Source organism: Streptomyces lateritius, from assembly GCF_014649715.1.
GTDB classification, from domain to species: Bacteria; Actinomycetota; Actinomycetes; order Streptomycetales; family Streptomycetaceae; genus Streptomyces; species Streptomyces lateritius.
In genome coordinates, this window is record NZ_BMTO01000013.1 from 184,873 (window position 1) to 242,543 (window position 57,671).

47 protein-coding genes and 1 pseudogene (1 of these 48 running past the window's edge) are annotated in these 57,671 nt (G+C 72.1%); 33 read left to right on the forward strand and 15 right to left on the reverse strand.

From position 1 onward, the window contains the following. Window positions 1-99: 99 nt before the first annotated feature. The 3 genes and pseudogenes from IE136_RS25530 to IE136_RS25540 form a co-directional block, all read right to left on the reverse strand. Window positions 100-477 (reverse strand): NIPSNAP family protein, encoded by a 378-nt coding sequence (locus IE136_RS25530; protein ID WP_158990737.1) that lies wholly within the window; start codon window positions 475-477, stop codon window positions 100-102. Window positions 478-516: 39 nt separating this feature from the next. After that, the gene (locus IE136_RS25535) at window positions 517-1,746 is read right to left on the reverse strand and encodes a metal-dependent hydrolase family protein (protein ID WP_158990739.1); all 1,230 of its coding nucleotides are present in this window, start codon (window positions 1,744-1,746) and stop codon (window positions 517-519) included. 42 nt (window positions 1,747-1,788) lie between these two features. Beyond that, window positions 1,789-2,783 (reverse strand): annotated as a pseudogene (locus tag IE136_RS25540) (GlxA family transcriptional regulator). A 71-nt stretch (window positions 2,784-2,854) separates the two neighbouring features. Between IE136_RS25540 and IE136_RS25545 the strand changes: the two are divergent. From IE136_RS25545 to IE136_RS25565, 5 genes are all read left to right on the forward strand, one after another. After that, entirely contained in the window at window positions 2,855-4,192 is a 1,338-nt protein-coding gene (locus tag IE136_RS25545) for an APC family permease (protein ID WP_158990743.1), read from the forward strand. Continuing rightward, window positions 4,189-4,848 (forward strand): hypothetical protein, encoded by a 660-nt coding sequence (locus IE136_RS25550; protein WP_229819137.1) that lies wholly within the window; start codon window positions 4,189-4,191, stop codon window positions 4,846-4,848. The genes IE136_RS25545 and IE136_RS25550 overlap by 4 nt, the downstream gene beginning before the upstream one ends. Continuing rightward, entirely contained in the window at window positions 4,845-5,294 is a 450-nt protein-coding gene (locus IE136_RS25555; protein ID WP_158990749.1) for a VOC family protein, read from the forward strand. The genes IE136_RS25550 and IE136_RS25555 overlap by 4 nt, the downstream gene beginning before the upstream one ends. Continuing rightward, window positions 5,291-5,647, forward strand: coding sequence for an MmcQ/YjbR family DNA-binding protein (locus IE136_RS25560; RefSeq protein ID WP_158990751.1), 357 nt, complete (start codon window positions 5,291-5,293; stop codon window positions 5,645-5,647). The genes IE136_RS25555 and IE136_RS25560 overlap by 4 nt, the downstream gene beginning before the upstream one ends. Before the next feature lie 383 nt (window positions 5,648-6,030). Further along, complete coding sequence (locus IE136_RS25565; RefSeq protein ID WP_158990753.1) at window positions 6,031-7,194, forward strand: cysteine desulfurase family protein; 1,164 nt, start codon at window positions 6,031-6,033, stop codon at window positions 7,192-7,194. Here the strand turns inward: IE136_RS25565 and IE136_RS25570 are convergent. Next, window positions 7,187-7,888, reverse strand: coding sequence for an N-acetylmuramoyl-L-alanine amidase (locus tag IE136_RS25570; RefSeq protein ID WP_189601530.1), 702 nt, complete (start codon window positions 7,886-7,888; stop codon window positions 7,187-7,189). The genes IE136_RS25565 and IE136_RS25570 overlap by 8 nt on opposite strands. A 72-nt stretch (window positions 7,889-7,960) precedes the next feature. On the opposite strand from IE136_RS25570, the gene mnmA reads away from it, so the two are divergent. From mnmA to gatB, 10 genes are all read left to right on the forward strand, one after another. Further along, window positions 7,961-9,073, forward strand: a complete 1,113-nt coding sequence (gene mnmA, locus IE136_RS25575) for a tRNA 2-thiouridine(34) synthase MnmA (RefSeq protein WP_158990757.1) — start codon at window positions 7,961-7,963, stop codon at window positions 9,071-9,073. A 114-nt stretch (window positions 9,074-9,187) separates the two neighbouring features. Then, the gene (locus IE136_RS25580; RefSeq protein ID WP_158990759.1) at window positions 9,188-9,727 is read left to right on the forward strand and encodes an LOG family protein; all 540 of its coding nucleotides are present in this window, start codon (window positions 9,188-9,190) and stop codon (window positions 9,725-9,727) included. Window positions 9,728-9,743: 16 nt separating this feature from the next. Continuing rightward, window positions 9,744-10,433 carry an SDR family oxidoreductase gene (locus IE136_RS25585; RefSeq protein ID WP_189601507.1) on the forward strand — a complete coding sequence of 230 codons (690 nt, stop codon included), beginning with the start codon at window positions 9,744-9,746 and terminating at the stop codon, window positions 10,431-10,433. A 116-nt stretch (window positions 10,434-10,549) separates the two neighbouring features. Further along, window positions 10,550-11,557: a methionine synthase gene (locus IE136_RS25590; protein WP_158994715.1), complete on the forward strand. Its 1,008-nt coding sequence runs from the start codon at window positions 10,550-10,552 to the stop codon at window positions 11,555-11,557. 43 nt (window positions 11,558-11,600) lie between these two features. Continuing rightward, a complete protein-coding gene (ligA, locus tag IE136_RS25595) occupies window positions 11,601-13,781 on the forward strand; it encodes an NAD-dependent DNA ligase LigA (protein WP_189601508.1) in 2,181 nt (726 codons plus the stop codon). A 246-nt stretch (window positions 13,782-14,027) separates the two neighbouring features. Next, entirely contained in the window at window positions 14,028-16,142 is a 2,115-nt protein-coding gene (locus tag IE136_RS25600) for a putative bifunctional diguanylate cyclase/phosphodiesterase (protein WP_158990765.1), read from the forward strand. Window positions 16,143-16,308: 166 nt separating this feature from the next. Further along, window positions 16,309-16,605, forward strand: a complete 297-nt coding sequence (gatC, locus tag IE136_RS25605) for an Asp-tRNA(Asn)/Glu-tRNA(Gln) amidotransferase subunit GatC (RefSeq protein WP_007266718.1) — start codon at window positions 16,309-16,311, stop codon at window positions 16,603-16,605. A gap of 5 nt (window positions 16,606-16,610) precedes the next feature. Further along, window positions 16,611-18,110, forward strand: a complete 1,500-nt coding sequence (gatA, locus tag IE136_RS25610; RefSeq protein WP_158990767.1) for an Asp-tRNA(Asn)/Glu-tRNA(Gln) amidotransferase subunit GatA — start codon at window positions 16,611-16,613, stop codon at window positions 18,108-18,110. Between the two features lie 5 nt (window positions 18,111-18,115). Beyond that, window positions 18,116-18,349: a hypothetical protein gene (locus tag IE136_RS25615; protein WP_158994717.1), complete on the forward strand. Its 234-nt coding sequence runs from the start codon at window positions 18,116-18,118 to the stop codon at window positions 18,347-18,349. 16 nt (window positions 18,350-18,365) lie between these two features. Next, complete coding sequence (gene gatB / locus IE136_RS25620) at window positions 18,366-19,877, forward strand: Asp-tRNA(Asn)/Glu-tRNA(Gln) amidotransferase subunit GatB (RefSeq protein ID WP_158990769.1); 1,512 nt, start codon at window positions 18,366-18,368, stop codon at window positions 19,875-19,877. Window positions 19,878-19,931: 54 nt separating this feature from the next. Here the strand turns inward: gatB and IE136_RS25625 are convergent, their stop codons facing one another. From IE136_RS25625 to IE136_RS25640, 4 genes are read right to left on the reverse strand one after another with little or no spacing between them, the layout of a single operon-like run. Beyond that, window positions 19,932-22,712, reverse strand: a complete 2,781-nt coding sequence (locus IE136_RS25625) for a tetratricopeptide repeat protein (RefSeq protein WP_189601509.1) — start codon at window positions 22,710-22,712, stop codon at window positions 19,932-19,934. Further along, window positions 22,709-23,104, reverse strand: a complete 396-nt coding sequence (locus IE136_RS25630) for a hypothetical protein (protein WP_189601510.1) — start codon at window positions 23,102-23,104, stop codon at window positions 22,709-22,711. The genes IE136_RS25625 and IE136_RS25630 overlap by 4 nt, the downstream gene beginning before the upstream one ends. Further along, on the reverse strand, window positions 23,098-23,340 hold the full coding sequence (locus IE136_RS25635; protein ID WP_158990775.1) for a DUF397 domain-containing protein: 243 nt from the start codon (window positions 23,338-23,340) through the stop codon (window positions 23,098-23,100). Before IE136_RS25635 ends, IE136_RS25630 begins: the two co-directional genes overlap by 7 nt. Further along, window positions 23,337-24,164, reverse strand: coding sequence for a helix-turn-helix domain-containing protein (locus tag IE136_RS25640; protein WP_189601511.1), 828 nt, complete (start codon window positions 24,162-24,164; stop codon window positions 23,337-23,339). The genes IE136_RS25635 and IE136_RS25640 overlap by 4 nt, the downstream gene beginning before the upstream one ends. A 112-nt stretch (window positions 24,165-24,276) precedes the next feature. On the opposite strand from IE136_RS25640, the gene IE136_RS25645 reads away from it, so the two are divergent. The 7 genes from IE136_RS25645 to IE136_RS25675 all read left to right on the forward strand — a co-directional run bounded on the left by IE136_RS25645 (window position 24,277) and on the right by IE136_RS25675 (window position 34,088). Continuing rightward, complete coding sequence (locus tag IE136_RS25645) at window positions 24,277-24,678, forward strand: ATP-binding protein (protein WP_189601512.1); 402 nt, start codon at window positions 24,277-24,279, stop codon at window positions 24,676-24,678. Window positions 24,679-25,010: 332 nt separating this feature from the next. Next, the gene (locus IE136_RS25650; RefSeq protein WP_189601513.1) at window positions 25,011-27,116 is read left to right on the forward strand and encodes a phosphocholine-specific phospholipase C; all 2,106 of its coding nucleotides are present in this window, start codon (window positions 25,011-25,013) and stop codon (window positions 27,114-27,116) included. 147 nt (window positions 27,117-27,263) lie between these two features. Continuing rightward, on the forward strand, window positions 27,264-29,561 hold the full coding sequence (locus tag IE136_RS25655) for an MMPL family transporter (protein ID WP_158990783.1): 2,298 nt from the start codon (window positions 27,264-27,266) through the stop codon (window positions 29,559-29,561). Then, on the forward strand, window positions 29,539-30,105 hold the full coding sequence (locus tag IE136_RS25660; protein WP_189601514.1) for a GNAT family N-acetyltransferase: 567 nt from the start codon (window positions 29,539-29,541) through the stop codon (window positions 30,103-30,105). The genes IE136_RS25655 and IE136_RS25660 overlap by 23 nt, the downstream gene beginning before the upstream one ends. Before the next feature lie 35 nt (window positions 30,106-30,140). Continuing rightward, window positions 30,141-30,665 carry a hypothetical protein gene (locus IE136_RS25665; protein WP_158990787.1) on the forward strand — a complete coding sequence of 175 codons (525 nt, stop codon included), beginning with the start codon at window positions 30,141-30,143 and terminating at the stop codon, window positions 30,663-30,665. Between the two features lie 152 nt (window positions 30,666-30,817). Further along, the gene (locus IE136_RS25670; protein WP_189601515.1) at window positions 30,818-31,012 is read left to right on the forward strand and encodes a hypothetical protein; all 195 of its coding nucleotides are present in this window, start codon (window positions 30,818-30,820) and stop codon (window positions 31,010-31,012) included. A gap of 7 nt (window positions 31,013-31,019) precedes the next feature. After that, a complete protein-coding gene (locus IE136_RS25675; protein WP_229819138.1) occupies window positions 31,020-34,088 on the forward strand; it encodes a helix-turn-helix transcriptional regulator in 3,069 nt (1,022 codons plus the stop codon). 155 nt (window positions 34,089-34,243) lie between these two features. Here the strand turns inward: IE136_RS25675 and IE136_RS25680 are convergent, their stop codons facing one another. The 3 genes from IE136_RS25680 to IE136_RS25690 form a co-directional block, all read right to left on the reverse strand. Then, window positions 34,244-34,561, reverse strand: coding sequence for a DUF6191 domain-containing protein (locus tag IE136_RS25680; protein WP_158990791.1), 318 nt, complete (start codon window positions 34,559-34,561; stop codon window positions 34,244-34,246). A gap of 14 nt (window positions 34,562-34,575) precedes the next feature. Then, on the reverse strand, window positions 34,576-35,742 hold the full coding sequence (locus IE136_RS25685) for a PQQ-dependent sugar dehydrogenase (protein WP_189601516.1): 1,167 nt from the start codon (window positions 35,740-35,742) through the stop codon (window positions 34,576-34,578). A 95-nt stretch (window positions 35,743-35,837) separates the two neighbouring features. Beyond that, window positions 35,838-36,836 (reverse strand): aldo/keto reductase, encoded by a 999-nt coding sequence (locus tag IE136_RS25690; RefSeq protein WP_158990795.1) that lies wholly within the window; start codon window positions 36,834-36,836, stop codon window positions 35,838-35,840. A gap of 75 nt (window positions 36,837-36,911) precedes the next feature. On the opposite strand from IE136_RS25690, the gene IE136_RS25695 reads away from it, so the two are divergent. The 7 genes from IE136_RS25695 (at window position 36,912) to IE136_RS25725 (ending at window position 47,471) form a co-directional block, all read left to right on the forward strand. Then, window positions 36,912-37,874 carry a 2-hydroxyacid dehydrogenase gene (locus IE136_RS25695; RefSeq protein ID WP_189601517.1) on the forward strand — a complete coding sequence of 321 codons (963 nt, stop codon included), beginning with the start codon at window positions 36,912-36,914 and terminating at the stop codon, window positions 37,872-37,874. A gap of 467 nt (window positions 37,875-38,341) precedes the next feature. Next, window positions 38,342-41,218, forward strand: coding sequence for a putative bifunctional diguanylate cyclase/phosphodiesterase (locus IE136_RS25700; RefSeq protein WP_189601533.1), 2,877 nt, complete (start codon window positions 38,342-38,344; stop codon window positions 41,216-41,218). A 221-nt stretch (window positions 41,219-41,439) separates the two neighbouring features. After that, a complete protein-coding gene (locus tag IE136_RS25705) occupies window positions 41,440-43,290 on the forward strand; it encodes an acetolactate synthase large subunit (RefSeq protein ID WP_158990799.1) in 1,851 nt (616 codons plus the stop codon). A 32-nt stretch (window positions 43,291-43,322) separates the two neighbouring features. Beyond that, the gene (gene ilvN / locus IE136_RS25710) at window positions 43,323-43,847 is read left to right on the forward strand and encodes an acetolactate synthase small subunit (protein WP_158990801.1); all 525 of its coding nucleotides are present in this window, start codon (window positions 43,323-43,325) and stop codon (window positions 43,845-43,847) included. Between the two features lie 128 nt (window positions 43,848-43,975). Next, window positions 43,976-44,977, forward strand: a complete 1,002-nt coding sequence (gene ilvC / locus IE136_RS25715) for a ketol-acid reductoisomerase (RefSeq protein ID WP_158990803.1) — start codon at window positions 43,976-43,978, stop codon at window positions 44,975-44,977. Window positions 44,978-45,214: 237 nt separating this feature from the next. Then, the gene (gene serA, locus IE136_RS25720; RefSeq protein ID WP_158990805.1) at window positions 45,215-46,804 is read left to right on the forward strand and encodes a phosphoglycerate dehydrogenase; all 1,590 of its coding nucleotides are present in this window, start codon (window positions 45,215-45,217) and stop codon (window positions 46,802-46,804) included. 85 nt (window positions 46,805-46,889) lie between these two features. Further along, a complete protein-coding gene (locus IE136_RS25725) occupies window positions 46,890-47,471 on the forward strand; it encodes a TetR/AcrR family transcriptional regulator (RefSeq protein ID WP_158990807.1) in 582 nt (193 codons plus the stop codon). Window positions 47,472-47,510: 39 nt separating this feature from the next. Here the strand turns inward: IE136_RS25725 and IE136_RS25730 are convergent, their stop codons facing one another. Both IE136_RS25730 and IE136_RS25735 read right to left on the reverse strand, forming a co-directional pair. After that, window positions 47,511-50,279, reverse strand: coding sequence for an AfsR/SARP family transcriptional regulator (locus IE136_RS25730; protein WP_189601518.1), 2,769 nt, complete (start codon window positions 50,277-50,279; stop codon window positions 47,511-47,513). Window positions 50,280-50,398: 119 nt separating this feature from the next. Further along, entirely contained in the window at window positions 50,399-51,631 is a 1,233-nt protein-coding gene (locus tag IE136_RS25735; protein WP_158990811.1) for a PucR family transcriptional regulator, read from the reverse strand. A 197-nt stretch (window positions 51,632-51,828) separates the two neighbouring features. On the opposite strand from IE136_RS25735, the gene IE136_RS25740 reads away from it, so the two are divergent. The 3 genes from IE136_RS25740 (at window position 51,829) to IE136_RS25750 (ending at window position 55,303) form a co-directional block, all read left to right on the forward strand. Beyond that, window positions 51,829-52,797: a proline dehydrogenase family protein gene (locus IE136_RS25740; protein ID WP_158990813.1), complete on the forward strand. Its 969-nt coding sequence runs from the start codon at window positions 51,829-51,831 to the stop codon at window positions 52,795-52,797. 30 nt (window positions 52,798-52,827) lie between these two features. Next, window positions 52,828-54,468 carry an L-glutamate gamma-semialdehyde dehydrogenase gene (pruA, locus tag IE136_RS25745; protein ID WP_158990815.1) on the forward strand — a complete coding sequence of 547 codons (1,641 nt, stop codon included), beginning with the start codon at window positions 52,828-52,830 and terminating at the stop codon, window positions 54,466-54,468. Window positions 54,469-54,760: 292 nt separating this feature from the next. Continuing rightward, window positions 54,761-55,303, forward strand: coding sequence for a GNAT family N-acetyltransferase (locus tag IE136_RS25750; protein ID WP_158990817.1), 543 nt, complete (start codon window positions 54,761-54,763; stop codon window positions 55,301-55,303). A gap of 7 nt (window positions 55,304-55,310) precedes the next feature. Here the strand turns inward: IE136_RS25750 and IE136_RS25755 are convergent, their stop codons facing one another. Both IE136_RS25755 and IE136_RS25760 read right to left on the reverse strand, forming a co-directional pair. Then, entirely contained in the window at window positions 55,311-56,051 is a 741-nt protein-coding gene (locus IE136_RS25755) for a hypothetical protein (RefSeq protein ID WP_189601519.1), read from the reverse strand. Between the two features lie 93 nt (window positions 56,052-56,144). Further along, window positions 56,145-57,155, reverse strand: coding sequence for an MDR family NADP-dependent oxidoreductase (locus IE136_RS25760; RefSeq protein WP_158990821.1), 1,011 nt, complete (start codon window positions 57,153-57,155; stop codon window positions 56,145-56,147). 102 nt (window positions 57,156-57,257) lie between these two features. Here IE136_RS25760 and IE136_RS25765 point away from each other — a divergent pair, with 102 nt between their 5' ends. Further along, window positions 57,258-57,671: the 5' portion of a LysR family transcriptional regulator gene (locus tag IE136_RS25765; protein WP_158990823.1), read on the forward strand. 465 nt of this gene lie beyond the right edge of the window; the window shows 414 of its 879 coding nt (coding positions 1-414); it begins with the start codon at window positions 57,258-57,260; its stop codon lies beyond the right edge, outside the window.

A 57,671-nucleotide genomic window follows, 5' to 3' on the forward strand; every position in this document is an offset into this window, starting at 1 on the left:
CCCTCGCGTTCCGCCCGCCGTGGGGAAGCGGGCGAAGGGGAAGAGCCCCGGCCCCCTGGGGGGCCGAGGCTCTCGGAGCGTTCCCGCGTCGCTACCGGATCACCCGGCGGCCGCCGCCGTCATGCTCCGGGCGAACTCCTCCAGTGCCCCACGGGGCACCGGCACGACCGAGGTCTGGTAGTCCGTCATCATCTTCGGCACCACGTCCTCGTACTCGCGCAGCCACTCTTCCGTCTCGTAGACGGCCAGCGAGAGCCGCACCCGCTCCTCCTCGGAACGGAAGGCGCGCAGCAGGAAGTAACCGTCCTCGTCGTTCCGCGAGGGCCCGTGCGTGATCACGGTGATCCCGCCCCGGCGCATCAGCGGGACCGTCCCGTCCCGGCTGATCCGGTGGAACTCCTCCCGGACGCCCGGCCGCAGGGTGAACAGCCGTATCTCCAGCAGCCGGATGTCGTCACCCGTGTCGGTCTCGGTCATGTCATCTCCTCCAGGTACGTTCCGGTCCGGTCAGGGGGGTCACTTGACCCTGAGGCCGGCCTTCCAGACCCCGGTGATGTGCTCCGGCTGGGCCAGCACCTCGATGTCGGTGAGCGGGTCCTCGTCGAGGATCAGGACGTCGGCGTCGTAGCCCTCGACGAGCTGCCCGGAGAGGGGCGCCTGCGGCCCGAGCGTGGCCGGGCCGAGGGCGGTCCCCGACTCGATGGCCTCCAGCGGGGTGAGGCCGATCTTCACCAGCAGCGAGAGCTCCCGGCCGTTGCGCCCCCACGAGTCGGGCATCTCCTTGCCGGAGAGCGCGACGTCGGTGCCGGCGGCGATCGTCACTCCCTGCTCGCGCGCGATGGCGATGGCCTCCGCGTGCCGCCCCGCCGTCGCCTGCAGCTTCTTGAGGGCGTACGGCGGAAGCATGTGCCCGTTGTCCAGGAGTTCCTGGAAGATCGTGCGGGTGGTGACGAGGATGGCGCCGCTCTCGCGCATGGCGACGGCGGCCTCTTCGTCGATGTACGTACCGTGCTCGATCGTCTTCACCCCGGCCCGGAGCGAGGCCATGATGCCGGGCTTGCCGTGGCAGTGCGCGGCGACGATCCGGTCGGCCATGCCGGCGACCTCCACGATCGCCCGCAGCTCCGCGTCGGTGAACTGCTGGTGCACCGGGTGGTCGACCTCGGACAGCACGCCGCCCGAAGCGCAGACCTTGATGAGCTTGGCGTTCTTCCGCAGCTGCTCCCGGGCGGCCCGCGCACATTCGGCGGGGCCGTCGCAGAGCCTCAGTTCACCGCCGGCGTGCCCGAAGTCCTCGACCCACGAGGTCGGGAAGCTGTGCAGGTCCGCGTGGCCGCCGGTGGTCGAGAGCGTGGTGCCGGCCGCGTAGATCGACGGGCCCTGGATCGTGCCCTCGGCGATCGCCCGGGCCATGTGGATGCCGAGGCCGCCGACCTCGCGTACGGAGGTGACACCCGCCTCCAGGGCGTTGCGCAGGTCGGTGGTGATCCGGGCGGCGCGCAGGGCGATCGGCTCCTGGGGGAGCAGGGTGAGGTCCGCCGACCGGAGTCCCATGAAGTGGCCGTGGGCGTCCCACAGCCCCGGCATGACGGTTCGCGCCCGTACGGTCTCGGCCTGCGGCGTGTCGGGTGCCCCGTCCGCGGGTCCGGCGTAGCTGATGGTTTCGCCGTCGAGAACGACCACGCCGTTCTGAACGGGGTTGCCCCTACCGGGAATGAGCTGATCCGCTTCAATTCGCTGCAACATGCGGCGAGCCAATCAAAGGCGCCCGGAGAGGGCAACCGTTGTTCAACCAGCTGAAGTTGAGGCCAGTCGGTTCTGCTGCGCGGCCCTGTGGCGGAACACGTGGCGGTACGTCTGGGGGACACGGTGGTGACCCGCCCGAAGTGGTACCGGAGGTTGGCGGCGGTGCCGAAACCCGTGCGGCGGGCGATCGTCTCCACCGGCTCGTCCGTGGACTCCAGCAGCTCCTGCGCGAGCCGCACCCGCTGCTGCAGCAGCCACTGCAGCGGTGTGATGCCGAGCCGCTCCTTGAACCGCCGGGCGAAGGTACGCTCGCCCAGGCTGGCGACGCGGGCGAGCTGCGGGACGGTCAGCTGCTCGTGCAGTCGCTCCTGTGCCCAGTTGAGGACCGGTGCCAGTTCGTCGCTCCGCTCCGCGCGGGCCATCGGCCTGGTGTACTGGGACTGGCCGCCCTCGCGGTGCGGGGGCACGACCATCCGCCGGGCCACCTCGTTCGCGACGGCGGCGCCGTGGTCCTGGCGTACCAGGTGCAGACAGAGGTCGATGGCCGAGCCGGTGCCGGCCGAGGTGAGGATGTCCCCCTCGTCGGTGTAGAGGGCGGCGGGGGTGAAGTCGACGTCGGGGAAGCGGTGGGCGAAGTCTCCGGCGTTCATCCAGTGCGTCGTCGCCGTACGGCCGGTGAGCAGGCCCGCGGCGGCGAGCACGTAGGCGCCCGTGCAGATCGAGATGATGCGCTTGCCCCTCTTGTGCGCCTCGCGCAGCACCTCCACGAGGTGGGCCGGCGGGGCGAGTTGAGTGGCCCGTGCGAGGGCGGCGACGAGGACCGTGTCGGCGTCGAGCAGATCGTCGAATCCGTACGGGGTGTGGATCCGCAGACCGGCCGATGTCCGCAGCGGGCGCGTGGTGTCCCCGCACATCCGGAGTTCGTACCAGGGGTCCACGATGTCGGAACGGTCCGTCCCGAACACTTCGCAGGGAACCGCCAGTTCGAATGTGGGGGTGGCATCCGTGACCGCGATGGCGACTACATGGGGACGCATGTCGGTAATTTAGCGCAGGATGGCGAAACTGCCGATGGCAGGCCGATGGCGGAGCGACGAAGCTTTCGTCCATGAGCGAAGTAAAGACAGAGTCCTCCGGCGGTCGCCTCACCGCCGTCCAGGGCACCGCGATGTACGTGGGCGCCGTGCTGGGCACCGGCGTCATCGCCCTCCCGGCGCTCGCCGCCGAGGCCGCCGGTCCCGCGTCCCTGCTGGCGTGGCTCGCCCTCGTCCTGCTGTCGGCGCCGCTGGCCTTCACCTTCGCCGCGCTGGGTGCCCGCTACCCCGACGCGGGCGGGGTCGCGACCTATGCCATGAAGGCGTTCGGCGAGCGGGCCTCGGCCGTCGTCGGCTGGTGCTTCTACCTCGCGGTGCCTCCCGGCGCGGCGGCGGCGGCGCTCTTCGGCGGCGCGTACGTCTCCGCCGCACTGGGCGGCGGCACCACCACCACGACGGTCACCGCCATCGGGCTGATGGTCGTGGTCACCGCGGCCAACGCGCTGGGCCTGCGGGTGACCGGCAAGCTCCAGTTCATGCTGGCCGGACTGCTCGTCACGCTGCTGCTGGTCGCGGTCGCGCTGTCGCTCCCGAAGGCCGACACGGCCAACCTCGAACCGTTCGCCCCGCACGGCTGGATGGCGATCGGCCCCGCGGCCGCCCTGCTGGTGTGGAGCTTCGCCGGCTGGGAGGCGATCACACACCTGGCGGGCGAGTTCCGCCACCCGGCGCGGGACCTGCCGCGCGCCGCCGCGGCGGCCGTGGTGATCGTCGGAGGGCTCTACCTGCTGGTCGCCTTCGCGGTCGTCACCGTCCTCGGTGACGACGCGGCCGCCTCCAGCGCGCCGCTGGGCGAGCTGATGGCCCGTGGCCTCGGTGGCGACGCCCGGTTCCTCGCGGCGGGCGCGGCGCTGCTGCTGACCATGGGCGCGATGAACGCCTACTACGCCGGCGCCGCCAACCTCGGGGCCGCGCTCGGCCGTGACGGAGCGCTCCCCGGCTGGTTCGCCCGCGGCAGCGTGGCGGGTGAGGTGCCCCGGCGCAGCCTGGCCCTCGTGTCGGCCCTGTCCTTCCTCGCCCTGTTCGTCGTGGTCTCCACCGGTCTCGGCATCGAGTCGCTGGTCCTGCTCACCACTGGCTCGTTCGTCGCCGTCTACGCGATCGGTGTCGCCGCGGCCGTCCGGCTTCTCCCCAAGGGCACCAAGGGCAGGGTCTCCGCCCTGCTCGCGCTCGTCGCGGTCGTCGCTCTGCTGATCATGGCCGGTTTCTATCTGCTCTGGCCGCTGGCGGTCGCCGGCGCCGCGCTGCTCTACCTCCGGCTGAACCGGCGGCGACACCCCCGCGACGAGCAGCCCGACGCAGCCCCGGAACCCTCGCTCGAGACGGCCGGCGACGGTCCGGGAGCGTCGTGATCCTCGCACCGTGCCCGGCGCCGGACCCGCAGAGCCTCCGCGTCGCGGTGGCCACCTTCCTGGGCCTGGACGCCAACCCGTCGCCGGGGCAGCCGGCGAACCCGGTCGTGCGCGTGTACGAGCCGCTGCCCCATGACGACCCCCCCGCCCATCTGAGATGGTTGAACTCATGGGGGTGCAGGATCCGTTACCCGCGATCCGGGGAGACCGACCTGTTCGACCTCGGGGTCCGCGAGTGGACGTCACGCTGGTACGCGACCTTGCCGGACCCGCGGACGCCGCTCAGCGAACTCACCGACGACGCCGTCGCGTCGCTCGGGGACTGCTACGCCGCTCTCGCCGCGGTCCCCGTCGGCACGCCGGACCGCCGCCGAACGCTGGGCGCGACCGCCGCGTCGAAACTGCTCCACGGGCTTCGCCCACGCACGCTCGTCCCCTGGGACGAGGCCATCGCCAGGCGACTGCACGGCGCCCGGGACGCCGAGGCGTACGTGGCCCACCACCGGCTCAACCGGGAATGGGCCCGCCGACTGCTCGCCGACAGCGGTCTCGACGAGGAGGCGCTCGCCGCCTCCTACGGATGTCCCGGCCGTCCCCTCGCGAAGATGCTGGACGACTACACCTACATCAAACTGACTCGATCGGACACAAGGTGATCCTTCGCATAGACCACATCGGGCTCGCGACCGACGACCCCGTCGGAGTCGCCGCGTTCATGACCGCCCTGGGAATGCGCAAGTACGACGACGGGCATGTGGACGACTACGGGGTGGCCTGCGAGTTCTGGCAGTTCTCCGGGGGCTCGGGCAATCCGGCCGTGGAGATCGTCTCGCCGGACCAGGACGACTCCGCCATCTCCGGCCGCCTCGAACGCCAGGGCCCCGGCCTCTACCACGTCGCTTTCGAGGTCGACGACATAGAGAGCGAGATGGCCCGGCTGCGCGGCCACGGCTTCACCGCCGTCGACGGCGAACCGTGCAAGGGCGCGCGGGAGGGGATGCGCGTCGTCTTCCTGTACGCGCGCCCGCCGGCGGGCCTGCTGGTCGAACTGGTCCACTACGAATCCGGACAGCACGCGGACAGAGAGAGAAGCGTCACGTGATCACCCTCCAGGACGTCCGCGAGGCGACCCGGCCCCTGCCCCGCACCGAGGAACACCTGATCCGCGAGTACATCAAGTTCAAGGTCGGCCGCATCGTGTACGCCTCGGTCTCCCCCGACGAGACGACGCTGGGGTTCGCCTTCCCCAAGGAGGAACGCGAACTCCTGGTCGCCTCCGCGCCGGACACGTTCCAGCTGCCCCGCGCCTCCGACATGCGTTACAACTGGGTGCAGCTGCGCATGGCGGCGGTCTCCAAGCGGGAATTCCACGAACTGATCCTGGACGCCTGGCAGATGGCGGTCCCGAAATCGGTCGCCACGGCGTACCTGGACTCGCTCGGCCGGAACCCCTGATCCCCGCGGCGGGAGCGCGATCCGCGGATCCGCCCCGGGTCCCCGCGCGGGTGCCTGGGGCGCGGGGAACGCGGCACGCGGCCGCGGGCACATCCCGTCCGGCTCCGGTGTGATTCCCGCCGGCTCCGGGCGCGGGGCGCGGCACGCGACCCCACGGGGATCCCGGCCGGGCCCTTCCGGAGCCGGCGCGACGGCCGTACGGCGCCGGGTGCGCACCGCCCGGGAGACCGGCCGTGGGGCGGGGCGGCGTACGGCGGGCTCGCGCCCGACGGCGGACGGGCCCTCGATCCGCCCGGCGTCGAGCCCGGCTTCCGCCCGGCTTCCGGCCTGCCGAGCCGGCGCGGCGGCCGCCCGCCGTCCGGGGCTCGTAGAATCAAGTCACCATGGTTTACCTCGACCACGCCGCGACCACGCCCATGCTGCCCGAGGCGATCGAGGCGATGACCGCCCAGCTCGCCGTCACGGGCAACGCCTCCTCCCTGCACGCCGCCGGGCGCCGCGCGCGAAGGGCCGTCGAGGAGGCGCGGGAGACCCTCGCCGCCGCCCTGGGGGGCCGGCCCAGCGAGGTCGTCTTCACCTCCGGCGGCACCGAGGCCGACAACCTCGCCGTCAAGGGCCTGTACTGGGCCCGCCGGGACGCCGACCCCGCCCGCACCCGGGTCCTCTCCAGCCCCGTCGAGCACCACGCGGTCCTCGACGCCGTCGACTGGCTCGCCACGCACGAGGGCGCCACCGTCGAGTACCTCCCGGTCGACCGGTACGGCCGCGTCCACCCCGAGGCCCTGCGCGAGGCCGTCGCCCGCGAGCCCGAGACGGTCGCGCTCGCCACCGTGATGTGGGCGAACAACGAGATCGGCACCGTCATGCCGGTCCGTGAACTGGCCGCGGTGGCCCAGGAGTTCGACGTTCCCCTGCACGCCGACGCCGTCCAGGCATTCGGTCAGGTCCCGGTCGACTTCGCCGCCTCGGGCCTCGCCGCCATGACCGTCTCCGGTCACAAGATCGGCGGCCCGTACGGCATCGGCGCGCTGCTCCTCGGGCGCGAGTACAGCCCCGTGCCCGTCCTGCACGGCGGGGGCCAGGAGCGTCATGTCCGCTCGGGCACCCTCGACGTACCGGCCGTCGCCGCCTTCGCGGTGGCCGGACAGCTCGCCGCCGAGCGGCGCGCGGAGTTCGCCCGCGACATCGGAGCGCTCCGCGACGACCTCGTCGCGGCCGTCCTCGCCGCCGTCCCGGACGCGGTCCTCGGCGGCGACCCGGTGGACCGGCTCCCCGCCAACGCCCACTTCTCCTTCCCCGGCTGCGAGGGCGACTCCCTCCTCCTGCTGCTCGACGCCCAGGGCATCGAGTGCTCCACCGGCTCCGCCTGCACGGCCGGTGTCGCCCAGCCCAGCCACGTCCTGCTCGCCACCGGCACCGCACCGGATCTCGCCCGCGGCACCCTGCGCTTCACCCTCGGCCACACCTCCACGAAGGAGGACGTGGCCGCGGTCGCCGCCGCGATCGGTCCCGTCGTCGAGCGCGCCAGGACCGCCGGCCTCACCTGAGCTTCGGGGCCGCCTTCGCGGACGGCCGGCCGGGCGGCGCCGGGGACGCGAGCCGCGCGGACGCCTCCCGTACGAGCCGCATGTAGCGCGGCCAGTCCCAGTGCGGCCCCGGGTCGGTGTGGTCCGTGCCCTCGACCTCGACGTGCCCGATGATGTGCTCCCGGTCGACCGGAATGCCGTACCGGGCGCATATCCCGGCGGTCAGCCGCGCGGACCCTTCGTACATCGCCGCCGTGAAGTCCTGCGGCCGGTCGACGAAGCCCTCGTGCTCGATGCCGACGCTCCGCTCGTTCATGTCCCGGTTGCCCGCGTGGAACGCCACGTCGAGTTCACGGATCATCTGCGCCACATGACCGTCCTTGCGGACGACGTAGTGCGTGGCGGCCCCGTGCCCCGGGTTCCGGAAGACCTTCAGCGCGGTCGCGTAGCTGCCCTGGACGACATGGATCACCACCCGGTCGATCGTGAAGTCGTCCGGCCGGTCGGCCCGCCGCCAGTTCGCGCGGGCAGCGGCGCTCCAGTCCGCGCCCTTGTGGTCGAGCTCACCGTCGACCCGCTCCCTCTCCGTGCCCGGCAGCCGCCACCAGGCGCGTCTCAGCTCGTCCCGGGCCAGCACCGCCGCGCCCACGGCGGTCGCGCCGCCGCCGAGCAGGACGGCTCGCCGCCCCACCCCCCGCTTCTTCTCGCTCCCCATGTCTGCCTGAACGCGTCCGCGCGCGGTCTTGGTTCCCACGGCGTTCCCGCGGACCCGTACCCTGGTAAGGCTATGACTAAGACTCTCCGTGTCCTTGCCGCCATGTCGGGCGGCGTGGACTCCGCCGTCGCCGCCGCCCGCGCCGCCGAAGCCGGGCACGACGTCACCGGGGTGCACCTCGCCCTCTCCGCGAACCCACAGTCCTTCCGTACCGGAGCGCGCGGCTGCTGCACCATCGAGGACTCCCGCGACGCCCGCCGCGCGGCGGACGTCATCGGCATTCCCTTCTACGTCTGGGACCTCGCCGAGCGCTTCCGCGAGGACGTCGTCGACGACTTCGTCGCGGAGTACGAAGCGGGCCGCACCCCCAACCCGTGTCTGCGCTGCAACGAGAAGATCAAGTTCGCGGCGCTGCTCGACAAGGCGCTGGCGCTCGGCTTCGACGCGGTCTGCACCGGTCACTACGCCACGGTCGTCCTGAACGAGGACGGCACGCGCGAGCTGCACCGCGCCTCCGACATGGCCAAGGACCAGTCGTACGTCCTCGGCGTCCTGGACGAGAAGCAGCTCGCCCACGCGATGTTCCCGCTGGGCGACACCCTCACCACCAAGGACGAGATCCGGGCGGAGGCGGAGCGGCGCGGGCTCGCGGTGGCGAAGAAGCCCGACAGCCACGACATCTGCTTCATCGCCGACGGAGACACACAGGGCTTCCTGGCCTCGCGCCTCGGCCGCGCCGAGGGTGACATCGTCGACGAGTCCGGTACGAGGGTGGGCACCCACGAGGGGGCGTACGGCTTCACCATCGGCCAGCGCAAGGGCCTGCGGATCGGCCACCCGGCGCCGGACGGCAAGCCGCGCTACGTCCTCGACATCTCGCCGGTGAACAACACGGTCACGGTCGGCCCGGTCGAGGCGCTGGACGTCACCGCCCTGACCGCGATCAAGCCCCGCTGGTGCGGGACGGCCCCCGAGGGCTCCGGCCGCTACACCGCCCAGCTGCGTGCCCACGGCGGCGAGACCGCGGTGACGGCCTCGCTGGAGGACGGCGAGCTGAAGGTCTCCTTCGACGAGCCGGTCCGGGGGGTCGCCCCGGGTCAGGCGATCGTGCTGTACGACGGCACGCGCGTGGTGGGCTCGGCGACGATCGCGACGACGGCCCGGCGTACGGCCACGTCCGTCTGAGGCGTACGAGAGGTCCGGGGGCGGCCCCGGGCGCCTGAGGCCTACGAGATGCCTTTCCGGGAGATCTTGGGCGGTGCCGCGGTGACCTGCGCAGAGCCCTCTACGGTGGGGCTCATGAACATCTGCGTCTTCCTCTCCGCCGCCGACCTCGACGAGCGCTACACCCGTCCGGCCCGCGAGTTCGCCGAGCTGCTCGGCAAGGCCGGCCACACCCTGGTCTGGGGCGGCTCGGACGTCGGCCTGATGAAGGTGGTCGCCGACGGCGTCCAGGAGGCGGGCGGACGGCTCGTCGGCGTCTCGGTCGACTTCCTCGCCGCCAGGGCGCGGCCGGACGCGGACGAGATGATCTTCGCCGGGGACCTCGCCGAGCGAAAGGCGCTGCTGCTCGCCAGGTCCGACGCGATCGTGATCATGGTCGGCGGCACGGGCACCCTCGACGAGGCCACCGAGGTCCTGGAGCTGAGGAAGCACGGCAAGCACACCAAGCCCGTGGTCCTGCTGAACTCGGCCGGCTTCTACGACGGCCTGAAGACCCAGTTCAGGCGGATGGAGGCGGAGGGCTTTCTGCCGCTGCCCCTCACCGACCTGGTCTTCTTCGCGGAGGACGGCGTGTCCGCCCTCGCCTACCTGGAGGAGTCCACCGGCGTCGTGTGATGGGAGCATGGCTCCCATGGCTACTCATGTGATCACCGGGGCGGGTTCCGGCATCGGCGCCGCCGTCGCCCGCCGTCTTCACGCGCGCGGGGACGAACTCGTGCTGCACGCGCGCGACGCCGGACGTGCCAAGGAGCTGGCGGCAGAGTTCCCCGGCTCCCGGACGCTCGTCGGGGACCTCGCCGACCCTGACCGGCTCTCCTGGGCGTTCTCGCACCAGAACATGCCCGAGCAGGTCGACTCCCTCCTGCACATCGCGGGCGTCGTCGACCTCGGCCCGGTCGGTGAGCTCACTCCCAAGACCTGGCGCCACCAGCTGAACGTCAACCTCGTCGCACCCGCCGAGCTGACCCGGCACTTCCTGCCACAACTACGCGTCTCCCAGGGGCACGTGGTCTTCGTCAACTCGGGCGCCGGCCTCAACGCCCACGCCGAGTGGAGCGCGTACGCCGCCTCCAAGCACGGACTGAAGGCGCTCGCCGACTCCCTGCGCCACGAGGAGCACGGCAACGGGATCCGGGTCACCTCGGTCTACCCGGGGCGTACCGCGAGCCCGATGCAGGTGAAGGTCCACCAGCAGGAGGGCAAGGAGTACGACGCCTCGCGGTGGATCGACCCCGAGTCGGTCGCCACGACGATCCTCCTCGCCATCGACCTGCCGCGCGACGCCGAGGTCAACGACCTGACGGTCCGCCCGGGGCGCTAGGCCGTGTCCGTAAAGTCCCGCCTGGTCCGCGGCGCCTGGCACGCATGCTCGCTGCATTGTCCGGCCTGATCCACAAGACACCCCCTGGGCCCGCGTACGCTTCCCGCGTGAGCGACATGAACGACGAGAAGAACCCCTTCACCTGGGGCCCTGCCACCGGTGTCGGCTCCCTGCCCGGCGGCGACGCCCGGGAGGCCGCCAGGACCGCCACCGGCTCCTTCGAGGACTTCCCCTTCCTCGCCGAGCTCCCGGCCCGAGGACCCGGCGCCGACATGATCGGCCGCACCCTCGGGATGCTCGTCGAGATGTACGCGCACGTGGAGCCGAGCGGCTGGCGGGTCAGCGACCGGCCGGGCCGGGACACCCGGCGCGCCCGGTCCTGGCTCGGCGAGGACCTCGACGCCCTGGAGGAGTTCACCCAGGGTTACGAGGGAGCGCTCAAGGTCCAGGTCGTGGGCCCCTGGACGCTCGCCGCCGCCCTGGAACTGCGCGGCGGCGAGGCGGCCCTGGGTGACCCCGGTGCCCGCCGGGACCTGACCGGCTCGCTCGCCGAGGGGCTGCGCGGCCACCTCGCCGAGCTCCGGAAGAGGATCCCCGGGGCCCGGATCGTCCTCCAGCTCGACGAACCCTCCCTGACGGCCGTCCTGCGCGGACACGTCCGTACCGCCAGCGGCTACCGCACCCACCGCGCCGTCGACCGGCAGGCCGTCGAGTCCGCCCTGCGCGAGGTGATCGCCGTCCACGACGGCCCGGTCGTCGTGCACTCCTGCGCCCCCGACGTACCGTTCGCCCTGCTGCGCCGGGCCGGGGCCGCCGGTGTCTCGTTCGATTTCTCGCTGCTCACGGAACGTGACGAGGAGACGATCGGCGAGGCCGTGGAGTCCGGCACCAGGCTCCTCGCGGGCGTGGTGCCCTCCGCCGACGCCCCATTGTCCGACCCGGGCGGTAGCGTCATGGGTGTCAGGACGCTGTGGCGCAGGCTGGGGCTGAATCCGGGGACTCTCGCGGAGTCCGTCGTGATCACCCCGACGTGTGGGCTCGCGGGCGCTTCGCCCGCGTACGCCCGCGCGGCGCTCGCCCACTGCGCCCGGGCGGCTCGCTCGCTCGCGGACAACCCTGAGTGACGAGTCGACGTGTTGGTCTGTAGGTAACGGGAGGACGAGAACGGTGGCAGTCGAACAGGGGGCCCCGCCCGCCGAGGCACGGGAGAAGCACGCCGACCTGGCCGAGCGGATCGAGGAGCACCGCTTCCGGTACTACGTGAAGGACCAGCCGGTCATCAGCGACGCCGACTTCGACCGGCTCCTGCGCGACCTGGAGGCGCTGGAGGAGGAGTACCCGGAGCTGCGCACACCCGACTCGCCGACCCAGAAGGTCGCCGGGCAGTACGAGACGGAGTTCACCTCCGTCGAGCACCGCGAGCGCATGCTCTCGCTGGACAACGCCTTCGACGACCTCGAACTGGCCTCCTGGGCCGAGCGGGTCGCCCGGGACGTCGGCACCTCCGACCACCACTTCCTGTGTGAGCTGAAGGTCGACGGCCTCGCAGTGAACCTCACGTACGAGCGCGGCCGGCTGACCCGGGCCGCGACCCGCGGCGACGGCCGCACGGGCGAGGACATCACGCCCAACGTCCGTACGATCGCGGACGTCCCGGACCGGCTGCGCGGCGAACGGATCCCGGAGCTGGTCGAGATCCGCGGCGAGGTCTACTTCCCGATGGAGGCCTTCGAGGGTCTCAACGCCCGCCTGGTCGAGGCCGGTGACAAGCCGTTCGCCAACCCGCGCAACGCGGCGGCCGGTTCGCTGCGCCAGAAGGACCCCAAGGTCACGGCCGGCCGGCCGCTGCACATGGTGGTCCACGGCATCGGCGCCCGCCAGGGCTTCGACATCTCCCGCCTCTCGGAGGCGTACGGCCTCCTGCGCGAATGGGGCCTGCCGACCGCCCGGCACAACAAGGTGGTCGACTCCCTCGACGAGGTACGGGAGTTCATCGCGTACTTCGGTGAGCACCGGCACTCCGTGGAGCACGAGATCGACGGCGTCGTCGTCAAGCTCGACGAGATCCCGCTCCAGGGCCGGCTCGGCTCCACCGCGCGCGCCCCGCGCTGGGCGATCGCCTGGAAGTACGCGCCGGAGGAGGTCAACACCAAGCTGATCGACATCAAGGTGGGTGTCGGCCGGACCGGTCGTGTCACGCCGTACGCCCAGGTGGAGCCGGTCACGGTCGCGGGCTCCGAGGTCGAGTTCGCCACCCTCCACAACCAGGAGGTGGTGAAGGCCAAGGGTGTCCTGATCGGGGACACGGTCGTGCTGCGCAAGGCCGGTGACGTCATCCCGGAGATCCTCGGTCCGGTCGTCGACCTGCGGGACGGCACCGAACGGGAGTTCGTGATGCCGTCCGAGTGCCCCGAGTGCGGGACGCCGCTGCGCGCCATGAAGGAGGGCGACATCGATCTGCGCTGCCCCAACGCGCGGACCTGTCCGGCGCAGTTGCGTGAACGTCTCTTCTATCTGGCCGGCCGCGAGAGCCTGGACATCGAGAACTTCGGCGCGGTGGCCGCGGCGGCGCTGACCCGCCCACTGGAGCCGGCCGAGCCGCCGCTCGTCGACGAGGGCGATCTGTTCGACCTCACCATCGAGCAGCTGCTTCCCATCAAGGCGTACGTCCTGGACCCGGACAGCGGACTGCCCAAGCGGGACCCGAAGACGGGCGAGGAGAAGATCGTCCGGGTCTTCGCCAACCAGAAGGGCGAGGCGAAGAAGAACGCCCTGGCGATGCTGAAGAACATCGAGGACGCCAAGACCCGCCCGCTGGCCCGGTTCATCAACGGCCTGTCGATCCGTCATGTGGGACCGGTGGCGGCCCAGGCGCTGGCCCGCGAGTTCCGCTCCCTGGAGCGGATCGAGCAGGCGAGCGAGGAGGAGCTGGCGGCCGTCGACGGCGTCGGCGGGATCATCGCGACAGCGGTGAAGCAGTGGTTCGCGGAGGAGTGGCACCGCGAGATCGTGCGCAAGTGGCGGGCGGCGGGGGTCCGACTGGAGGAGGAGGGCGCCGGTGAGGAGCAGGGGCCGCGCCCGCTGGAAGGGTTGACGGTCGTGGTGACCGGCACCCTGCAGAACTTCACCAGGGATGGCGCAAAAGAGTCGCTCCAGAGCCTCGGAGCGAAGGTGACCGGTTCCGTTTCGAAGAAGACCGACTTCGTGGTCGTCGGCGACAATCCGGGGTCCAAGTACGACAAGGCGATGCAACTGAAGGTTCCGGTTCTCGACGAGGAAGGCTTCACCGTGCTGCTGGAACAGGGTCCGGACGCCGCTCGCGAGGCAGCGGTCCCGGCCGCGGGATAGAAACCCGCAGGTCCCACCGGCCCCGACCGCCCCAGGAACGCCACCCGTTCGGCGCATACCAGATCGTTACGGGTGGCCAGGTCGCATTCGGGCAAGAGACGGAGAGCGCTGCCCGTCGGAGCTCTCCTCGGCCTACTGTTGTGACGTGCGTCTGTCGCGCACGACCGCGTTGGGCTCCGCCGGTCGTGGCGGCTTGACAACGGCCCATCGCGTTGCGACGGCACCGCCGGCTGTGAGAGGGACGGAATGAAACCGACCGAGAGCGCCGCCCCGGTCCCACGGCCGTCCGGCCGCGCGGCCTTCGTGGAGATGACCACCGGGCTGCCCGGAGCCGTCGTCGGCCTCGCTGCCGTCGTCCTCGCCACCGGGCTGTACCGGGCTCTGAGCACCGGCCACGGCCTGTTCCCCGGCGGCGCCGCCGGGTGGTCCCTCGCCGTGCTGACCGGGCTCATCGTCGGACACCTGGTCGCGCTCGGCCGCGACCGCTGGTGGGGCGGCGCCGGCTCCGGCGCCGCTCTCACCCTCGCCGTCCTGCTGCTCTACGGCTGGGTGCCCGCCGGGCTCGTCTCCATGGCCGTCGTCGTGCTGGTCGGCGCCGCCCGCCGGCACCGCTGGCGCCAGGGCCTGCTGCACGGTGCCGTGGACGTCCTCGGCATCGGCGCGGCCGCCCTGGTCCTCGCCGTGTTCGGAGACGTACCGACCGTCGAGCAGCCCTGGCGGCCCCCCGACTGGGGGATCGCCGACGTACCGGAAGTGGCGCTCGCCGCGGCCGCCTATCTCGTGGTGACCCGGCTCCTGCTGTGGTACGCCCTGGCGCCCCGCGCCGGCGGACTGCCGAGCGTCGCCCGCACCGCCCTGCTCCGGCAGGGCCTCGTCGCCGTCGCCCTGCTCGGCATCGCGCCGCTCATCTGCGTCGTCGCCGTCTCCCAGCCGGTGCTGCTGCCGCTCTTCGCCGTACCCCTCATCGCCCTCGACTCCACCCTCTGGATCGCCCGCGCCCGCGCCGAGGAGCAGCTCAAGGACCTGCTCACCGGGCTGCCGAACCGGCAGTGGCTGCTGCAGCGCGCCTGGTCCGCGCTGGAGGAGGCCGAGGGGGAGGGCGCGCGCTCCGCACTCGTCCTGATCGACCTCGACCGTTTCCGATCGGTCAACGACACCCTCGGGCACCTCGCCGGAGACCGTCTCCTGCTCCAGATCGCCGAACGGCTCAAGCTCGCCGTGCCGCGCGGGGCGGAGGCCGTGCGGCTCGGCGGCGACGAGTTCGCCGTGCTGCTGCCGACGACCGACTCCACGACCAGCGCCCAGCGGGTCGCCCGCCACCTGGTCGCCGAACTCTCCTCGCCTCTCGACCTCGACGGCCTCACCCTCGTCCTGGAGGCGAGCGCCGGCGTGGCGGTCTTCCCCGACCACGCGCTCGACGCCGAAGGGCTGCTGCGCCGCGCCGACGTGGCGATGTACCAGGCCAAGCGGGACCGTACGGGCGTCGAGGTGTACGAGTCCAAGCGCGACTCCAACACCCCGGACCGGCTCGGCCTCCTCGGCGACCTGCGCCGGGCGCTGGACGCCGGTGAGGTCGAACTGCACTACCAGCCCAAGGTCCGCTTCGACGGACAGGTCGCGGGGCTCGAGGCCCTGGTGCGCTGGGTCCACCCGGAGCGCGGGCGGGTCTCTCCGGACGAGTTCATCGCGATCGCCGAGTCCTCCGGCCTGATGCCGCACCTCACCGAGTACGTCCTGGAGACGGCGCTCGCGCAGGTGGCCACGTGGCGGTCGCAGGGGTTGAACGTTCCTGTGGCGGTCAACGTCTCCCCGCGCGACGTCCACACCCCCGGCTTCGCCGGCGCGGTGGCGGCCCGCCTCGCCCGGCACGGCGTCCCCGCCGGCGCCCTGCAACTGGAGATCACGGAGCACGTGCTCCTGGAGGACCCGCAGCGGGCCGCGGACACCATGGCCGGGCTGACCGGGCACGGCGTGAAGATGTCCCTGGACGACTTCGGCACCGGCTACTCCTCCCTGGTCCACCTGCGCCGGCTCCCGGTGAGCGAACTCAAGATCGACCGCTCCTTCGTCGCCAGGCTCGCCGTCGACGCGGAGGACGCGGAGATCGTGCGCTGCACGCTCGACCTCGCGCACTCGCTCGGCCTCCTCGTCGTCGCGGAGGGCGTCGAGGACGACGAGACCTGGGAGCGCCTGCGCGACCTCGGCTGCGACGCGGTCCAGGGCTGGCTCGTCGCCGCCGCCATGCCGCCGGACGAGGCCACGGCCTGGCTCCTCGCCCGCGGCGAGCACGGCTGGCGCCGCCCGTCGGAAGAGGCGGCGATCGTGAACCTCGACCAGCCCTCCGGCCAGGTCGTGCAGTGACCGCCGGCGGGCCCCCGCGCCGGACTGGCGGGGGGGCCTCGCCGGGCCCCGCACAGCCCCGGGGCGGCCGTCGCCCGGCCGGCCCGGGGCGAAGCGTTTCACGGGGAGCGGGGCGGGCCCCATAGGATTGGGTCCACCACCGTCAAACTCATCCCGTGAGGAACGCATGCCTGGCATCACGCGCGAGGAGGTCGCCCACCTCGCACGGCTGGCGCGTCTGGAGCTGAAAAGCGAAGAGCTCGATCACTTCGCCGGTCAGCTCGACGACATCATCGGCGCGGTCGCCCGCGTCTCCGAGGTCGCCGACCAAGACGTACCGCCGACCTCCCACCCGCTGCCGCTGACCAACGTCATGCGCGCGGACGAGGTCCGTCCGTCGCTCACCCCCGAGCAGGCGCTCTCCGGCGCCCCGGCCCAGGAGCAGCAGCGTTTCAAGGTGCCGCAGATCCTGGGGGAGGACTAATCACCATGACGGACAGCACCATCATCAAGCTCACGGCCGCCGAGATCGCCGGGAAGATCGCCTCCGGCGAACTCACCGCCGTCGAGGTCACCGAGGCCCACCTCGCCCGCATCGACGCCGTCGACGAGAAGGTCCACGCCTTCCTGCACGTCGACCGCGAGGGCGCGCTCGCCCAGGCCCGCGCCGTGGACGAGAAGCGCGCCAAGGGCGAGAAGCTCGGCCCGCTGGCCGGCGTCCCGCTCGCGCTCAAGGACATCTTCACCACCCTCGGCGTCCCGACGACCGTCGGCTCCAAGATCCTCGAGGGCTGGATCCCGCCGTACGACGCGACCCTGGTCAAGAGGCTCAAGGCCGCCGACGTCGTCATCCTCGGCAAGACCAACATGGACGAGTTCGCCATGGGGTCCTCCACCGAGAACAGCGCCTACGGCCCCACGGGCAACCCCTGGGACCTGACCCGCATCCCCGGCGGTTCCGGCGGTGGTTCCTCCGCCGCCCTCGCCTCGTACGAGGCCCCGCTCGCCATCGGCACGGACACCGGCGGCTCGATCCGCCAGCCCGCCGCCGTCACCGGCACCGTCGGCGTCAAGCCGACCTACGGCGCGGTCTCCCGCTACGGCATGGTGGCCTTCTCCTCCTCCCTCGACCAGGGCGGCCCCTGCGCCCGTACGGTCCTGGACGCCGCGCTCCTGCACGAGGCCATCGCCGGGCACGACCCGCTGGACTCGACCTCCATCGACGCCCCGGTCCCGCCGGTCGTCGAGGCGGCCCGCAACGGCTCCGTCGCCGGCATGCGCGTCGGTGTCGTCAAGCAGTTCCGCGGCGAGGGCTACCAGGCCGGTGTCGTGCAGCGCTTCGACGAGTCCGTCGAGCTGCTGAAGTCGCTGGGCGCCGAGATCGTCGAGCTGGACTGCCCGACCTTCGACCTCGCCCTTTCGGCGTACTACCTGATCGCGCCGTCCGAGTGCTCCTCCAACCTGGCCCGCTTCGACGCCATGCGCTACGGCCTGCGGGTCGGCGACGACGGCACGAAGTCCGCCGAGGAGGTCACCGCGCTCACCCGCGAGGCCGGCTTCGGCGACGAGGTCAAGCGCCGCATCATCCTCGGTACGTACGCGCTGAGCTCCGGCTACTACGACGCGTACTACGGCTCGGCCCAGAAGGTCCGCACGCTCATCACCCGCGAGTTCGAGCAGGCCTTCGAGCAGGTGGACGTGATCGTCTCCCCGACGACCCCCACCACCGCCTTCCCGATCGGCGAGCGCGCCGACGACCCGATGGCGATGTACCTCGCGGACCTGTGCACCATCCCGACCAACCTGGCCGGCAACGCCGCCATGTCGCTGCCCTGCGGCCTCGCGCCGGAGGACGGTCTGCCGGTCGGACTGCAGATCATCGCCCCCGCCATGAAGGACGACCGGCTGTACAAGGTCGGGGCCGCTGTCGAGGCCGCCTTCGTGGAAAAGTGGGGCCACCCGCTGCTCGAGGAGGCTCCGTCGCTGTGAGTGCCATGGCAAAGAAGGCCAAGAACTTCAAGAAGTCGAAGACCGGCGTGTACGTCTCGCTGGCCAGCACCGCGTTCGGTGCCGTCAGCGTCGCCAAGCAGGCCAAGCTGGCCCGCAGCGACGGCGACACCCTGCGGCTGGTCGACGCCGCCCTGTCCGCCGCCGCCATCGTTACCGGCCTGGCGATCCTCTACCGGGAGCTGAAGCGCCTGGGCGACGACGACGTCCTGCTGGGCTGAGAGGGAAAGTCTCACCGTGACTGTCACCGAACTGCTGTCGTACGACGCGGCTCTCGCTGCGTACGACCCCGTCATGGGCCTGGAGGTCCATGTCGAACTGGGCACGAAGACGAAGATGTTCTGCGGCTGCTCCACCGAGCTCGGCGCGGACGCCAACTCGCAGACCTGCCCCACCTGTCTCGGCCTGCCCGGCTCGCTCCCGGTCGTCAACGCGATCGGCGTCGAGTCCGCCGTCAAGATCGGTCTCGCGCTGAACTGCGAGATCGCCGAGTGGTGCCGCTTCGCCCGGAAGAACTACTTCTATCCGGACATGCCGAAGAACTTCCAGACCTCGCAGTACGACGAGCCGATCGCCTTCAACGGCTACCTGGACGTCCAGCTCGAGGACGGCGAGATCTTCCGCGTGGAGATCGAGCGCGCCCACATGGAGGAGGACACCGGAAAGTCGACGCACATCGGCGGCGCGACGGGCCGTATCCACGGCGCCTCGCACTCGCTGCTCGACTACAACCGGGCCGGCATCCCGCTCATCGAGATCGTCACCAAGCCCATCGAGGGCGCGGGCGAGCGGGCCCCCGAGGTCGCCAAGGCGTACGTCGCCGAGCTGCGCGAGCTGATCCGCGCGCTCGGTGTCTCCGAGGCGCGGATGGACAAGGGCCAGATGCGCTGCGACGTGAACCTGTCGCTGCGCCCGCACGGCACCACCGTCTTCGGCACGCGCAGCGAGACGAAGAACGTCAACTCGCTGCGGAGCGTGGAGCGCGCGGCCCGCTTCGAGATCCAGCGGCACGCGGCCGTCCTCCAGTCGGGCGGCACGATCGTCCAGGAGACCCGCCACTTCCACGAGGACGACGGCTCCACCACGTCCGGCCGGATCAAGGACAACGCCGAGGACTACCGGTACTTCCCGGAGCCCGACCTCGTCCCCGTCGCCCCGTCCCGCGCGTGGGTCGAGGAGCTGCGTGCCGGTCTGCCCGAGCTGCCGCGCGTGCGCCGCAACCGGCTCCGCGAGGAGTGGGGCGTCTCCGAGCACGACATGCAGTCGATCCTCAACGCGGGCGCGGTCGACCTGATCGTCGCGACCACGGACGCCGGTGCTCCGGCGGACCAGGCGCGCAAGTGGTGGATGGGCGAACTGGCCCGCTCCGCCAACGAGGCGGGCGTGTCCCTGGACGAGCTCGCCATCACCCCGGCCCAGGTGGCCCGGGTCTCGGCGCTCGTCGCCTCCGGCGACCTGAACGACAAGCTGGCCCGTCAGGTCATCGAGGGCGTTCTCGCCGGCGAGGGCGACCCGGACGAGGTCGTCGAGAAGCGCGGCCTGAAGGTCGTCTCCGACGAGGGCGCGCTCGGTACGGCCGTCGACGAGGCCATCGCCTCCAACGCGGCCATTGCCGACAAGATCCGCGGCGGCAAGGTCGCGGCGGTCGGCGCCCTGGTCGGCGCGGTCATGAAGGCGACCCGCGGCCAGGCGGACGCGGCGCGCGTGAAGGAGCTCATCCTGGAGCGTCTGGGCGTCTCCGAGGGCTGATCCCCTGGTTCGGGTACGCGTACGCGTACGTGTACGAGGGCGGCGCCCCGGGTCTCACGACTCGGGGCGCCGCCCTTCGCGTATCCGCGCGAGACAGGCGTCCCGGGTCGCGCGCAGCTGCCCGAGCAGCGCCACGTACGCGGGCGGGTCGGCGGCGGCTGACCGTTCCACGAGGACGAGCGCCTCGGCGACCGGCCCCAGGGCTTCCTCCCAGCGCCCGTCGGCGGCGAGGAAACGGCCGAGGTTGCCGAGGGCCTGGGCCAGGCCGAAGACGGCCACGGCGGGGTTGCCGTCGAATTCCGCGCGGAACAGTTCCACGGACCGCCGGGTCGCGGCGATCCCTTCGGAGCGGCGTCCCGTGGCCTCCAGGCACATGCCGAGGTTCGAGAGCGACCGGGCGAGATCGAGGCAGTGCGGGCCGGAGAGGCCGAGGTGTTCGGCGTACTGGTGCTCGTGGAGGGCGACGGCCTCCACCGCGGCGGCCAGGGCCTCGGCCGGACGGTCCGCCACGCGAAGCAAGTCGGCCAGGTTCGACAGCGAATGCGCGAGAAGCCGGGAGTAGGCCGCCGGGTTGCCCACGGTGAGGCGGCGGCGGATCGCGACGGCCTCGGCCGTCGCGTCCACGGCCTCGGCCAGGTGACCGGTCACCGCGAGGTCGGCGCCCAGGCTGTTGAGCGAGAGGGCGAGACTCGGTTCGTGCGCGGCGGCGTTGGCCCGCGTGAGCGCGCGCAGGACGGTCACCGCCTGCCGCGACAGCGCCAGGGCCGAGTCGTGTCGACCCTGCGCGGCCAGATGATTGGCGTAATTGCTGAGCGACGCCGCCAGATCCGGCTCGTGGGCGGCGGGGTCCCGCTCGCACAGCCGCAGCCAGATGCGCAGGGCTTCCACGGTGGCTTCGGCGGCCTCGGCCCAACGTCCGAGATCCGCCAGGTAGTTGCCGAGGCTGTGCAGGGCGCCCGCCAGGTGCTCCTCGTGTGCGGGCTCGGCGGCGACGATCCCGCGCCAGGCGGCCACGCACCGCTCGCCCGCCGCCAGGGCCTCCTGAGGCCGGCCGGTCACGGCGAACATGTTGGCCTGATCCTGGAGGAGGCCGGCGAGCTGCGCCTCCCACCGCGCGGGCTCGGCCTCGGTCTCGACGAGCCGCTCGACCAGGGCCACGGACTCCTCGATCACCGACATGGCCCGGGCGGGCCGACCGCAGGAACCCAGACAGCCGCCGAGCTGGGCGAGAGCGACAGCGAGCGTCGGAGCGTTGTCGGAGAGCTCCCGCTCTGCGGCGACGGACCGCTCGGCCGCGTCCAGGGCCTCGTCGTGAAGCCCGGCGTCCGAGAGCCGCCTGCTGAGCTGGTGGTACGCCGCCGCGCGGACAGGCGCGGAGTCGTCGAGAGCGATCAGCTCGTGGGCGAGCCGGCGGTCGAGGGCGGCCATGCCCGCGTCGAGGTCCACATGACGCCCCTTCGGGAAGCGTTTCGAGATCTCGCCGAGCAGCCTCGGGGATACGTCGTCCAGGGCGGCGAGCGCGCTCAGGGCGGCGCCTCCGGCGGCGACCGCGAGGCCGGGAGCATGGGTGAGCAGCGGATACAGGTGCTCGGTCCCGACGTGCGGCCAGCGCTGGGCGGCGGAGGCCAGAAAGATGATCGCGCGCCGGACGTGCGGTCCCACAAGGCTCGCGGCGGTGGGCACGGCCCAGTCCATGGCCGGGTAGTCGGCATCGTGCCCCGGAAGCGTGAGGGCGAGGAAGTCCTCGGCGAGCCGGTCGGGATAGAGCGGCTCCAGGACGGTGCCGCGCCCCGGTTCGGCGGCCGGGTAGCAGTGGGCGTGGTCGTCGAGGACCCGGCCGGGGGCCAGCCCGGTCCCAAGACCGGCCACGACGGCCGAGCCCGTAGGCCGGTCGAGCGTCCCGGTGAGCGCGGCGGCGAAGACGGCCCGGTTCATGACCGCCGGAGGGGTCGCGTACCGCCCGCCCCGGGCGTGCAGGGTGGCCCAGTGCAGGTGCTCGCGGTCGAGGAGGTAGACGGTGAGCCCGGCCATGTCGGTGGGCGGACGGAGTCCGTTCCGCTGGACGTCGACGGAGACGAGGGCGGCCATGTGGAGGGCGAGGGAGAGCCCGTACGGGGGAGGTGGACCGGGCGGGGCCGGCACTCCGTACCGCAGGGCGAAGGCGTCTCGGGCGGCCGTGTACATCTCGGCGCGAGCGCCCGAGCCGCCGGGAAGTTCCTCCAGGAGACGGCTGGAGGTCCCCGCCTGGTGGTTTTCGAGGGAGTTCCGGACGGCGGGCCAGGCGTCGGCGGTACGGGCGAGCAGGAGCACGCGCGCGCGTGCCCCCTTCTGGTGCAGCACGGCGTTTTTGAAGAGCCAGATCAGGTGGGTGAGCGGCCAGCGGTCCGCGTAGTCGACGACCAGCAGCACGCCACCGTGTCCGTCGGTGGTCAGGTCCTGGCTGCCGGGTGGCGGCTGAACGGAGCTGGGGCCGTGCGTGGCGGCGGCGACCCGCCAGCCGGTCTGCTGCGTCTCGTCGGCGAACCGCGCCGCGAGCCGTGTCTTGCCCTGCCCGCCGGGCGCGTGCATCCAGCGGGCGGCGAGCCGGGGCCCCTGGTCACGCCATGCGCGCAACTCGGCGAGCTCGGCCTCCCGCCCGGTGAACGGCACGACTTCGAAACGGGAGTTGAGCATCCGGCTCGGTAACTCGCGGAGCCACTCCGGGTCGGCTTCGGGGGCGGGGCGCCAATTCTGGAGCAGATAGACGGGCGACCCGTCCCCGAACACATGGATGTCCCCACCGATCACGCCGTACGCGTACCCGCCGGTGGAGGTGACGTGCTGCTCGACGCTCATGCCTCGGGGCGGGGCTCGGGGGCCTTGTACACGTTAACGTTGCCGTTCATGGCCGCGTAGACAATGCCCTGGTCATTCGCGGTGTTGATCTGCGCCGAGTGGGGCACGGCGTCGATCAGCCGACGCAATTCGGGCTCGTACTCCGGGTGCTCGGCCAGCAGCGCACCGAGCCGTACCGCCCAGGCGGGCAGCAGTGCCTGGCGCACCCCGTCCGGGTCCTCCGCGCCCTCGACCAGGGCTGCGTCCTCCTCCAGCCGCGCCGCCACCCCCTCCCGGCCCCGGAACAGCTGGACCACCCCGTCCCGGGTGACCTGCCACGCGTCCGTCGCCATGGCGGCGACCACGGCTCCGCCGCCCATGGCGGCGAGGGCGGTCAGCGACTGCTCTAACACGTCGCCTCCGTGACGAACTCGGCCCAGGCGGTGGGGGAGACGGTGAAGACGGGGCTGTCGGCGAGCTTGGAGTCGCGGACGTGGACGGCGGCGGGGTGGGCGGCCACCTCGACGCAGTTGCCGCCTTCGCTGCCGCTGTAGCTGGACTTGCGCCAGTCGTAGGCGACTTCGAGGCAGTCGCCGCCCTCGTCGCTGCTGTAGCTGGACTTGAACCACGAAAGTGTTGCTGTGCTCATGTCTCTCCTGCCAGACGATCGAGCAGGCCCTTGGTTTCCTCTGGCGTGAGGGCCTGTGATCGCAGCATTCCATACTTCCGCTGGAGGATCCCGACCTCGTCGGGGTCCTCGATGAGGAAGCTGACGCGCTGCCCTTCGATATAGGCGAGGTGCGTGTGCTCAGGCGTCTCGACCAGCGCCATCGGCCCGGCGAGCCCCGCATGCTTCGTGAGCTTCTTCGGGAGGACCTGGAGGGCGAGGAAGGGCAGCTCGGCCAGTTCCCGCAGATACCGGATCTGACCCCGCAGTACCTCCGCCCCGCCGATGGGCTTCTCCAGGACGGACTCGTCGAGCAGGAAGCACATCATCGGCGGCCAGGGCTTCTGCTCGAAGATCTGCTGCCGGTCGATCCGGGCGAGGAGCCGTTCCTCAGCCTCCTGTTCGGTGATGGGCGGGTAGAGGCAGTCGAAGACCGCGCGGGCGTACTCGGGCGTCTGGAGCAGTCCGGGCACGACCTGATTCTGGTACGAGTACAAGCTGAGCGCCTGCGCCTCCAGGTCGATGAACTCCTGCGCGAACGCCGGGTACCGCTCCCGCTGCGGCACCTTCGCCACCGCCGCCGTCAACGCCCCCTTCGTGTCGAGGATTTCGTCCATCTCGGCGGCGAGCTTGATCCGCAGGGGTCTGCGCCCCTGCTCGATCGACCCCAGCGTCTCCAGCCCGATGCACACGAGCGACGCGAGGTGCGGCTGCGTCATGCCGGCGTTCTTCCGGTAGAGGCCGACGAGGGCGCCGACGACTTCCCACGAGGGGACCTTCTTGCGAGGTTTCTTCCCTGGCTGCATGGGCACTGCCTTCCCCGCCGCTCGCGTACCCCACGCATTTCCCTCCCGTACAGAAAACTGGTACGGCGTCCCTCTCTGGGGCGTGGGGGGCGCGGGACGCCACGGTGGCCCCATGACCGACCAACTCCCCCTGTTCCACCAGGCCTTTTACCGTCGCGAGCGCCGATCCGTGCCTCTGGCCCGGGACTTCACGCGCAGGGTCCTTACCGAATGGGACATGGACACCCGTGCGGACGACGTACTCCTGTGCGTGAGCGAACTCGCCACCAACGCCCTCCTCCACGGCGTCCCACCTGGCCGCGGCTACCGCCTCCACCTTTACCTGGAGCGCCCCGGCCCGACCCACATCCTCCGCGTGGAACTCCACGACAGTGGTGACGGCACACCCGCCCGCCGCGAACCCACCGGCGAGACGGGCCGCGGCCTCCTCCTGGTCGACGCCCTCGCCGACCGCTGGGGCGTGGGCGAGCGGGACCCGGGCAAGATCGTCTGGTGCGAGTTCACGGGGGTGTAGGGGCTGGTGGACGGGTCGGGCGCCGGTCGCCCGGCCAGGGGCCTCGCCGGAAGGCCGTATGGCCGGTCGTGTGCTGGGCGTACGGGTGAACCCGGTGGGTGTCCCTTTCCGTGCCTCCGGCACCGGACCGACTCGCCGAGCTGTTCTGGCTCCCCGGCCTCCCCATCCTGCCCTGTGGCCTGAAATCGCTTGGATTTCCCCGACCGGCTTCTTGGACGTTCACCACGGGGACGTCACCGGGTCTTCTTGCCGTCATCCGCCCTCACTACCGTCCCCGTCGAACCATCCAATGGCTCGGAGGCGAACCATTGGCCGTCGACTGGAGGTCGGTCTTGTCACCCGAGATGTCCCGCAGAAGGCTCCTCGCGCTGGGCGGAGGCGCCCTCGGCGCCGCCGCGGCCGGTTCACTGCTTCCGCCGTCGTTGCAGGCCGCGATGGCCGCAGGACCTCCGCCCGGCGGGATGTCGGCGGTCAAGCACGTCGTGATCCTGATGCAGGAGAACCGGTCCTTCGACCACTACTTCGGCACCCTGCGCGGCGTCCGCGGATTCGGCGACCGCAATGCCATTGAACTCCCCTCCGGCAAGCCGGTGTTCGAACAGCCAGCCGCCCTCGGCCGTACCGTGCTGCCGTTCCCGATCCGGGGCGCCGCCGAGACCCAGAAGAAGGATCTCCAGTACATCGGCGATCTCGACCACTCCTGGAGCGGTGGCGACAAGGCATGGCGCGGCGGCTGGATGGACGGCTGGGTTTCGGCCAAGACCGCGGCGACCATGGCGTACTACGACCGGCAGGACATCCCCCTCCAGTACGAACTCGCCGACACCTTCACCGTCTGCGACGCCTACCACTCGTCCATCCACACCTCGACGAGCCCGAACCGCAACCACCTGTGGTCCGGCTGGACCGGTTTCGAGGCCGACGGCAGCCGGGCCGTCACCAACGCCGCGTACGCCGAGGGCACCCACCCCGGGTACCCCTGGCCCACCTACGCCGAGCGTCTCGAAGCGGCCGGGCGGACCTGGAAGACGTACACCGAGTGGGAGAACTTCACCGACAACAACATCGAGTTCTTCACCACCTTCAAGAAGATCGCGCGCAAGGCCCTCGCCGGCATCGGCGGGCACACCTTCATGGAGTCCTTCTACGCCGCCGTCCGCGACACGGACGACACCGCCGAGCGGGCCCGTCTGCTCTCCGCCCTCGAGGAGGGGGTGGCCGGCCTCACCGACGCCGAGCGCTCGCTCTTCGAGCGCGGGCTGCGACGCGTCGAGACCGGGAAGCTCGCCGACGCCTTCCGTGCCGACGTCGCCGCCGGCACGCTCCCCGAGGTCTCGTACCTCGTCCCGTCCGCGATCGACTCCGAGCACCCCGGCTCCTCCTCGCCGATCGCCTCCGCCACCCTCGTCCACAAGGTGCTCGACGCCCTCGGCTCCCACCCCGACGTCTGGCGCCACACCGTCGTCCTGATCAACTACGACGAGAACGACGGCTTCTTCGACCATGTGCCGCCGCCCGTGCCGCCCGCCGGCACCACGGACGAGCGCTGGCAGGGCCGGCCCACCGGTCTCGGCATCCGCGTCCCCCTGCTCGTCGTCTCCCCCTGGTCGGTCGGCGGCTACGTCTGCTCCGAGACCTTCGACCACACCTCGGTGATCCGCTTCCTGGAGCGGCTCACCGGCATCGAGGAGCCCCACATCACCCCGTGGCGGCGGGCCGTCACCGGCGACCTGACCTCCGCCTTCGACTTCCGGCGCACCCACCGCCGGCCGGAGGTGGAGCAGCCGGGACCGATCCCTCCCTTCAGCGGGCGCTGGCGGCCACAGCCGCCGCTCGTGCAGCGGATGCCGGTCCAGGAGCCCGGCAGCCGCCCCGCCCGGCCCCTGCCGTACCAGCCGGACGCCTTCGCGAAGACCGCCGGGGGAGCCGGCGAGATCACCGTCACGCTCAGCAACAGCGGCCGGGCGAGCGCGCACTTCGCCCTCTACCCGTACGCGGGCGAGTTCGCCCTCCCTCAGCACCGGGACGTAAGGGGGATGGAGCAATGGGCGGTACCCCTGACGCGCGATCATTACCGCTTCACGATCACCGGCCCCAACGGCTTCCGCCGCGAGTTCGAGGGTCCCGCCACGGGCGGCGCCGAGATCACCTCACACATCGACCATCACGACCGTGACCTGCACCTCACCGTCCGCAACACCTCCTCGGCGCCGCTCGCGTTCACCGTCCGGCCGCTCGGATACATGTACCCCGAAGACCTCGGCGACCTCGACGGCTGGACCCGTACCGTGACCGTGAAGCCGGGCAGGAGCCGTACGGTCGTCCACTCGGCCTCCGACGCGCACGGCTGGTACGACATCGAGGTGACGGCGCCCGGCGGCTTCCGCCGCCGCCTCATGGGTCACATCGAGAACGGCCGCCCGAGCGTCTCCGGCTGAGAGCGCCCAGCGACGCACCACTGTGAGTAACACCACGAAACGGGCAAACGATCTCTTAAGGCTGCGAGAGTGGCCTCAAATAGGTCATGCGTTCTTTGCGGGCTGTTCCCGATCAAAGATCCACGAACCACCCAGGGAGCACGTCCTTTGGCAGCCATCGCACGGTGGTGCGTCGCGCACCGCCTCGTCGTCGTTCTGCTCTGGCTCCTCGCTCTCGGCGGCGCGACCACCGCGGCGGCGGTCGCCGGAAGCGCGTACTCCAACGACTACGAAGTCCCCGGCACCGAGTCGGGCCGTGCCACCGCCCTCCTCGACCAGGGTTTCCCCGGCGCCGGCGGCGACAGCGACACCATCGTCTGGCACACCGAGCGGGGCAGCGTCCGCGCCGGCGCCGTCGAACAGCGCATGACCGAGATGCTCGACGAGGTCGCCGACCTGCCCGGCATAGCCGCGGTCGCCTCACCGTACGGAGAGAGCCCGGCCGCCCAGGCCCGGATCAGCGAGGACGGGCGCACCGCCTACGCCGCCGTCAGCTTCCACGAGCAGGCCGACGACATCCCCCAGAGCCAGGCGCGTGCGCTCGTCGACACCGCGAAGGCGGCCGCCGGCGACGGCGTCCGGGTCGAACTCGGCGGCAGCGCCATCGCCCTCACGGAGGCCCCCGGCGGTCATCTCGCCGAAGCCGTCGGTGTCGTCGTCGCGGCCGTCGTCCTCTTCCTCGCCTTCGGTTCGCTCGCCGCCTCCGCGCTCCCCATCGCCACCGCCCTGGTCAGCGTCGGCATCGCGTACTCCGGGATCGGTCTCCTCGGCCACGTCATGACGGTCGCCGACTTCGCCCCCATGCTGGGCGTGCTCATCGGCCTCGGCGTCGGCATCGACTACGCCCTGTTCATCGTCACGAGACACCGCAAGGGCCTCAAACGCGGGCTGCCCGTCCCCGAGGCCGCGCGGATCGCCGTCGCCACCACGGGCCGCGCCGTCGTCTTCGCCGGCGCGACCGTCTGCATCGCCCTCCTCGGCATGCTGATCCTGCGGCTCAGCTTCCTCAACGGCGTCGCCATCGCCGCCTCCCTCACCGTCGTCCTCACGGTCGCCGCCTCCGTCACCCTGCTGCCGGCGCTGCTCTCCCTCATCGGGATGCGGGCGCTCAGCCGGCGCGAGCGACGCCGGCTCGCCGAGCACGGCCCGCAGCCCGAACCGCCCACCGGCTTCGCCGCCCGCTGGTCCGCCTTCGTCGAGCGCCACCCCAAGCTGCTCGGCGCGTTCGCCGCCGTCGTCATGCTCGCCCTGGCCCTGCCCACGTTCTCGCTCCACCTCGGCACCTCCGACCAGGGCAACAACCCGGCCACGGCGACGACCCGACAGGCGTACGACCTGCTGGCCGACGGCTTCGGGCCCGGCGTCAACGGGCCTCTGACCCTCGTCGCCGAGATCGACGGCGCCGACGACCGGGTCGCGCTCGGCGACCTGCCGGCCGCGCTGGCGAACACCCGCGGGGTCGAGGCCGTCTCCCCGATCACGTACAACGGCGCCGGGGACACGGCCATTCTCGTCGTCGTACCGGAGTCCTCGCCGCAGTCGAAGGCGACCAGCGAACTCGTCGACCGGCTGCGCCAGGACGTCCTGCCCGTGGCCGAGCACGGCACCTCGCTCGACGTGCACGTCGGCGGCATCACCGCCTCCTACGACGACTTCGCCGAGATCATCGTCGGCAAACTGCCGCTCTTCGTCGGCGTCGTCGTCGCGCTCGGCTGCCTGCTGCTCCTGCTCGCCTTCCGCTCGATCGGCATCCCGCTGAAGGCGGCGGCCATGAACGTGGCCGCCGTCGCCTCCTCCTTCGGGATCGTGGTCGCGATCTTCCAGTGGGGGTGGGGGAGCGAGCTGCTCGGTCTCGGCAGTGCCGGGCCGATCGAACCCTTCCTGCCCGTGATCATGGTGTCGGTGCTCTTCGGCCTCTCCATGGACTACCAGGTCTTCCTGGTCAGCCGGATGTACGAGGAGTGGCTGGAGACCGGCGACAACCGGCGCGCGGTCCGGGTCGGCCTCGCCGAGACCAGCCGGGTGATCAACTCCGCGGCGGTCATCATGATCTCCGTCTTCCTGGCGTTCGTCCTCTCCGGCGACCGGGTCGTCGCCATGTTCGGAATCGCCCTGGCCGCCGCCGTCGCCCTCGACGCCTTCGTCCTGCGGACGCTGCTCGTCCCCGCCCTGATGCACATGCTCGGCGGGGCGAACTGGTGGCTGCCGCGCTGGCTCGACCGCCGGCTGCCGCGGATCAGCATCGAGGCCCAGGAGAGCCGCACGGCCGCCGACGCCCGCGAGGAAGCGGGCGAGGAGGCCGGGCGGGACGCCCGCGAGGATGCCGCGCATGCGAAGATCCCTTCGCAACGTGTGACGGTTCCGACGGCGGAGGACAGCAAGGATGTTCGCGATATCGCTGGGTGACGACGGCGCCGAGCTGAGGCCCCTGGAGCCTTCCCGGGCCGAGGAGTTCCTCGCCCACATGGACCGGGGCCGCGAGCACATCGGGCAGCACATCCTCCTGGCGGACGTCGTCAAGGACCTGGACTCCGCACGCGCCTTCCTCCAGGCGTACGCGCAGAAGGCGGCGACCGACACCGGCCGCATCTACGGCATCTGGACCGACGGACAGCTCGTCGGCGGCGTGCTGTTCCGCACGATGGACGTGGCGCAGGGCACCGCGGAGGCGGGCTGCTGGCTGGAGCCGTCGGCGGTCGGCCGGGGCCTGGTGACCCGGGCCGCGCGGGTGATCATCGACTGGGCGGTCGAGGAGCGCGGCATCCACCGGGTCGAGTGGCAGGTCTCCTCGAAGAACGAGGCCAGCATCGCCGTGGCACGGCGGCTCGGGATGAGGAAGGACGGCGTCCTGCGGGAGAGCTACCTCTACCGGGGCCGGCGCCACGACGCGGAGGTCTGGTCGGTGCTCGCGCCGGAGTGGACGGCGGCGAAGGCGGGACGGGCGTCTTAAGGCCCCTCTCATGAGGGCCGCCTAGCGTGCGCCTCATGAACCCCAGGACTGACCAGATCGACGACACGACCGCGGACACCACCAAGGACACCGCGGCGGGCCTGCTCGACGAAGAATTCCAGGACGAAGCCGACGCCGGATCCGACGACGAGCAAGGCGGGGAGATCGAGGCGGCGGCCCCGGTCGCGCCCTCGGGCGTCGGGACGGGCGCCGCCGCCGTCGTCTCCGCCGGCCTCGGGCTCGCGGCCCTGACCGGGACATGGGTGGGGAAGATCGCCAGCGAGCGCGAGACGCTCATCGGCCAGATCAAGGCACAGGGCGGCACGGCGGCCCAGCAGATCTCCGAGATCTACGGCGACGCCTGGCACACCACCGCGCTGGTCAACGGCGTCTTCGCCCTCCTCGCCCTGATCACCGCCGTGGTCGTCCTCACCCGCCCGCGGCGCCCGGCCTGGGTCCGCGCCGTGGCCGTCGCCGGAGCCGTCCTCGGCGGAATCGGCCTCCTCCTGTCGGCGGGCATGTACGCCGATCTCTTCCTGAGTCTGCCGACGGCGGCCTAGGCACCGCCCCGGCACGACCTAGGTACCCCCCCGAGACCTGCCTAAGGCCCCCCGCACGCGGAGCATGCGGCACTCGCCCGATGTGGCCGTACCCCCTGGGCGACGAGAGTGGAGGCATCGCAAGGAGCGATACCGACACCGGGGAGAACGAGATGTTCGCGTACGAACTGCACCGCATGCACCACGCCGAGCTGGTCCGCGAGGCCGCCGCCCAGCGCCTGACCCGCGACGCCGCCAGGGCCGCCCGGGCCACCAAGGGGACGCGCCGCTTCGCCCGCCGGTCCGCAGGCCATGATTCCGAAGGGCGGGTGGGACCCGAGCGCGGCCGCTTCGTCCGGGCCGCGTGACACCCGTATGGGCAGTACCACGGACGCCTGTGCGATGCTCCACGACGTGGAGACCAGGTCAGTCAGCCCCGTGTTCGTCGGCAGGGCCGGCGAACTCACCGCCCTCACCGACGCGCTCGCCCGCGCCCACGCGGGAGAACCGCAGGCACTGCTCGTCGGTGGGGAGGCCGGTGTCGGAAAGACGCGCCTCATCGAGGAGTTCGTCGACGCCGCCTGCGACGGCGGCGCGTTCGTCGCGCTCGGCGGCTGCGTCGAGATCGGTGCGGACGGACTGCCCTTCGCCCCGTTCTCCACGGCCCTGCGCTCCCTGAGCCGCCGGCTCCCGGGTGAACTGGCGGCCGCGGCCGAGGGCCAGGAGGGCGAACTCGCCCGGCTGCTGCCCGAACTCGGCGACGTCGGCAACCACGACGCCTCCAACGAGGAGTCCACCGCCCGCCTCTTCGAGCTGACCGTACGGCTCCTGGAACGGCTCGCCGCCGACCGTACGATCGTGCTCGTCCTCGAGGACCTGCACTGGGCCGACGCCTCCACCCGGCACCTTCTCGCCTACCTCTTCCGCACCCTGCGCCGCGGCCGGATCGTCGTCGTCGCCACCTACCGGGCCGACGACATCCACCGCCGCCACCCGCTGCGCCCCCTCCTCGCCGAACTGGACCGGCTGCGCACCATCCGGCGCATCGAACTCTCCCGCTTCACCCGCGCCGAGGTACGCCGCCAGCTCACCGGCATCCTCGCCGCCGAACCCGACGCCGCCCTCGTCGACGAGATCTTCGACCGCTCCGACGGCAACGCCTTCTTCGTCGAGGAGCTCGTCGTCTCCCGCGAGACCGGCTGCGCCCCCGGCTCCCTCACCGACTCCCTGCGCGATCTGCTGCTCGTCCGCGTCGAGGCGCTCCCCGAGGACGCCCAGCGGGTCGCCAGGATCGTCGCCGAGGGCGGCTCCACCGTCGAGTACGCCCTCCTCGCCGCCGTCGCCCGGCTCTCCGAGGACGACCTCATCGAGGCGCTGCGGGCCGCCGTCGGCGCCAACATCCTGCTCGCCGTCCCGGACGGCGACGGCTACCGGTTCCGCCACTCCCTGGTCCGCGAGGCCGTCAGCGACGACCTGCTGCCCGGCGAACGCTCGCGCCTCAACCGGCGCTACGCCGAAGCCCTGGAGGCCGACCCCTCCCTCGTGCGGGCCGACGAACGGGCCACCCGCCTCGCCACCTACTGGTACCACGCGCACGCCCCCGCCCAGGCGCTCCCGGCCGTCCTGCGCGCCTCCGTCGAGACCCGCAAGCGCTACGCGTACGCCGAGCAACTCCGGCTCCTGGAGCGGGCGATGGAGCTCTGGGACGAGGCTCCCGCCGAGGTGCGCGACTCCCTGCGGCCGATGGACTACGCCGAGGCGTACCCGCCCTGCGGCTGCGATCCGGAGACCACCCCGCTGCGCTACCTCGACCTGCTGGCCGAGGCCGCGTACGCCGCCCGGCTCTGCGGCGAACGCGAACGTGCCCTGAAGACAGGCAAGATGGCGCTCCGGCTCCTCGAGGGCGAGGACGACACCGACCGGGACCCGCTCAGGGCCGCCTGGTTCTGGACCGAGCGATCCCGCATCGTCTCCGGCCTCGGCCGCTCCGACGGCTGGGCCGAGATCGCCACCGCGCAGGAACTCGTCAAGGGGCTCCCGCCGTCCGGCGTCCACGCCCGCATCCTGGTCGTGGCCGCGGGCTGGGGCATGCTCCACCAGCCCGGCCCCGAGAGCCTCGCCGCCGCCGAACGCGCCGTCGAGTACTCCCGACTCGTCAAGAACGAGGGCATGGAGCTCAGCGCCCGCCTCACCCTCGGCACCCTCCAGGTCTCCGCCGGCGACCGCGAGGCCGGGCTCGCCACCATGTACGAGGTCCGCGACCGCACCCGCGCCCTCGGCCTCCACCACGAGTCGGCCCGCGCGCACATCAACCTCTCCCACGTCCTGGAGAACCTCGGCCGCTCCCAGGAGGCCGTCGACGTCGCCGAGGAAGGCATCCGGCTCACCCGCGACCACGGACTCCTCGACAGCCAGGGATGGGTCCGCGCCAACCAGGCCGAGTCGCAGCTCTCCCTCGGCCTCTGGGACGAGGCCCAGCGCAACTGCGAGTGGCTGGAGCAGTCGGGCACCAGGTCCAAGCCGCGAGGCTCCGCCACCCTGCGCCTCGCCCAGCTCGCCGTCGCGCGGGGCGAGCTGGACGTGGCCGAGAGCCGGCTGGCCGCGGCGCGCGAGCACTTCGGCGAGGCCGACCCGATGCCGCAGTACACCGTCCCGACGAAACAGGTCGAGCTGAGCATCGCCGCCGCCGCGGGACGGATCCAGGACGTACGGGCCCTGCTCACCGCCGCCGCGGAGAGCGGCTTCCCGCCCGGCACCCACCGCGAGGGCTGGCCGCTGCTCCTCGCCGCCGCCACCGCCGAGGCGGACGCCCTCGGCCTGCCCGCCGCGGCGGAGGGCCGCGAGGAGTCGATCGCCCTGCTCCGCCGCTGCGTACGGGGGCTGGCGACCCCGGCGCCCGTCTGGGTGGCCTACTCCCTGCACGCCTCGGCGGAGCTGGACCGCGCCGAGGGCCGCCGACCGGTCGAGCGCTGGGCCGAGACCGTCGCCGCCTACGAGCAGGTCGAGCGCCCCTACCCGCTCGCCCTCGCCCGGCACCGCCTCGCCGACGCCCTGCTGGCCGAGGGCGGCCGCCGCGAGGAGGCCGCCGCGCTCCTGCGCGAGGCCCACGCCGTCGCCGTCCGCCTCGGTGCCCACCCGCTGCGCGAGGACGTCGAGCTCCTGGCCGCCCGCGCCCGCCTCTCGCTGACCACCCCCGACAGCGCCCCGGAACCCGGGCCCGGCGACGACACGTTCGGCCTGACCCCGCGCGAACAGGACGTCCTGCGCCTGGTCGCCGCGGGCCGCACCAACCGCCAGATCGCCGAGGAACTCTTCATCTCCCCGAAGACGGCGAGCGTCCACGTCTCCAACATCCTCGCCAAACTGGGCGTCTCCGGACGCGGCGAGGCGGCCGCCCTCGCCCACCGCCTCCGCCTCCTGGAGCCGACGCCCCAGGGCGTCTAGGCCGTGTCCGTGAAGTCCCGCCTGGCCCGCGACGGCTGGCACGCACGTTCGCCGCGTTGCCGGGATCACCCGAGTACGCCCGGTACGAGGGTGATCCTCCGTGTTGCGATCGCACGCACCGGACGCCGCGGGCGCTGCCCTGCGGGCAGACGGCGCTACTTTCCGGACACGACCTGGGGGATGTCCGACGAGTCCGACGGCCCCGGCTCCGACGGCCCCGCGTCCGCCGGCCTGGTGTCCGTGAGGGCGGTGTCCGGCGTGTCTGCCGGCATCTCGTCGGCGGCCGACCGGCGATGATCATCGTGGGCCCCCTCGCCCGGGACACGGATCGTCACCCGGCCCGAGGCGAGGTCTATCGGCCCCCGGGAGAGGTCCCCGTCTCCGGGCTCCTCCCGGGTCAGCGCCAGCCGCCGACGCTCGTCGTCGGTGTGCTTGCGTCCCGGTGCGAACAGCTCTTCCGCCAGGTTGAACATCGTGACCGCCGCCCCTACCTCACCTCCAGCCGGAGGATCTTGTCGTCGCCCGCCCCCGGGGTGCCCCGGGTGTCCGTCTCGCTCGTGGTCAGCCAGAGCCGGCCGTCACCCGCCGCCAGCACCGTGCGCAGGCGGCCGTGCTCCTCCACCAGGAACGCCTCGGGGTCCCCGGAACGTTCCGCGCCCGACAGCGGAACGCGCCAGAGCCGCTCGCCCCGGAGTCCGGCCATCCAGATGGCGCCCCCGGCGTAGGCGATACCGCTCGGCGAGGCCTCCGACGTCCTCCACTGGGCCACCGGGTCCACGAAGTCGGAGACTCCGGCCCGCCCCTCCGCCTTCGGCCAGCCGTAGTTCGCGCCGGGCCGGATCAGATTCAGCTCGTCCCAGGTGTTCTGGCCGAACTCGGCGGCCCACAACCGTCCGTCCCCGTCCCAGGCGAGTCCCTGCACATTGCGGTGGCCGTACGAATAGACCACCGAGCCCGGGAAGGGATTGCCCGGCGCCGGCTTCCCCTCCGGTGTCATCCGCAGGATCTTCCCGCCCAGCGACTCCACGCTCTGCGCGAGGCCCGTCTCGCCCCGCTCGCCCGTGCCCGCGTACAGCATCCCGTCCGGGCCGAAAGCGATCCGCCCGCCGTTGTGGACGACCCCCTTCGGGATTCCGGAGAGGATCACCTGGGGCGGACCGAGCCGGTCCCCGCCCCCGTTTCCGTACCGCATGCGGACGATGCGGTTGTCCGACTCGGCGGTGAGGTATGCGTACACCCAGCCGTCCCGCCAGGCGAGGCCCATGAGGCCGCCCTCACCCCGGGGCACCACCCCCGGCACCTCTCCGACTCGCGTCTTCCCGCCCGTCCTCGCGTCGACCCGGGTGATCGTCCGCTCGTCGCGCGAGGAGACCAGCAGATCCCCGCCGGGCAGCGCGGCCAGGCCCCAGGGCGACTCCAGATCCTCGGTGAGCGTGCCGGCGACCCGTACCGCAGGCGCCGCGGACGAGGCGGGGGGCGACGCCGCGGACGAGGCCGGGGACGAGGCGGTGGGGGAGGGCGTCCCGACCGGGGGCCCGGTCTCACCCCCCGAGGAACACCCGGCCACCAGCGCCAGCCCGGCGGCTCCCCACAGGACCCTCACAGCACGATGTCGGACCACGGCTCCGACCCCCTTCCCGATCTCCGGCGGCATCCCTCTCACCTCTAGTACACCGCTCGACCCGACCAGGTTCCCGCCCCGAGCTCCGCGCCGCGCGGGTCAGTCCCACGAGCTCCGCGCCGCGCGGGTCAGTCCCACGAGCCCCGCGGCGCCGGCAGCCTCGCGATCTCGGAGAGATCCGCCGGCGTCAGTACCAGCTCGGCCGCCCGCGCGTTCTCCACCGCCCAGCGCTCCCGCTTCGTCCCCGGAATCGGCACCACGTGCGGGCCGCACGCCAGCGCCCACGCCAGCGCCACCTGCGCCGGGGTCACCGTCTCGCCGTGCCGGGCCGCCACCCGCCGCAGCCCCGCCACCAGCGGCTGGTTCGCCGCCATCATCTCCGCCGTGAAGCGCGGGTGCCGGGCCCGCGGGTCGTCCGGCTCGAAGCCGCCGCCCGGGGTCAGCGTCCCGGTCAGGAAGCCGTTCCCCAGCGGCATCGCGGCCAGGAACCCCACGCCCCGCGCCTCGCACCACGGCAGCAGCCGCTCCAGGGCCTCCGGCGACCACACCGACAGCTCGGCCTCCACCGCGCTCACCGGGAAGACCTGCTGGACGCGTTCCAGCAGGCGGATCGTTCCCTCGTACAGATCCGCCCCGCCCCGCCGCGCCGCCCTGGCCCCCACCGCGCACAGACCGAGCGCCCGCACCTTGCCCGCCGCGACCAGCTCGGCCATCGCGCCCCAGGTCTCCTCGACCGGCACCTCGGGGTCCGCCCGGTGCAGCTGGTAGAGGTCGATCACGTCCGTCTGCAGGCGCCGCAGCGAGGCGTCGCAGGCCCGCCGTACGTACCCCGGCCGGCCGTTGGCGACCACATGCTGGTCGCCCACCAGCAGACCGCACTTCGTCGACACGAAGACATCGGCCCTGCGCTCCTTGAGGACCCGCCCCAGCAGCAGTTCATTCGTGAACGGCCCGTACATGTCGGCGGTGTCGAGCAGGCTCACCCCGGCGTCCAGCGCCGCGTGCACCGCGCGCAGTGAGCGGTCGCCGCGCTGCTGCGAAGCGCTGTAGGCCCAGTTCATCGGCATACAGCCCAGACCGACCGCGCCCACGTCGAGCGCCGCCGCCCCGATAGTCCTGCGCTCCACCTGCCGGTACCCCTCCCTGTGCCGTCCCCCAAAGTAACCAATGCGGTACGGGATTCTTCGCATAGCCTCCCGGTCATGACACTCGATGACACGACCGCTGACGTGTGGCTTCCGATTCCCGTGGACGAGATCGAAGGGCTCCCCGAGCCGGGCGCGTCGGGCCTGAACTACCGTTTCTGGGACGGCGGTCCCGACTTCCCCGCCGATCCGGCGCGGTGTGCCTTCTACGTGGTCCCGTACATGAAGGGCTCGGAGATCGCCGTCCGGCCGCTCGCGGAGATGACATCGGTGCGTGCCGTGCAGACGCTCTCGGCGGGGATCGACCATGTGACGCCCGGACTCGGCCTGTTGCGGCCCGGGGTGGAACTGTGCAACGCCAAGGGCGTCCACGAGGCGAGCACCGCCGAGCTCACCCTCGCTCTGATCCTCGCCTCCCTGCGCGGCATTCCCGGCTTCGTCCGCGGCCAGGACGCCGAGGAGTGGCGCGCCGGTTTCTATCCGGCGCTCGCCGACAAGTCCGTCCTGATCGTCGGGTACGGGTCGATCGGCGCCGCCATCGAGGACCGGCTCGCGCCCTTCGAGTGCGCGCGGGTGGTGCGGGTCGCGCGCTCCGCACGCACCACGGAGCGCGGTCCGGTGCTGCCGCTGTCGGAACTGCCCGCCCTGCTGCCGCAGGCCGACGTGGTCGTCCTGTCCACTCCGCTCACCCCGGAGACCCACCACCTCGCCGACACGGCGTTTCTCGCCCGGATGAAGGACGGTGCCCTTCTGGTGAACGTGGCCCGGGGCCCCGTCGTGGACACCGCCGCGCTGCTCAAGGAGGTCGAGAACGGCCGGATCCGCGCCGCGCTCGACGTCACCGATCCCGAACCGCTCCCGCCCGGCCACCCGTTGTGGCACGCTCCCGGTGTCCTGGTGAGCCCCCATGTCGGCGGTTCCACTTCGGCGTTCATGCCCCGTGCCACACGGCTGATCGCGGCCCAGCTGACCCGGTTCGCGGCGGGGGAACGGCTGGCGAACGTGGTGCTCACCACCTGAGCTCGTCCCCTGCGGCGTGCGCCCCTCGACGCGCCCGCCGCGACCCCAGGGGGCCGTCACGGAGCGTACAGCAGCCCTGTCGCTCTGTGACGGTCCTGGTGTATCGTCCCGGAACGGGGGGCCGCGTCGCGTACCAAATGACGCCGGGGAGCGAAGTGACGGATCATCAGAGTCCGAGGGGGGCGACGGGTGAAGTACGGCCGATGGACCGACGATCCGACGCGGCGGCGCCGCCGTCGACGACCCTCGCGCGCGACGACGCCGCAGGGCCCGACGTGCCCCGCCGGCGCCGCGGGCACGGCGCCGCCCTCTCCGCCCAGGCCGACCGGCGTGCCGCCGCTGCGGACGACGCCGCCGACGCGACGCACGCGCGCGGTGGTGACGACGCCCCGCACGTGCGGGGAGAGCGTCCCGGCTTGCCGGAGGGGCCCGGCCGCGACGGTGCGGACGAGACCCCGGAGGCCGCGATGAGTACCCGCGGGGCGCTCGCCGAGCGCGGTCCCGTCACCGGAGGCGCCACGGTCCCGGGCCCCCGTCCCCGTCCCGGGCGCCCCGGGCCCGCGGTCGCGCGCTCCGGGACCGCCCCCGTCCTCGCCCAGATCGTCCTCGGCGTGATCTGCGCGGGCTACGCCACGGGAGCCGCGCTCGGCTGGGGCTCGGAGCGACTGGCACTGGTGATGGGCGACTTCGGCCTCAGCGCCGCCGCCCTCGCCGCCTGTGTCTCCTGCTCCCTCTACGCCTGCGTCCGGGAGAGCCGCTTCCGACCCGCCTGGCTGCTCTTCGCCTTCTCCTCCGTCATGGCCGCCGCCGGGAACGCCGTCTGGGGGTGGTACGAGGTCGTGCTCCGACGGGACGTGCCCAGCCCGTCCGTCGCCGACCTCTTCTTCCTGCTCTTCGCGCCGCCCGCGATCGTCGGCCTGCTGGTGCTCGCCAAGAAGCCCGTCACCCGGGCCGGCTGGGTCTGTCTCGGGCTCGACGCCTGGCTCATCGGCGGCTCGCTGCTCACCCTCTCGTGGAGCCTCGCCCTCGCCCACACCGCGCACTTCGATGGCGAGAGCGTCGCCCGGGCCGCGCTCTCGCTGGCCTACCCGCTGCTCGACATCGTCCTCGTCAGCATGGTCCTCGCCCTGCACTTCCGCCGATCCCACGTGAACCGCTCGGCCATCAACACCGCCATCGCCGCCCTCGCCATCACCGTCCTGTGCGACGCCCTGTTCACCTCCCCGCTGCTGCGCGAGAACTACAGCTCGGGCCAGCTGCTCGACGCGGGGTGGTTCGCGGGCTCGCTGCTCCTCGCGTACGCCCCCTGGGGCGCGCGCGGTGGCGGCGACGGAGCCGTTCCGCCGTGCGGTCAGCGCCTCCACAGTCGCCCCGTGGCCGGATCGCTGGCCGCGCTCACCCCGTATCTCGCCGCGGCGGTCTGCACGCTCGGCATCCTGTACAACGTCGTCGAGGGACGCAGAGTGGACCGCGTGGTCGTCTTCACCGGCTGCACGGTCGTGCTCGCCCTCGTCCTGCGGCAGGGCATCATGCTCCTCGACAACATCGCCCTCACCCACGAACTGGCCCAGAAAGAGAATCACTTCCGGTCCCTGGTGCAGGGCTCCAGCGACGTCATCATGATCGCCGCACCCAGCGGCATACTCCGCTACGTGAGCCCCGCCGCCGCGGGGGTCTACGGGCGGGACGCCGAGGAGCTGATCGGCTCCGAACTGGCCTCCCTCATCCATCCCGAGGATCTCGGCGGCGTGGTCCACGAAGTGCGCCGGTTCCTGGCCGCCTCCCCCGCGGAGGAGCCCACGACCCGGATCGAATGCCGCTTCCGCTCCGGACGCGGAGACTGGCTCAACGTCGAGTCCACCGTCAACCGGCACCAGGGCGGGCTCATCTTCAACAGCCGGGACGTCACCGAACGCGTGCGCCTCCAGGCGCAGTTGCAGCACAACGCGGAGCACGACCCGCTCACCGACCTGCCCAACCGGGCGCTGTTCACCCAGCGCGTCCGCCAGGCACTCGCCGGCCGCCGTTCCACCGACCCCGGCACCGCTGTGCTCTTCATCGACCTCGACGGCTTCAAGGGCGTCAACGACCGGCTCGGCCACCAGGCCGGCGACGAGCTGCTCGTCCAGGCCGCCCGCCGCCTCCAGGACTCCGTTCGGGCCGGGGACACCGCGGCCCGCCTCGGCGGGGACGAGTTCGCCGCCCTCATCCTCGGCGACGGCGGGCGGGACCGGTCGGACCGCGAGTGCCAGGTCCACGAGATCGCCGACCGGCTCCGGCTCACCCTCTCCCAGCCGTACCACCTCGAGGGCGGGAACGACGTGCGGGTCGCCGCCTCCATCGGCGTCGCCTTCGCCGAGCCCGGCATCAGCGCCGGCGACCTGCTGCGCAACGCCGACCTGGCCATGTACCGGGCCAAGGCCGCAGGCAAGGACCGCGTCGAGATGTACGCCCCGCAGATGCAGACGGAGATCGTCCGCAGGACGGAACTGGCCACCCGGCTGCGCACCGCGCTGCACGGCGGAGAGTTCGCCCTGCTCCACCAGCCCGTGGTCGACCTCACCACCGGCCGGATCGCCGCCGTCGCCGCCCAGGCCCGCTGGCGCTCCACCCAGGGCATCCTCTTCACCCCGGCGGAGTTCCTGCGCGTCGCCGAGGACGGCGAGCGCACCGCCGAGCTCGGCCGGTGGCTCCTGGAGCAGGCCGTGGAGCAGGCCGCCGAACGGGCCGGAATCGGCCACCGCACACCGGTCTCCATCCGGCTCTCCGCCCGCCGGCTGCTCGACCGCTCCCTGCCGCTCGGCTCCGTGGAGGCCCTGCTGACCCGGCACGCCCTGCCCTCCGGGTCCCTGATGATCGAGCTCGCCGACAGTGACCCCAGAATCTCCTTCGACGAACTCGAACAGCGTCTGGTGGCCCTGCGCCGGCTCGGCGTACGGATCGCCCTCGACGGCTTCGGCAGCGGCTACGCGGCGATCAACGCGCTGCGCCGGCTCCCCGTGGACGTCCTGAAACTGGACAGAGAGCTGGTCGAGGGCGTGGTGGAGTCCGCCCGGCTGCGCAAGATCACCAGCGGACTCCTGCGGATCGCCGCCGACCTCGGGCTGCAGTCCGTCGCCGACGGCGTGGACGTCCCGGAGCAGGTGCTCGCCCTGCGGGCCATGGGCTGCACGCACGGGCAGGGCCTGGCCTTCTCCGGCCCGCTCGACGAGTACCGGCTGCGCCGCGCGCTCGTACGGGGCGAGTACCCGCTCCCCGGCGCGGTTCCGGTTCCGGTCGGGAACCGCCCCTCGGCCCCTCCCCCGATCCGCTCAAATAATGAGACGCCTGTCCCACCCACTTGACACTGACAGTGCGTCGGGGGGAGGGTCAGTGCCATGCGCACCCGAATTCTCGTACTTGGAAAGCGCGTCGGCTGAAGCGGGGCCACGAACGGCCCGGCTTGAACGCTACCGACGCGCTCCCCTCGCTTGCCTCCCGGCACGAGGGGTTTTTTGTTGCACCGGCTCCCGCCAAACCCTCGCAAAACCTCGCAAAAACCCTCTGCTTCGAGAAGAGAATGCTGATGACCGAGCAGGCCACCGGGCACCATCCGCAGCCGCGGGCCCGTAGCGGCGGACAGTCCGCCACCACCGTCGAGCACGTCACGGGTGCGCAGTCCCTCATCCGTTCTCTCGAGGAAGTGGGGGCCGACACCGTCTTCGGTATTCCGGGCGGCGCCATCCTCCCCGCGTACGACCCGATGATGGACTCCAAGAAGGTCCGCCACATCCTGGTCCGCCACGAGCAGGGCGCGGGCCACGCCGCCACCGGCTACGCGCAGGCCACCGGCAGGGTCGGCGTCTGCATGGCGACCTCCGGACCCGGCGCCACCAACCTGGTCACCCCGATCGCCGACGCGCACATGGACTCCGTCCCGCTCGTCGCGATCACCGGCCAGGTCGCCTCGAAGGCCATCGGCACGGACGCCTTCCAGGAGGCGGACATCTGCGGCATCACGATGCCGATCACCAAGCACAACTTCCTGGTCACCAAGGCCGAGGACATCCCGAGGACGATCGCCGAGGCGTTCCACATCGCCTCCACCGGCCGCCCCGGCCCGGTCCTGGTCGACATCGCCAAGGACGCCCTCCAGGCGAAGACCGTCTTCAGCTGGCCGCCGCAGACCGACCTGCCCGGCTACCGCCCGGTGACCAAGCCGCACGCCAAGCAGATCCGCGAGGCCGCGAAGCTCATCACCGCCGCCAAGCGCCCCGTCCTGTACGTCGGCGGCGGCGTCCTGAAGGCCGGCGCCACCGCCGAGCTGAAGGTCCTCGCCGAGCTCACCGGCGCCCCCGTCACCACCACCCTGATGGCGCTGGGCGCGTTCCCCGACAGCCACCCGCTGCACGTGGGAATGCCGGGCATGCACGGTGCGGTCACCGCCGTCACCGCGCTGCAGAAGGCCGACCTGATCGTCGCCCTCGGAGCCCGCTTCGACGACCGCGTCACCGGCAAGCTGGACAGCTTCGCGCCGTTCGCCAAGATCGTCCACGCGGACATCGACCCGGCCGAGATCGGCAAGAACCGCGCCGCCGACGTCCCGATCGTCGGTGACGCCCGCGAGGTCATCGCCGACCTGGTCCAGGCCGTCCAGGCCGAGCACAGCGAGGGGAACAAGGGCGACTACACCGCCTGGTGGAGCGACCTCAACCGCTGGCGCGAGACCTACCCGCTCGGCTACGACCAGCCCGAGGACGGCAGCCTCTCCCCGCAGCAGGTCATCCAGCGCATCGGCCAGCTCGCCCCCGCCGACACCATCTACGCGGCCGGCGTCGGCCAGCACCAGATGTGGGCCGCCCACTTCATCGACTACGAGAAGCCGGCCACCTGGCTGAACTCCGGCGGCGCCGGAACGATGGGGTACGCGGTCCCGGCCGCCATGGGCGCCAAGGCCGGCATGCCGGACCGCCCCGTCTGGGCGATCGACGGCGACGGCTGCTTCCAGATGACCAACCAGGAGCTGGTCACCTGCGCGCTCAACAACATCCCGATCAAGGTCGCCATCATCAACAACGGCGCCCTCGGAATGGTCCGCCAGTGGCAGACCCTCTTCTACAACCAGCGTTACTCCAACACCGTGCTGCACTCCGGCCCGGAGGCCACCGGCCTGGAGCCCTCCAAGGGCACCCGCATCCCGGACTTCGTCAAGCTGTCCGAGGCCATGGGCTGTGTCGCCCTGCGCTGCGAGGACCCGGCCGACCTGGACAGGGTCATCGCCGAGGCCAACGCCATCAACGACCGCCCGGTCGTCGTCGACTTCATCGTCCACGAGGACGCCCAGGTCTGGCCGATGGTCGCCGCCGGCACCTCCAACGACGAGGTCATGGCCGCCCGGGGCGTGCGCCCCGACTTCGGCGACAACGAAGACGACTGAGACGAAGAGCCGTAGGAAGAGGAACGACGCACATGACTAGGCACACGCTCTCCGTCCTGGTGGAGAACACCCCCGGCATCCTCGCTCGGATCGCCGCGCTGTTCTCCCGCCGCGGCTTCAACATCGACTCGCTCGCCGTCGGTGTCACCGAGCACCCCGACATCTCCCGCATCACCATCGTGGTCAATGTCGAGGACCTGCCCCTGGAGCAGGTGACCAAGCAGCTCAACAAGCTGGTCAACGTCCTGAAGATCGTCGAACTCGAGCCCAGCGCCGCGATCCAGCGCGAGCTCGTCCTGGTGAAGGTCCGTGCCGACAACGAGACCCGCTCCCAGATCGTCGAGATCGTCCAGCTGTTCCGCGCCAAGACCGTGGACGTCTCCCCCGAGGCGGTCACCATCGAAGCCACCGGTTCGAGTGACAAGCTGGACGCGATGCTCAAGATGCTGGAGCAGTTCGGCATCAAGGAGCTCGTGCAGTCCGGCACGATCGCCATAGGGCGTGGTGCCCGGTCCATCACGGACCGGTCCCTGCGCTCCCTCGACCGCAGCGCCTGACCCCTCACGGACCGCCGGGCGGTCAACCGCCGGTCCGTCCGGCGGTCCGCCTGGCGAGACCCGAAAACCTTCCTTCCGCTCCCCGCCGTACGGTGGGACGCAACACCAGCACATCAAGGAGATTCCCAGTGGCCGAGCTGTTCTACGACGACGACGCCGACCTGTCCATCATCCAGGGCCGCAAGGTCGCGGTGATCGGTTACGGCAGCCAGGGCCACGCCCACGCGCTGTCGCTCCGTGACTCGGGTGTCGACGTCCGCGTCGGTCTGCACGAGGGCTCCAAGTCCAAGGCCAAGGCCGAGGAGCAGGGCCTGCGCGTGGTCACGCCCGCCGAGGCGGCCGCCGAGGCCTCCGTCATCATGATCCTCATCCCGGACCCGATCCAGGCCAAGGTCTACGAGGAGTCCGTCAAGGACAACCTGGAGGACGGCGACGCGCTGTTCTTCGCCCATGGCTTCAACGTCCGCTTCGGCTTCATCAAGCCCCCGGCCAACGTCGACGTCGCCCTGGTCGCCCCTAAGGGCCCGGGCCACCTGGTCCGCCGCCAGTACGAGGAGGGCCGCGGCGTCCCCGCGATCGCCGCCGTCGAGCAGGACGCGACCGGCAACGCCTTCGCCCTGGCGCTCTCCTACGCCAAGGCCATCGGCGGCACGCGCGCCGGCGTCATCAAGACGACCTTCACCGAGGAGACCGAGACCGACCTGTTCGGTGAGCAGGCCGTCCTCTGCGGTGGCGCGTCCGCGCTGGTGAAGGCGGGCTTCGAGACCCTGGTCGAGGCCGGCTACCAGCCGGAGATCGCGTACTTCGAGTGCCTCCACGAGCTGAAGCTCATCGTCGACCTCATGTACGAGGGCGGCCTGGAGAAGATGCGCTGGTCGGTCTCCGAGACCGCCGAGTGGGGCGACTACATCACCGGCCCGCGCATCATCACCGACGCCACCAAGGCCGAGATGAAGAAGGTGCTCACCGAGATCCAGGACGGCACGTTCGCCAAGAACTGGATGGACGAGTACCACGGCGGCCTGAAGAAGTACAACGAGTACAAGACCCAGGACGAGAAGCACCTCCTGGAGACCACCGGCAAGGAGCTGCGCAAGCTCATGAGCTGGGTGAACGACGAGGAGGCGTAAGCCCCGGGCGGAGGGGTCGGACGCTGCGTCCGGCCCCGTCCCGCATCGTTGGACACGCCGTCCAACCACGGACGGGTGATCCTTCCAACGAGGCGCAGGAAGTGCGCCGAAGCGGCACTACACTCTCAACCACATTCGCGTTCAGGCCCACAGCGTCGTGCGTCTTCCACGCGGCTAGCCCCTCCACCGCCTGCGGCCGTCGGGACGGCCGTCCGCACTGCATCTGTGAGGACTCACGTGAGCTCGAAACCTGTCGTACTCATCGCTGAAGAGCTGTCGCCCGCCACCGTCGACGCGCTGGGCCCGGACTTCGAGATCCGGCACTGCAACGGCGCCGACCGCGCCGAGCTGCTCCCCGCCATCGCCGATGTGGACGCGATCCTGGTCCGCTCCGCGACCAAGGTCGACGCGGAGGCCATCGCCGCCGCGAACAAGCTCCGGGTCGTCGCCCGTGCCGGTGTCGGTCTGGACAACGTCGACGTCTCCGCCGCCACCAAGGCCGGCGTGATGGTCGTGAACGCCCCGACCTCCAACATCGTCACCGCCGCCGAGCTCGCCTGCGGCCTGCTCGTCGCCACCGCCCGCAACATCCCGCAGGCCAACACGGCGCTGAAGAACGGCGAGTGGAAGCGCTCGAAGTACACGGGCGTCGAGCTGAGCGAGAAGACGCTCGGCGTCGTCGGCCTCGGCCGGATCGGCGTCCTGGTCGCCCAGCGGATGTCCGCGTTCGGCATGAAGATCGTTGCCTACGACCCCTACGTGCAGCCGGCCCGCGCCGCCCAGATGGGGGTGAAGCTGCTGGCCCTGGACGAGCTCCTGGAGGTCGCCGACTTCATCACCGTCCACCTGCCGAAGACCCCCGAGACCCTCGGTCTCATCGGTGACGAGGCGCTGCACAAGGTCAAGCCGAGCGTCCGCATCGTCAACGCCGCGCGCGGCGGGATCGTCGACGAGGCCGCGCTGTTCTCGGCTCTCAAGGAGGGCCGGGTCGCCGGCGCCGGTCTCGACGTGTACGCGAAGGAGCCCTGCACGGACTCCCCGCTCTTCGAGCTCGACCAGGTCGTCTGCACCCCGCACCTCGGCGCGTCCACGGACGAGGCCCAGGAGAAGGCCGGTATCGCGGTCGCGCGATCGGTGCGCCTGGCGCTCGCCGGCGAGCTGGTCCCGGACGCGGTCAACGTCCAGGGCGGTGTCATCGCCGAGGACGTCAAGCCGGGCCTGCCGCTCGCCGAGAAGCTCGGCCGGATCTTCACCGCGCTGGCGGGCGAGGTCGCGGCGCGCCTCGACGTCGAGGTGTACGGCGAGATCACCCAGCACGACGTGAAGGTGCTCGAACTCTCCGCGCTCAAGGGTGTGTTCGAGGACGTCGTCGACGAGACCGTGTCGTACGTCAACGCCCCGCTGTTCGCGCAGGAGCGCGGTGTCGAGGTCCGTCTGACGACGAGCTCGGAGTCGCCCGACCACCGCAACGTGGTCACCGTGCGCGGCACGCTCTCGAGCGGCGAGGAGGTCGCGGTCTCCGGCACGCTGGCCGGCCCCAAGCACCTTCAGAAGATCGTCGCGGTCGGCGACTACGACGTGGACGTCGCCCTCGCCGACCACATGGTGGTCCTGCGCTACGAGGACCGTCCGGGTGTCGTCGGCACGGTCGGCCGGATCCTCGGCGAGGCCGGACTGAACATCGCGGGCATGCAGGTCGCCCGCGCCGAGGAGGGCGGCGAGGCGCTCGTCGTCCTCACCGTGGACGACACCGTCCCGGCGGCGGTGCTCGCGGACATCTCCGAGGAGATCGGCGCCGCCTCGGCCCGCTCGGTCAACCTGGTCTGACGCCTTCAGCGCCTTCAGGGCTCCCGTACCCGGCTGCTAGACGATCGTCTTACACGCCCGTCTAGCAGCCGGGTACAGTGCTGTCATGGGACATCGCGAAGATCTGCTCGAAGGCGCCAAGCGCTGCCTCCTGGAGAAGGGCTACGCCCGCACCACAGCCCGCGACGTCGTCGCAGCCTCGGGCACCAACCTCGCCTCCATCGGCTACCACTACGGCTCCAAGGAGGCCCTGCTCCAGCAGGCGTTCCTCGCGCTGACGGAGGAGTGGGGCAACCAGGTCGGCCCGGCGGGAAGCGGCGACGGCCGCAAGGAGCTGCCGGCCGACCCGTACCAGCGCTTCCACACCGTCTGGGAGCAGGTCATCGCGGCGGCCGACGCCAGTCGCCCGGTCTGGAAGCTCCAGACCGAGGTCGTGACCCGCCTCGACGACGACGAGAAGCTCCGTGAGGCGATCAAGGAGCCGCAGCGGGAGGGCCGTCTGGGGATGGCCGAGGTGTTCCTCGGCCTCGACCCGGAGGCCGACCCCGAGAAGGCCCGGGTCGCCGGGCTGCTCTGTCAGGCGCTCGCGACGGGCGTGATGATCCAGTGGATGGTGGACCCGGAGACGGCCCCGACGGCGGACGACCTGACGGAGGGGCTCAAGGTCCTGATGGGGGAGCGCGACTGACGGAGGAGCGGGACTACCGCGGAGCCGGAGCCGGTGGGGTCAGGTACGGGCCATGAGGCGGACCATCGCCGTGTCGTACCGCGCCCGCAGCCCCACGTCCGCCGACACCCGCAGCAGCGCGCCCAGGGCCCGTACCGTCCCCTCGTCGTAGCCGAACGACTCCGCCTCGCGCGCCGCGTCCTCCAGCCGCCGGATGCCCTCGGCCTCGTCGCCGAGACCCAGCAGTGCCTCTCCGGCCGCCGTGAGCAGCAGCACCCGCGAGGCCGCCGAGGCGTCCCAGGGGCTGTCGAGGGCGAGCGCGGCGAGCGCGGTGTCGAGGGCCCGCCGCCACTCCCCGGTGTCCAGCCGATGGCGGGCGAGGTGGTGCAGCGCCAGGCGCTCGGTGTGCCGGTCCCCGGAGGCGCGCGCCAGCCCGGCCGCCCGTACGCACCCCTCGGCCGCCTCCTCCGGACTGCCGAGCGCCGCCTGCGCCAGCGACAGATTCACCAGCGCGGTCGCCTCCCCGCGCGGATCGTCCGCCAGCGCGGCCAGCTTGGGGGCCGCCTCCAGATGGACCAGCGCCTCCGCCGTGCGGCCCTCCTCGGTCAGCACCCATCCGAGCAGGGCGAGGACCCGCGCCTCGGCGCGTGCGTCGCCGTCGGCCCTGGCCGCCTCCAGCGCCATCTCAAGGAGAGGGGTCCAGCCGTCCCTGACCCGCCACACCATCTGCGGCCACAGGGCCAGCACGATCCGCCAGGTCCTTCCGTGCAGGCGGGCGGCGTGCGCCGCGGCCGCCGCCAGGGCGAGGTCGTCGCGCTCGGCGGCGTACCAGGCCATGGCCTGCTCGCGGTCCGTGAACTTCCGTACCGCCGCCGGCCGGCGGAAGTCGTCCGGCAGCGCGAAGCACGACTCGGCGCCCGGCTCGGCGGCATCCGCGGCGGCAAGGGCGGTGGCCACCATGTGGTCGAGCACGCGGAGGACGGCCTCGGGACCGGCGTCCAGGTCGCGCGCGTAGAGCCGTACGAGATCGTGGAGCGTCCAGCGCCCCGGCGCCGTCCGGGCGACCAGGTGCGCCGAGGTCAGCACGTCCAGCGCGGCCTCGGCGGTGGCCGGGTCCGTGCCGGCCAGCGCCGCCGTCGTGTACCGGTCGACATGCGTCCCGGGGTGGCGGCCCAGGTGGGCGAAGTGGTGCGCGATGTCCTCGGGCAGCCCGCGCACGGTGAGCCTGAGCGCCGCTCGTACACCCGTGTCCTCCACGTCGAGGAGACTCAGCCGCCGGGACTCGTCGGACAGTGCGGTGCTCATCGCGTTCAGCGACCATTCCGGCTGATCCGCCAGTCTGGCGGCGGCCACCCGCAGCGCGAGGGGAAGTCCGCCGCACAGCTCGGCGAGGCGCCTGGCGGCCACGGCCTCGGCGAGCACCCGCTCCTTGCCGAGCACCGCGGCGAGCAGGGCGGTGCCGTCCTCCGCTTCGAGGACGTCCACGGGAACGGGACGGGCCGCGTCGGAGGCGATCAGGCCGCGCAGCCGGTACCGGCTGGTGACCACCGTGACGCACCGGGCCCCGCCCGGCAGCAGCTCCCTGACCTGCTCGGAGCCGCGCGCGTTGTCGAGTACGACGAGGAGTTGACGGTCGGCGGCGAGTGACCGGAACAGCGCCGACGCGCCGCTCGTCGACTCGGGGATCCGGCGCGGTGCGACGCCGAGGGCCAGCAGGAACTCGCGCAGCACTTCGAGGTGGGTCGGCTCTCCGGTGTCGCTGAAGCCGCGCAGGTCGGTGTAGAGCAGGCCGCCGGGGAACAGGGCGCGGTTGCGGTGGGCCCAGTGGACGACGAGGGCCGTCTTCCCGACCCCCGCCGGTCCGGTGACCAGACAGACCGGCGCCTCGCCGGCGGCGGCCCGGGACAGCGCGGTGAGTTCACCGGTCCGGCCGTGGAAGCCGCGTGGCATACGGGGGAGGAGGTCGACCGCCTCGGCGGGGCGGGCGGTGGGGGGCGAGGGCGCGGGGTGGCGGTAGGCACTCGGCGACGCCGGCCGTTCACGCGTGGCCGGCGGCTGGGCCGGAGCCGAAGCGTCCTCCGTGTCGTCGTCCTCCCCGCGCAGGGCCACCGCGTAGGCGTCCGCCAGCTCCCGGCCGGGGTCGACGCCCAGTTCGTCGGCGAGAAGCCGACGCGTGCGGTGGAACCAGTCGAGCGCCTCCGAGCGGCGCCCCGCGCGCCGCAGCGCCCGCATGAGCGCGGCGGCCAGCGATTCGCGCAGCGGATGGGCCTCGGCCTCCGCGCGCAGCACGGCAGCGGCCCGCGCGTGCTCGCCCAGTCGCGTGTACGCCGTGGCGAGCAACTCCACGGTGGCGAGGCGGAGTTCCTCCAGCGCGTGGGCGGCGGCCTGGAGGGGCTTGCTCGGGTACGCGCCGGTCAGCGCGGGCCCCTGCCAGAGGGAGAGCGCCTCCTGGTACATCGCCACGGCGTCGGCCGGTGCGGTCTGGCCGCGGGCGAGGGTCACCAGCTCTTCGAAGCGGTGGGCGTCCAGCAGGGTCTGCGGCATCCGCAGGACGTACGCGGTGCCCTGGGTGACCAGCTCCACGCCGAACGACTCGGCCTCCGCGTCGGCGAGCAGGCCGCGAAGGCGCGACACGTGGCCCTGGATGACGCTGCGGGCGCGCGGCGGCGGCTCCTCGTCCCACAGGGCGTCCGTCAACCGCTCGACCGGCACGGGACGGTTGGGCCTCAGCAGCAGGGCGGCGAGGAGGCTGCGCCGCTTGGCGGGGCCGAGTGGCAGTTCACCGGCCCCGGTGGCGACGGAAACCGCTCCGAGCAGCCGGAACTCCACTGGGCAACTCCTCCTGGGGGAAAGCGCCATGTTACTGGAGGGTTCTCGTCGTCACGGGCCGGCTCCGGCTTGGATTCGCCCCCGTGGAGCCGATCGCGGCCGTGCTTTCGGAGCCGTTCCTACAGCTTCGCCGCCTTGAGCGCCATGTGGAGCAGCAGGCGGTCCTCGCCCGCGTCGAGGTCGAGGCCGGTGAGCTGTTCCACGCGGGAGAGGCGGTAGTAGAGGGTCTGGCGGTGGATGCCGAGGGCGGCCGCCGTGCGCCCGGCCTGGCCCGCGTGGTCGAGGAACACCTCGGCCGTGCGGGCCAGTTCACCGTGGGCGGGGCCGAGCAGCGCGCGGACCGCGGGGTCCGGCTCGGCCGCGGGGAGGCCGGTGAGCAGACGGTAGGGGCCGATGGCGGCCCATCGCGCGAGCGGGCCGAGCGAAGGCTGTGCGGTCGCCGCGCGGGCCGCGGCGCCGGCCTCGCGCCAGGCGGTGTCGAGGGAGGGGAGCCCGCGCCGTGGGTCGGCGACGCCCGCGACGGCTTTGGGGCCCGCGGCGTCCCTCAGCTGGTTGGCGGCGGCCGTCGCCGGGGCGAGGTTGTCGGCCGAGCGCAGCCGGATCAGCGCGGCCAGCGCCCGCGGCGCGGCGGTCGGGCCGGCCGGCTCGTCGCCACCCGCGTGTGCGTCCGCCCCTTCCCTGCCCCCGCTTTTGGCGGAAACGGCGCCGCCCGGGCCGCCCCACGGCACCGTGCACAGCGCCGCCGCGCTCGGGACCGTACGGGAGGACGGGCCGTCCTCGTTGGGCCAGGGGGCCACACAGACCAGTGCGTGCAGGCCCTCCGCGTCCGGGCCCAGCGCCGTGCGCAGGGCCGCGAGCGCCATGTCGTACTGCCAGCCGCGCTCGGCCGTCAGACTCGCCCGCAGTTCCCGGGAGAGGTCGGCGCCCGCCCGCTCCTCGTCCGCGAGCAGCCCGCCGATCCGGGTCGCGACCTCCATCGCCGCCGTGAGCTGCTCGTGCGTCGGCCCCGGCTCGGCGTCGAGCAGCCAGACGTAACCGAGGACGACGCCCCGGTGCCGTACCGGCAGACAGATCCGGTCCCGCAGGACGCCCGCGTCCGGGGCCGCCGGGATCCGCACCGGGCCGGTCGCCCGGGTGATCCCGAACCCCTCGAACCAGGCGCGGACCGCCGGGGTCGACTTCCTGGTCAGGATCGAGCGGGTGCGGACCGGGTCGAGCGCGGTCTCGTCGAAGAAGCTGTCGCTGTCGTGGGCGCCGAAGGCGATCAGGCCGAAATCCCGGTTCTCCAGCGTCGCCGGAGCGCCGAGCAGCGTCGAGATCTCGTCCACCAGCTCCTGGTAATCGCCCTTCACGCGGCCATTCTCGCACCCGAGCGCTCTTCCTTCATACAGATGTCTGAGATGCCGTCCACAGATGCGTGACAGCTGTCGATGGCAGAGGATCGGAGCGATCCTTAGGTTTCACGGTGGTTCTTCGTGCTGTTCCCGATATGTTCCGTGGGTTCGGGTACAGCACGTTCTCTGCACCCCGTTTCTCCAGGAGGTGGCCCGTGCTGGGTCCCGTGATCCTCGCCGCGTCCCGCAGCGACAAGATGCGCCGCTTCGTGTCGGCCGCCCCCGGGACCAAGCAGGTCGTCGACCGGTTCATCGCCGGTGAGACGGTCGAGGACGTCATCCCGATCGTCCAGGACATCACCGGCCGGGGCCTTGAGGTCACCCTCGACGTCGTCGGCGAGGACATCACCACCGTCGAGCAGTCCTACGCCGCCCGGGACGCCTACCTGGAGCTCATCGGCCGCCTCAAGGAACTGGGCCTCGGCGAGCGCGCCGAGATGTCGGTGAAGCTGTCGATGTTCGGGCAGTCCCTCCCGTCGCTCGCCGGAGGGCCCTCCGGGCCCGCAACCGCGTTCCCGAACGGACACGAGCTGGCCCTGGCCAACGTCCGCCCGGTCGTCGAGGCCGCCGCCGAGATCGGCACCACGGTCACCCTCGACGCCGAGGACCACACCACCCTCGACTCGATGTTCGCCATCCACCAGGAGCTGCGGAAGGACTTCCCGCAGACCGGCTGCGTCATCCAGGCGTACCTCTTCCGCACCGAGGAGGACGCCCGCCGCCTCGCCGCCGACGGCTCCCGCGTCCGCATCGTGAAGGGCGCCTACAAGGAGCCGGCGTCCGTCGCCCTCCAGGACAAGCCCGAGATCGACAAGGCGTACGTCCGGATCATGAAGATCCTGATGGACGGCGAGGGCTACCCGATGATCGGCTCGCACGACCCGCGGCTCATCTCCATCGGCCAGGAGCTGGCCCGCCGCGCCGGGCGCAAACTGGACGAGTACGAGTTCCAGATGCTGTACGGCATCCGCAGCGAGGAACAGAACCGTCTCGCCGCCGAGGGGCACCGCATGCGCGTCTACACCGCCTACGGCACGGACTGGTACGGCTACTTCATGCGCCGCCTCGCGGAGAAGCCGGCCAACCTCCTCTTCTTCGCCCGCTCCATCCTCACCAAGGGCTGAGCCCACCTCTCACAAGGAGTTACGAGACTCATGGACGCTGTCACCCAGGTCCCCGCTCCGGTCAACGAGCCGGTGCACAGCTACGCCCCCGGTTCCGCCGAGCGTCTCCGTCTGGAGGCCAAGCTCAAGGAGCTGGCCGAGAACCCGCGCGAGCTGCCGATGACCATCGGCGGCGTCAAGCGCATGGGCGGTGGCGAGCGCTTCGACGTCGTCCAGCCGCACAACCACAAGGCCGTCCTCGGTACCTTCGCCGCGGCCACCGAGGCGGACGCCCAGGACGCCATCGACGCGGCCCTGGCCGCCGCCCCGGCCTGGCGCGCGATGTCCTTCGACGACCGCGCCGCGATCATCCTGCGCGCCGCCGAGCTGCTGGCCGGCCCGTGGCGCGAGACGCTGGCCGCCTCCACCATGCTCGGCCAGTCCAAGACCGCCCAGCAGGCCGAGATCGACACCCCCTGCGAGCTCGTCGACTTCTGGCGCTTCAACGTGGCGTACGCCCGCCAGATCCTGGCCGAGCAGCCGCCGGCGAACTCCCCGGGCGTGTGGAACCGTCTGGACCACCGCCCGCTGGAGGGCTTCGTCTACGCGATCACGCCGTTCAACTTCACGGCCATCGCGGGCAACCTGCCCACCGCCCCCGCCCTCATGGGCAACGTGGTGGTCTGGAAGCCGTCCCCGACGCAGACCCACTCCGCCGTGCTCCTCATGGAGCTCCTGGAGGAGGCCGGCCTGCCGAAGGGTGTCATCAACCTGGTGACGGGCGACGGCATCGCCGTCTCCGAGGTGGCCCTGAACCACCGCGACCTGGCCGGCATCCACTTCACGGGTTCGACCAAGACCTTCCAGCACCTGTGGAAGACGGTCGGCAACAACATCGAGAAGTACCGCTCGTACCCGCGGATCGTCGGTGAGACCGGCGGCAAGGACTTCGTCGTCGCGCACCCGAGCGCCGACCGCGCGGTCCTGAAGACCGCGCTGACCCGCGGCTCCTTCGAGTTCCAGGGCCAGAAGTGCTCCGCGTCCTCGCGCGCGTACATCCCGGCCTCGATCTGGAACTCCGGCTTCAAGGAGGAGTTCGCGGCCGAGGTCGACGGCATCAGGATGGGTGACGTCACCGACCTGTCGAACTTCATCGGTGCCGTGATCGACGAGCGCGCGTTCGCCAAGAACAAGGCCGCGATCGACCGCGCGAAGGCCGACCCGACCTGCACGGTCGTCGCGGGCGGCACCTACGACGACTCCGAGGGCTACTTCGTCCGCCCGACCGTCATCGAGTGCTCGGACCCGGAGAACGAGGTCTTCACGACCGAGTACTTCGGCCCGATCCTCGCGGTCCACGTCTACGACGACAGCTCCGCCGAGAAGTACGACGAGATGCTGACCCAGATGGAGTCGGTCTCGGACTACGCCCTGACGGGCTCGGTCATCTCGGGCGACCGCGCGGCCGCCGCGTACACGATGGAGAAGCTCCGCTTCGCCGCGGGCAACTTCTACATCAACGACAAGTCGACCGGCGCCGTCGTCGGCCAGCAGCCCTTCGGTGGCGGCCGCGCGTCCGGCACCAACGACAAGGCCGGCGCCCCGCAGAACCTGATGCGCTGGACGCTGACCCGCGCGATCAAGGAGACCCTGGTCCCGCCGACCGACTACGGCTACCCCCACATGGGCTGACGCCCCCGGGCCTCCTGAGGCCCACCCCCTGACACCGCCCCCTTCCTCGGTCCCCCAACCGAGGACGGGGGCGGTTCTCATGCGCCGGCCTGAAGGGGCGTCGGCATGCGGACGCGTTCCAGACCTCGGGGTCCCGGCAACACCGAAAGGGAGCGAAGGGCTCTCACGAACCCGCCTGCGGTGAGACGCAGTTGTCAGGCTGTACGCCGGCTCTGTGGTGTGCCGGAGCCTTCGAGCCCACCGGGCGGCTCAGGGCAGGCGCCGGGCCACGGGAGGATGGCAGACTGGTTCCGTGGCCGACTCCCTGCACATCGCTCCCACCCATGAACTCGGACCCCAACGACTGCGCGCCGTAAGGGAGATGCTCGACGCCGTTTTCGGCGGCGAGTTCTCCGACGAGGACTGGGACCACGCCCTCGGTGGCATCCACGCCTGGATCGAGGACGAGCGGGGCATCGCGGCCCACGGCAGCGTCATCATGCGGCGCGCCCTCCACCGGGGCCGTTCGTACCGCGTGGGGTACGTCGAAGGCGTCGGCGTCCGGGCGGACCGGCGGCGGCAGGGGCTCGCGGGGCTGCTCATGGCCGAGCTGGAGCGGGTGATCGACGGGGCGTACGCCTTCGGGGCGCTGTCCGCGTCCGACGACGGAGCCGCGCTCTACGCGGCGCGGGGCTGGCACCTCTGGGAGGGGCCGATCGAGGTGCTCGGGCCCGAGGGGTCCGCCCGCCTCCCGGAGGAGGAGGGGTCGACCTTCCTGAAGGCGGCGGAGGGCCGGGTCCTGCCCGATCCCGCCGCCCCGCTCGCCTTCGACTGGCGTGACGGCGACGTGATGTGACGAGCGGTCAGCCACCCTGCCGGGCGTGAGCCCGCTGCGTCTCCAGCTTCGCCGTGTACGTCGCCGAGATCGCCCAGCCCACCCCGAACAGCGCGATGACGTAACCCGGCAGCCCGAGTTCCGTCAGCGCCACGCCCAGACATGTCAGCGCGGCCACCGCCCAGACGGCCATCGCCACCTTCCCCCGGCGGCTCAGGAACAGCCGGCCGCGGGATGCCCCGGCCTGTTCCGCCGGGCCCGTGCGGGCCGCCTTCGGGCGCTTGAAGTAGCCGTACACCATCCACTCGCCGCACAGTTCCCAGCCCTCGGGCTCCAGCTCGCCCAGGACCATCTCGCGGCGCCGACCGCCGATCACCTCGCGCCGGTACTCCCAGCGCAGCGCCACCCCGGGCGCCCGGCGGCACACGAACCGGCCGAGGGCGTCCAGCGACTCCACCTCCCAGCCCCGGTCGCCGTGGACCGCCAGCATCCGCCGGTCGTTGAAGAGGTCCGCCGTCCAGGTCCAGCTCTCCGCCGTCCCGTCCGGCTCGCCGGGCAGCGGGGCGAGCCCTCCGAGCCGCGCCGCGAACGCGGCGGCCGGGCCGAACTCCGCCTCCGGGCCCGTCCCCGTCGCCGCGAGATGGCCTCGCAGATCGGCCACGGTGCAGTCGATCTGCTCCCGCGGCACACCGGCGCTCCGCAGCGCGGCGGCGAGCTCGTCGAAGTAGGCGCCCCCGTGGGCGGGCTCGTGGGCGGTGTCCGTGGTCATCGTGTCGTTCCCCCTGGGCTGAGCATGGTCCGTACGGCGCGGCGGCGGGCCGGTCAGGCCCCCTCCCCGTTCCTCGCGCCGCTCCAGGCTAGATCAGCCGCCCGGCCGGGACACCAGCATCTTTCCCGTGTTCTCGCCGCGCAGCATCCCGAGGAACGCCGCCACGATGTGTTCGAAGCCCTCCACCACCGTCACGTCCAGCGGCAGCCGCCCGCTCCGCAGGTGCGGCACCGCGAAGTCGTACAACTCCTGCTGCGCGTCTCCGTGGTCGCTCACCAGGAACCCTTCGAGCCGGATGCTCTTGCCGACCAGGTCGAAGAGGTTACGCGGGGCGGCCGGGGGAGCGGAGAGCGCGTGGTACTGCGCTACGGCACCGACCCAGGCGATCCGGCCGTGCTCCCGCAGGGCGGCGATCGACGCCTCCAGATGGTCGCCGCCCACCCCGTCGAGCACGGCGTCGAGCCCGTCCGGGGCCGCCTCGGCGAGCAGTTCGGTGACCGGCCCGTCGTGGTAGTCGAAGGCCGCGTCGAAACCGACCCGCTCGGTCAGATGGGCGACCTTCCGCGCCGAGCCCGCGCTGCCGACGAGCCGGCCCGCGCCCAGCAGCCGCGCGAAGCGTCCGGCTGCCGTCCCCACGCCGCCGGCAGCGGCGGAGACGAACAGGTCCTCGCCCGGCTGGAGCCGCGCGATCCGCGTCAGACCGACGTACGCCGAAAGGCCCGTCCCGCCCAGCACGCTCAGGTGCGCGGCCAGGGGGACGCCGTCGAAGCCGGGGACCGGGCGCACCTCGTCGGGCCGGACGAGGGAATGGGTGCGCCAGCCTCTGCGGTGCTGCACCAGATCGCCGGGGGAGAGCCCCGGGGCGCGGGACTCCACGACCCGCCCGAGGGTGCGGCCCTCCATGGGCGCGTTCAGCGTCCACAGGGAGTCGTCGTCCATCGCCTCGCGGTGGTACGGATCGACCGACCAGAGGAGGTTCTCGACGAGCGCGGTGCCGGGGGCCGGGTCGGGGACGGGTGCCTCGACGAAGGCGAAGTGCGCGAGTGTGGGGAAGCCCACGGGGCGGGCGGTCTGCTGGACGGTGATCATGGTGTCGTTCGTCATGCCGGAGACCGTAGGAAGGAATCCCGCGGGCGGGCAGGGGGCTGCGTCGACGGACCACCCCGATCCATGAATCCTCCTCATACACCCAGGTGGGCGCCGCACATGACCGACCTCGCGCCGCACGAACTGCGCATTCTCGTCGCCGTCGGGAAGGAGCGGGGCTTCTCCGCCGCCGCCGGCGCGCTCGGCATGACCCAGTCCGCCGTCTCCCACTCGGTGCGCGCCAGCGAGCGCAAGCTCGGCGCCGTCCTCTTCGACCGCGGCCGCGCGGGCGCCACCCCCACCGCCGCCGGCGAACGCGCCCTCGCCCACGCCCGGCGGGTGCTGCGGCTCCTGGAGGTGATGGGCGCCGAGGTGCGTGGGGTGGCCGACGGGACCGGCGGCACCCTCGCCGGGCCGCTGCGGATCGCCGCCTTCCGCAGCGCCGCCCTGCATCTGCTGCCCGGAGTCCTGGAGCGCCTGGCCGCCCGGCACCCGGAGATCCTGCCGGAGGTGCGGATCGTACGGGAGGTGGGG

Coding starts and splice junctions, on each gene's coding strand:
- IE136_RS25530 (WP_158990737.1), bottom strand. CDS start 477: ATGACCGAGACCGACACGGGTGACGACATCCGGCTGCTGGAGATACGG.
- IE136_RS25535 (WP_158990739.1), bottom strand. CDS start 1,746: ATGTTGCAGCGAATTGAAGCGGATCAGCTCATTCCCGGTAGGGGCAAC.
- IE136_RS25545 (WP_158990743.1), top strand. CDS start 2,855: ATGAGCGAAGTAAAGACAGAGTCCTCCGGCGGTCGCCTCACCGCCGTC.
- IE136_RS25565 (WP_158990753.1), top strand. CDS start 6,031: ATGGTTTACCTCGACCACGCCGCGACCACGCCCATGCTGCCCGAGGCG.
- IE136_RS25570 (WP_189601530.1), bottom strand. CDS start 7,888: ATGGGGAGCGAGAAGAAGCGGGGGGTGGGGCGGCGAGCCGTCCTGCTC.
- mnmA (WP_158990757.1), top strand. CDS start 7,961: ATGACTAAGACTCTCCGTGTCCTTGCCGCCATGTCGGGCGGCGTGGAC.
- IE136_RS25580 (WP_158990759.1), top strand. CDS start 9,188: ATGAACATCTGCGTCTTCCTCTCCGCCGCCGACCTCGACGAGCGCTAC.
- IE136_RS25585 (WP_189601507.1), top strand. CDS start 9,744: ATGGCTACTCATGTGATCACCGGGGCGGGTTCCGGCATCGGCGCCGCC.
- IE136_RS25590 (WP_158994715.1), top strand. CDS start 10,550: ATGAACGACGAGAAGAACCCCTTCACCTGGGGCCCTGCCACCGGTGTC.
- IE136_RS25600 (WP_158990765.1), top strand. CDS start 14,028: ATGAAACCGACCGAGAGCGCCGCCCCGGTCCCACGGCCGTCCGGCCGC.
- gatC (WP_007266718.1), top strand. CDS start 16,309: ATGCCTGGCATCACGCGCGAGGAGGTCGCCCACCTCGCACGGCTGGCG.
- gatA (WP_158990767.1), top strand. CDS start 16,611: ATGACGGACAGCACCATCATCAAGCTCACGGCCGCCGAGATCGCCGGG.
- IE136_RS25615 (WP_158994717.1), top strand. CDS start 18,116: ATGGCAAAGAAGGCCAAGAACTTCAAGAAGTCGAAGACCGGCGTGTAC.
- IE136_RS25625 (WP_189601509.1), bottom strand. CDS start 22,712: ATGAGCGTCGAGCAGCACGTCACCTCCACCGGCGGGTACGCGTACGGC.
- IE136_RS25635 (WP_158990775.1), bottom strand. CDS start 23,340: ATGAGCACAGCAACACTTTCGTGGTTCAAGTCCAGCTACAGCAGCGAC.
- IE136_RS25640 (WP_189601511.1), bottom strand. CDS start 24,164: ATGCAGCCAGGGAAGAAACCTCGCAAGAAGGTCCCCTCGTGGGAAGTC.
- IE136_RS25645 (WP_189601512.1), top strand. CDS start 24,277: ATGACCGACCAACTCCCCCTGTTCCACCAGGCCTTTTACCGTCGCGAG.
- IE136_RS25660 (WP_189601514.1), top strand. CDS start 29,539: ATGTTCGCGATATCGCTGGGTGACGACGGCGCCGAGCTGAGGCCCCTG.
- IE136_RS25665 (WP_158990787.1), top strand. CDS start 30,141: ATGAACCCCAGGACTGACCAGATCGACGACACGACCGCGGACACCACC.
- IE136_RS25670 (WP_189601515.1), top strand. CDS start 30,818: ATGTTCGCGTACGAACTGCACCGCATGCACCACGCCGAGCTGGTCCGC.
- IE136_RS25675 (WP_229819138.1), top strand. CDS start 31,020: ATGGGCAGTACCACGGACGCCTGTGCGATGCTCCACGACGTGGAGACC.
- IE136_RS25680 (WP_158990791.1), bottom strand. CDS start 34,561: ATGTTCAACCTGGCGGAAGAGCTGTTCGCACCGGGACGCAAGCACACC.
- IE136_RS25685 (WP_189601516.1), bottom strand. CDS start 35,742: ATGCCGCCGGAGATCGGGAAGGGGGTCGGAGCCGTGGTCCGACATCGT.
- IE136_RS25695 (WP_189601517.1), top strand. CDS start 36,912: ATGACACTCGATGACACGACCGCTGACGTGTGGCTTCCGATTCCCGTG.
- IE136_RS25700 (WP_189601533.1), top strand. CDS start 38,342: ATGAGTACCCGCGGGGCGCTCGCCGAGCGCGGTCCCGTCACCGGAGGC.
- IE136_RS25705 (WP_158990799.1), top strand. CDS start 41,440: ATGACCGAGCAGGCCACCGGGCACCATCCGCAGCCGCGGGCCCGTAGC.
- ilvN (WP_158990801.1), top strand. CDS start 43,323: ATGACTAGGCACACGCTCTCCGTCCTGGTGGAGAACACCCCCGGCATC.
- IE136_RS25725 (WP_158990807.1), top strand. CDS start 46,890: ATGGGACATCGCGAAGATCTGCTCGAAGGCGCCAAGCGCTGCCTCCTG.
- pruA (WP_158990815.1), top strand. CDS start 52,828: ATGGACGCTGTCACCCAGGTCCCCGCTCCGGTCAACGAGCCGGTGCAC.
- IE136_RS25755 (WP_189601519.1), bottom strand. CDS start 56,051: ATGACCACGGACACCGCCCACGAGCCCGCCCACGGGGGCGCCTACTTC.
- IE136_RS25760 (WP_158990821.1), bottom strand. CDS start 57,155: ATGACGAACGACACCATGATCACCGTCCAGCAGACCGCCCGCCCCGTG.